The 57,671-nt window shown below is 66.7% G+C and carries 53 protein-coding genes, 1 tRNA gene and 1 riboswitch; of the genes, 20 read left to right on the forward strand and 34 right to left on the reverse strand.

All coding sequences use genetic code 11. The features are described 5' to 3' along the window. Positions 1–211, reverse strand: a 211-nt coding sequence (locus A0W70_RS12875; RefSeq protein ID WP_139150868.1) for an adenosylhomocysteinase, incomplete at its 3' end; no start/stop codon positions are given. Positions 212–234: 23 nt separating this feature from the next. Then, a riboswitch (S-adenosyl-L-homocysteine riboswitch) is annotated at positions 235–342 on the reverse strand. Positions 343–729: 387 nt separating this feature from the next. Between A0W70_RS12875 and A0W70_RS12880 the strand changes: the two genes are divergently transcribed. After that, complete coding sequence (locus A0W70_RS12880) at positions 730–2,379, forward strand: acetolactate synthase large subunit (RefSeq protein ID WP_067563153.1); 1,650 nt, start codon at positions 730–732, stop codon at positions 2,377–2,379. Between the two features lie 366 nt (positions 2,380–2,745). Here A0W70_RS12880 and A0W70_RS12885 read toward each other — a convergent pair whose 3' ends face one another. From A0W70_RS12885 to ilvB, 17 genes are all read right to left on the reverse strand, one after another. Next, positions 2,746–4,011, reverse strand: coding sequence for a c-type cytochrome (locus A0W70_RS12885; RefSeq protein WP_067563156.1), 1,266 nt, complete (start codon positions 4,009–4,011; stop codon positions 2,746–2,748). Next, positions 4,008–4,616, reverse strand: a complete 609-nt coding sequence (locus A0W70_RS12890) for a c-type cytochrome (protein WP_217495447.1) — start codon at positions 4,614–4,616, stop codon at positions 4,008–4,010. Before A0W70_RS12890 ends, A0W70_RS12885 begins: the two co-directional genes overlap by 4 nt. A 113-nt stretch (positions 4,617–4,729) precedes the next feature. Continuing rightward, positions 4,730–6,322, reverse strand: a complete 1,593-nt coding sequence (locus A0W70_RS12895; RefSeq protein WP_067563164.1) for a peptide chain release factor 3 — start codon at positions 6,320–6,322, stop codon at positions 4,730–4,732. Between the two features lie 72 nt (positions 6,323–6,394). Beyond that, a complete protein-coding gene (gene rimI, locus A0W70_RS12900; protein ID WP_067563400.1) occupies positions 6,395–6,889 on the reverse strand; it encodes a ribosomal protein S18-alanine N-acetyltransferase in 495 nt (164 codons plus the stop codon). A gap of 112 nt (positions 6,890–7,001) precedes the next feature. After that, the gene (locus tag A0W70_RS12905; protein WP_067563168.1) at positions 7,002–7,793 is read right to left on the reverse strand and encodes a uracil-DNA glycosylase; all 792 of its coding nucleotides are present in this window, start codon (positions 7,791–7,793) and stop codon (positions 7,002–7,004) included. Positions 7,794–7,818: 25 nt separating this feature from the next. Further along, positions 7,819–9,372: a 2-isopropylmalate synthase gene (locus A0W70_RS12910; RefSeq protein ID WP_067563171.1), complete on the reverse strand. Its 1,554-nt coding sequence runs from the start codon at positions 9,370–9,372 to the stop codon at positions 7,819–7,821. A 566-nt stretch (positions 9,373–9,938) separates the two neighbouring features. After that, on the reverse strand, positions 9,939–10,406 hold the full coding sequence (gene msrA, locus A0W70_RS12915; protein ID WP_067563174.1) for a peptide-methionine (S)-S-oxide reductase MsrA: 468 nt from the start codon (positions 10,404–10,406) through the stop codon (positions 9,939–9,941). A 73-nt stretch (positions 10,407–10,479) separates the two neighbouring features. After that, positions 10,480–11,565, reverse strand: coding sequence for an extracellular solute-binding protein (locus A0W70_RS12920; RefSeq protein WP_067563177.1), 1,086 nt, complete (start codon positions 11,563–11,565; stop codon positions 10,480–10,482). Continuing rightward, on the reverse strand, positions 11,562–13,331 hold the full coding sequence (locus tag A0W70_RS12925; RefSeq protein WP_245675885.1) for a chloride channel protein: 1,770 nt from the start codon (positions 13,329–13,331) through the stop codon (positions 11,562–11,564). Before A0W70_RS12925 ends, A0W70_RS12920 begins: the two co-directional genes overlap by 4 nt. A gap of 123 nt (positions 13,332–13,454) precedes the next feature. Next, positions 13,455–15,227 (reverse strand): chloride channel protein, encoded by a 1,773-nt coding sequence (locus A0W70_RS12930; RefSeq protein WP_067563185.1) that lies wholly within the window; start codon positions 15,225–15,227, stop codon positions 13,455–13,457. Positions 15,228–15,337: 110 nt separating this feature from the next. Further along, positions 15,338–16,357 carry a class I fructose-bisphosphate aldolase gene (locus A0W70_RS12935; protein WP_067563190.1) on the reverse strand — a complete coding sequence of 340 codons (1,020 nt, stop codon included), beginning with the start codon at positions 16,355–16,357 and terminating at the stop codon, positions 15,338–15,340. Between the two features lie 205 nt (positions 16,358–16,562). Next, on the reverse strand, positions 16,563–16,793 hold the full coding sequence (locus A0W70_RS12945; RefSeq protein ID WP_067563193.1) for a hypothetical protein: 231 nt from the start codon (positions 16,791–16,793) through the stop codon (positions 16,563–16,565). Positions 16,794–16,807: 14 nt separating this feature from the next. After that, complete coding sequence (gene pssA / locus A0W70_RS12950; RefSeq protein ID WP_070989424.1) at positions 16,808–17,671, reverse strand: CDP-diacylglycerol--serine O-phosphatidyltransferase; 864 nt, start codon at positions 17,669–17,671, stop codon at positions 16,808–16,810. An 18-nt stretch (positions 17,672–17,689) separates the two neighbouring features. Continuing rightward, the gene (locus A0W70_RS12955) at positions 17,690–18,307 is read right to left on the reverse strand and encodes a phosphatidylserine decarboxylase (RefSeq protein WP_067563197.1); all 618 of its coding nucleotides are present in this window, start codon (positions 18,305–18,307) and stop codon (positions 17,690–17,692) included. 28 nt (positions 18,308–18,335) lie between these two features. Then, positions 18,336–19,352 (reverse strand): ketol-acid reductoisomerase, encoded by a 1,017-nt coding sequence (ilvC, locus tag A0W70_RS12960; protein ID WP_067563200.1) that lies wholly within the window; start codon positions 19,350–19,352, stop codon positions 18,336–18,338. Between the two features lie 165 nt (positions 19,353–19,517). Next, positions 19,518–20,009 carry an acetolactate synthase small subunit gene (ilvN, locus tag A0W70_RS12965; RefSeq protein WP_067563203.1) on the reverse strand — a complete coding sequence of 164 codons (492 nt, stop codon included), beginning with the start codon at positions 20,007–20,009 and terminating at the stop codon, positions 19,518–19,520. 13 nt (positions 20,010–20,022) lie between these two features. Further along, positions 20,023–21,744 carry a biosynthetic-type acetolactate synthase large subunit gene (gene ilvB / locus A0W70_RS12970; RefSeq protein WP_067563207.1) on the reverse strand — a complete coding sequence of 574 codons (1,722 nt, stop codon included), beginning with the start codon at positions 21,742–21,744 and terminating at the stop codon, positions 20,023–20,025. A gap of 345 nt (positions 21,745–22,089) precedes the next feature. Here ilvB and A0W70_RS12975 point away from each other — a divergent pair, with 345 nt between their 5' ends. The 12 genes from A0W70_RS12975 to A0W70_RS13030 all read left to right on the forward strand — a co-directional run bounded on the left by A0W70_RS12975 (position 22,090) and on the right by A0W70_RS13030 (position 35,708). Beyond that, the gene (locus A0W70_RS12975; RefSeq protein ID WP_067563210.1) at positions 22,090–23,550 is read left to right on the forward strand and encodes a M48 family metalloprotease; all 1,461 of its coding nucleotides are present in this window, start codon (positions 22,090–22,092) and stop codon (positions 23,548–23,550) included. 139 nt (positions 23,551–23,689) lie between these two features. Further along, the gene (locus A0W70_RS12980) at positions 23,690–24,280 is read left to right on the forward strand and encodes a YceI family protein (protein ID WP_067563213.1); all 591 of its coding nucleotides are present in this window, start codon (positions 23,690–23,692) and stop codon (positions 24,278–24,280) included. 45 nt (positions 24,281–24,325) lie between these two features. Beyond that, the gene (locus A0W70_RS12985) at positions 24,326–24,907 is read left to right on the forward strand and encodes a cytochrome b (protein ID WP_067563215.1); all 582 of its coding nucleotides are present in this window, start codon (positions 24,326–24,328) and stop codon (positions 24,905–24,907) included. A 1-nt stretch (position 24,908) separates the two neighbouring features. Beyond that, positions 24,909–25,559 (forward strand): YceI family protein, encoded by a 651-nt coding sequence (locus A0W70_RS12990; protein ID WP_067563218.1) that lies wholly within the window; start codon positions 24,909–24,911, stop codon positions 25,557–25,559. 411 nt (positions 25,560–25,970) lie between these two features. After that, positions 25,971–26,414, forward strand: a complete 444-nt coding sequence (locus A0W70_RS12995) for a hypothetical protein (protein WP_067563221.1) — start codon at positions 25,971–25,973, stop codon at positions 26,412–26,414. 563 nt (positions 26,415–26,977) lie between these two features. Then, complete coding sequence (locus A0W70_RS13000) at positions 26,978–28,924, forward strand: PrkA family serine protein kinase (protein ID WP_067563224.1); 1,947 nt, start codon at positions 26,978–26,980, stop codon at positions 28,922–28,924. Between the two features lie 3 nt (positions 28,925–28,927). Continuing rightward, positions 28,928–30,247, forward strand: a complete 1,320-nt coding sequence (locus tag A0W70_RS13005; protein ID WP_067563227.1) for a YeaH/YhbH family protein — start codon at positions 28,928–28,930, stop codon at positions 30,245–30,247. Beyond that, positions 30,244–31,797: a SpoVR family protein gene (locus tag A0W70_RS13010; RefSeq protein WP_067563230.1), complete on the forward strand. Its 1,554-nt coding sequence runs from the start codon at positions 30,244–30,246 to the stop codon at positions 31,795–31,797. Before A0W70_RS13005 ends, A0W70_RS13010 begins: the two co-directional genes overlap by 4 nt. A 121-nt stretch (positions 31,798–31,918) precedes the next feature. Then, positions 31,919–32,317: a TraR/DksA family transcriptional regulator gene (locus A0W70_RS13015; protein WP_067563233.1), complete on the forward strand. Its 399-nt coding sequence runs from the start codon at positions 31,919–31,921 to the stop codon at positions 32,315–32,317. Between the two features lie 247 nt (positions 32,318–32,564). Beyond that, a complete protein-coding gene (locus A0W70_RS13020) occupies positions 32,565–33,887 on the forward strand; it encodes an HD-GYP domain-containing protein (protein WP_175443122.1) in 1,323 nt (440 codons plus the stop codon). 89 nt (positions 33,888–33,976) lie between these two features. Continuing rightward, a complete protein-coding gene (locus A0W70_RS13025) occupies positions 33,977–34,339 on the forward strand; it encodes a GFA family protein (RefSeq protein WP_067563238.1) in 363 nt (120 codons plus the stop codon). Between the two features lie 73 nt (positions 34,340–34,412). After that, positions 34,413–35,708: a glycerate kinase type-2 family protein gene (locus A0W70_RS13030; RefSeq protein WP_067563239.1), complete on the forward strand. Its 1,296-nt coding sequence runs from the start codon at positions 34,413–34,415 to the stop codon at positions 35,706–35,708. 167 nt (positions 35,709–35,875) lie between these two features. Here A0W70_RS13030 and A0W70_RS13035 read toward each other — a convergent pair whose 3' ends face one another. Together A0W70_RS13035 and A0W70_RS13040 are read right to left on the reverse strand one after the other, a co-directional pair. Continuing rightward, positions 35,876–36,649 (reverse strand): NAD(P)-binding domain-containing protein, encoded by a 774-nt coding sequence (locus tag A0W70_RS13035; protein ID WP_067563242.1) that lies wholly within the window; start codon positions 36,647–36,649, stop codon positions 35,876–35,878. A 76-nt stretch (positions 36,650–36,725) separates the two neighbouring features. Next, positions 36,726–37,592, reverse strand: coding sequence for a LysR substrate-binding domain-containing protein (locus A0W70_RS13040; RefSeq protein WP_217495448.1), 867 nt, complete (start codon positions 37,590–37,592; stop codon positions 36,726–36,728). Positions 37,593–37,698: 106 nt separating this feature from the next. Between A0W70_RS13040 and A0W70_RS13045 the strand changes: the two genes are divergently transcribed. Continuing rightward, the gene (locus A0W70_RS13045) at positions 37,699–38,613 is read left to right on the forward strand and encodes a DMT family transporter (protein ID WP_067563246.1); all 915 of its coding nucleotides are present in this window, start codon (positions 37,699–37,701) and stop codon (positions 38,611–38,613) included. A gap of 53 nt (positions 38,614–38,666) precedes the next feature. Here A0W70_RS13045 and A0W70_RS13050 read toward each other — a convergent pair whose 3' ends face one another. Beyond that, positions 38,667–39,356 carry a GntR family transcriptional regulator gene (locus A0W70_RS13050; protein ID WP_067563249.1) on the reverse strand — a complete coding sequence of 230 codons (690 nt, stop codon included), beginning with the start codon at positions 39,354–39,356 and terminating at the stop codon, positions 38,667–38,669. A 97-nt stretch (positions 39,357–39,453) separates the two neighbouring features. Here A0W70_RS13050 and A0W70_RS13055 point away from each other — a divergent pair, with 97 nt between their 5' ends. The 4 genes from A0W70_RS13055 to A0W70_RS13070 all read left to right on the forward strand — a co-directional run bounded on the left by A0W70_RS13055 (position 39,454) and on the right by A0W70_RS13070 (position 44,656). Continuing rightward, positions 39,454–40,404, forward strand: coding sequence for a dihydrodipicolinate synthase family protein (locus A0W70_RS13055; protein ID WP_067563252.1), 951 nt, complete (start codon positions 39,454–39,456; stop codon positions 40,402–40,404). Then, positions 40,382–41,905: an aldehyde dehydrogenase gene (locus A0W70_RS13060; protein WP_067563253.1), complete on the forward strand. Its 1,524-nt coding sequence runs from the start codon at positions 40,382–40,384 to the stop codon at positions 41,903–41,905. The genes A0W70_RS13055 and A0W70_RS13060 overlap by 23 nt, the downstream gene beginning before the upstream one ends. Position 41,906: 1 nt before the next feature. After that, positions 41,907–43,235 (forward strand): NAD(P)/FAD-dependent oxidoreductase, encoded by a 1,329-nt coding sequence (locus A0W70_RS13065; protein WP_067563256.1) that lies wholly within the window; start codon positions 41,907–41,909, stop codon positions 43,233–43,235. Between the two features lie 308 nt (positions 43,236–43,543). Further along, complete coding sequence (locus A0W70_RS13070) at positions 43,544–44,656, forward strand: mandelate racemase/muconate lactonizing enzyme family protein (protein WP_067563259.1); 1,113 nt, start codon at positions 43,544–43,546, stop codon at positions 44,654–44,656. Between the two features lie 64 nt (positions 44,657–44,720). On the opposite strand, the gene A0W70_RS13075 is transcribed toward A0W70_RS13070, so the two are convergent. Continuing rightward, entirely contained in the window at positions 44,721–46,256 is a 1,536-nt protein-coding gene (locus A0W70_RS13075) for a trimethylamine methyltransferase family protein (protein WP_067563407.1), read from the reverse strand. A gap of 246 nt (positions 46,257–46,502) precedes the next feature. Here A0W70_RS13075 and A0W70_RS13080 point away from each other — a divergent pair, with 246 nt between their 5' ends. Next, positions 46,503–47,609, forward strand: coding sequence for an alcohol dehydrogenase family protein (locus A0W70_RS13080; protein ID WP_067563261.1), 1,107 nt, complete (start codon positions 46,503–46,505; stop codon positions 47,607–47,609). 92 nt (positions 47,610–47,701) lie between these two features. Here the strand turns inward: A0W70_RS13080 and A0W70_RS13085 are convergent. The 12 genes from A0W70_RS13085 to A0W70_RS13140 form a co-directional block, all read right to left on the reverse strand. Then, positions 47,702–47,777: transfer RNA gene (locus A0W70_RS13085), tRNA-Lys, on the reverse strand. A gap of 65 nt (positions 47,778–47,842) precedes the next feature. Beyond that, on the reverse strand, positions 47,843–48,523 hold the full coding sequence (gene queC, locus A0W70_RS13090; RefSeq protein ID WP_067563264.1) for a 7-cyano-7-deazaguanine synthase QueC: 681 nt from the start codon (positions 48,521–48,523) through the stop codon (positions 47,843–47,845). Between the two features lie 262 nt (positions 48,524–48,785). Beyond that, positions 48,786–49,463 (reverse strand): 7-carboxy-7-deazaguanine synthase QueE, encoded by a 678-nt coding sequence (queE, locus tag A0W70_RS13095; RefSeq protein ID WP_067563266.1) that lies wholly within the window; start codon positions 49,461–49,463, stop codon positions 48,786–48,788. Positions 49,464–49,471: 8 nt separating this feature from the next. Beyond that, on the reverse strand, positions 49,472–50,329 hold the full coding sequence (ybgF, locus tag A0W70_RS13100) for a tol-pal system protein YbgF (RefSeq protein ID WP_070989428.1): 858 nt from the start codon (positions 50,327–50,329) through the stop codon (positions 49,472–49,474). Positions 50,330–50,340: 11 nt separating this feature from the next. Then, positions 50,341–50,934, reverse strand: a complete 594-nt coding sequence (gene pal, locus A0W70_RS13105; protein WP_067563272.1) for a peptidoglycan-associated lipoprotein Pal — start codon at positions 50,932–50,934, stop codon at positions 50,341–50,343. Between the two features lie 60 nt (positions 50,935–50,994). Beyond that, positions 50,995–52,305: a Tol-Pal system beta propeller repeat protein TolB gene (tolB, locus tag A0W70_RS13110; RefSeq protein ID WP_139150871.1), complete on the reverse strand. Its 1,311-nt coding sequence runs from the start codon at positions 52,303–52,305 to the stop codon at positions 50,995–50,997. Further along, on the reverse strand, positions 52,305–53,354 hold the full coding sequence (tolA, locus tag A0W70_RS13115; protein WP_067563276.1) for a cell envelope integrity protein TolA: 1,050 nt from the start codon (positions 53,352–53,354) through the stop codon (positions 52,305–52,307). The genes tolB and tolA overlap by 1 nt, the downstream gene beginning before the upstream one ends. A 3-nt stretch (positions 53,355–53,357) precedes the next feature. Beyond that, entirely contained in the window at positions 53,358–53,774 is a 417-nt protein-coding gene (gene tolR, locus A0W70_RS13120; protein WP_067563279.1) for a protein TolR, read from the reverse strand. Between the two features lie 2 nt (positions 53,775–53,776). Further along, a complete protein-coding gene (gene tolQ, locus A0W70_RS13125; protein ID WP_067563281.1) occupies positions 53,777–54,463 on the reverse strand; it encodes a protein TolQ in 687 nt (228 codons plus the stop codon). Beyond that, positions 54,453–54,884: a tol-pal system-associated acyl-CoA thioesterase gene (ybgC, locus tag A0W70_RS13130; protein WP_067563283.1), complete on the reverse strand. Its 432-nt coding sequence runs from the start codon at positions 54,882–54,884 to the stop codon at positions 54,453–54,455. The genes tolQ and ybgC overlap by 11 nt, the downstream gene beginning before the upstream one ends. Next, positions 54,881–55,918: a Holliday junction branch migration DNA helicase RuvB gene (gene ruvB / locus A0W70_RS13135; protein WP_067563285.1), complete on the reverse strand. Its 1,038-nt coding sequence runs from the start codon at positions 55,916–55,918 to the stop codon at positions 54,881–54,883. The genes ybgC and ruvB overlap by 4 nt, the downstream gene beginning before the upstream one ends. A gap of 298 nt (positions 55,919–56,216) precedes the next feature. Beyond that, the gene (locus tag A0W70_RS13140; RefSeq protein ID WP_067563287.1) at positions 56,217–56,507 is read right to left on the reverse strand and encodes an EF-hand domain-containing protein; all 291 of its coding nucleotides are present in this window, start codon (positions 56,505–56,507) and stop codon (positions 56,217–56,219) included. Positions 56,508–56,892: 385 nt separating this feature from the next. Between A0W70_RS13140 and A0W70_RS13145 the strand changes: the two genes are divergently transcribed. Continuing rightward, positions 56,893–57,570, forward strand: coding sequence for a GNAT family N-acetyltransferase (locus A0W70_RS13145; RefSeq protein ID WP_067563289.1), 678 nt, complete (start codon positions 56,893–56,895; stop codon positions 57,568–57,570). Positions 57,571–57,671: the final 101 nt, after the last annotated feature.

Genomic DNA, 57,671 nt, shown 5'->3' on the forward strand with positions numbered 1-57,671 from the left:
CGATCAGCACCGCGGTCTGGATGGTCATGTGCAGCGAACCCGCGATGCGGCAGCCGGCGAGCGGCTGCTCAGAGGCATAGCGCTCGCGCAGGGCCATCAGCCCCGGCATCTCGGTCTCGGCGATGGCGATCTCGCGACGGCCCCAGGGGGCCTGCGTCGGGTCGGCGATGATGGATTCGGTGGGGATCTGTTCAGCGACAGTTGCGTTCATCGGATCGATCTCCTCTCTTGAGAGTCGAACGAGCGCCGTTTGTTACGACCCCGGTGACCCGAGCCTGGCGAGGTGCCTGCACACCGGCGTTGCGCCGGCCGACAGACCCCGTTGCAGCGCTCCTCGGGGCGGGGGTTCATCCTGTTTCAGCCCCACAGTTTACACGCGATCCGCCTGCGACGTGCCACCCTGGGGATTGCCCCGTGCCGTCACCGTCCCGTATCAGCCCCCTGAAATGGCGCCATGGCGCGGTTTACGCGCTGATCAGTGCGCTCCATAACCCGCGGCCCGTACCCCGCTCGATCGGATCGACCGCGGGCGGTTCCAGACCGGATCCGGGGGGCGGTCGGTGCCGACCGGATGGCTCCAACCGGGCCCGACTGGCGCGCAGCCGGGCGGCTGTCCACAATGGCGGGACTGCTGGCGGGCCCGCGTACGGGTTGGGGCACCAGCAGCACCGCACGGTGGCCGACGCAGCGCGCCGTTGCAGGAACATCAATACGTCCAGGGGGCCCGCCATGAAGGCATCCGATCTGTTCGTCCAGTGCCTCGAACGCGAGGGCATCGAATACATCTTCGGGGTCACGGGGGAGGAAAACGCCGATTTCGTCCACTCCCTGAAACACTCCGACCAGATCCGTTTCGTACTGACCCGGCATGAGCAGGGCGCGGCCTTCATGGCCGAGGCCTACGGCAAGCTGACGGGCAACCCCGCCATCTGCCTCGGGACCCTCGGCCCCGGCGCGACCAACCTGATCACGGGCGTGGCCGATGCCGACATGGACCATGCCCCGCTGATCGTCCTGACCGGCCAGGGCGCCACCACGCGCCAGCACAAGGAAAGCCACCAGGTCATGGACGTGGTGCAGATGTACGAGCCCGTGACCAAATGGGCGCAGTCCGTGCACCACCCCGACAGCATCCCGGAGATCGTGCGCAAATCGGTACGTACCGCCCGCGGCGAGAAGCCGGGCGCGGTCCATATCGAGCTGGCGGAGAACATCGCCAAGATGGAGACGGATGTCCGGCCGATGGAGCCGCGGCGCTTCCGCCGGCCCGGCGTCGACGACAAGGTCAGCGACCAGGCCTATGAGCTGATCCGCAACGCCCGCGCCCCGATCATCATCGCCGGCAACGGCGCCGTGCGAAAACGCGCCTCCAACCAGCTCCGCCGACTCGCGGAACAGACCGGCATCCCGGTGACGACCACGTTCATGGGCAAGGGCGCGGTCGATTTCGAGGCGGACTACGCGCTGTACACCATTGGTCTCGGCCAATGGGACCATGTGGCCGACGCGGTCCGCGATGCCGATGTGGTCATCACCGTCGGCTACGACCTCGTCGAGTATCCACCGCAGCTGTGGAACCCGGACGCGACCGAGACCATCGTCCATATCGACTTCGACCCGGCCGAGATCGACCGGGAGTACCACCCGGCCGTCGAACTGGTGGGCGACGTCGCGCATGCCCTGTGGCAACTGAACCGCCGCTTCGAGCGTGACGGTGCGCCGGCCTATGACTTCAGCGTCCAGCAGGCGGCACGGGCCCGCATGAAGGCGGACATGGAGGAGCACGCCGAGGACGACACCGAGGGCATCATCCGCCCGCAAAAGGCGATCTGGGATGTCCGCCAGGTGCTCGGGCCGGACGACGTCGTCCTGTCCGGGGTCGGCGCGCACAAGATGTGGCTCGGGCGCCATTACCACTGCCACGAGCCGAATACCTGCCTCATCCCGAATGGTTTCTGTTCGATGGGTATGCCCCTGCCCGGCGCCATCGGCGCCGCGCTGGTTGCCGACGGCCGCCGGATCGTCGGGATCGCCGGCGATGGCGATTTCATGATGAACGTGCAGGAGATGGAGACGGCCAAGCGGCTCGACTCCGATATCACCATGCTGGTCTGGGAAGACGGCGGCTACGGCCTGATCTCCTGGAAGCAGGACGACCACTTCGGCAGCCACACCGATCTCGAATTCGGCAATCCCGACTGGCTCCACCTTGCCGAGGCGTTCGGCTGGCACGGCCAATACGTGAACAACGCCCGCGACCTGCGCGGCGCGCTGCAGAACGCGCTCGACCACGAGGGGCCGTCACTGGTGGTCATTCCGATCGACTACAGCGAGAACCAGAAGCTGTCGAAACGGTTGGGGGTGTTTACGGGCGAATGACCCGGGGCGCGGCTACCTTGCCGTGACCGCTCGCAGCGATGATGGATACACCCTCCGCCGGCTTGATCGCCGTGCGGGCGCTGATCGCTCCGATGAACCGGCGCCCGTCGGTCGTAGGCGCGTTTTCGCCGAAGGCGAACGCGCGCGTCAAGCGTCAAGCGAGAATTCGGCGCTTAGGGCGGGCTGCGCGCATTCGACCGGCGCGGTGGCGCCGGTCGAAGACGCGCCTACGGCGACGTGCACGCATGAACATCGCGTAGGCCGACCTTGCCCGGCAATGGACGAGGCGTTCGGCCGTTGAAGCGATCGGGCGCCGGGCAATGCCGGCGCCCCGGAGCGTCGGGGGAGGCCGTAACGCCCCGCCTATTATTCGGCGAGTCCGATCGTCGAGACCGGCGGCGCCTCGTTGCCCCAGCTCTGGCGGATATACGTCGCGACCGAGGCGATATCGCGGTCGCCATATTGCTGAAACGGTGGCATGCCGTGGGGGTACGGATTGCCCGGCGTGCTGGCCGGGAAACCGCCCCGGCGGATCATGCGGACGATATTGGCCGGGTTCTCCATGGTCACGGCGCGATTGCCGGCCAGCGCGGCGACGCCGTCATCGCCCTCGCCCGCATCGCCATGGCAGTCGGCGCAGTCACGTCCGTACAGTCTCTCGCCCCGCTCCATCATGGCCTTGACCGTTTCCGGCGAAGGCCGCGGCCGGTAACCGGACGCCTCGATTTCGGCCGTCGGCAGCGCGCGCAGATACTCGGCCATCGCCCGGGCGTCGTCCGGCCGCAGGTACTGCAGACTGTCGAACACCACACCCGCCATCGGACCGACCATGGCCGAATCATTGCCCTTGCCGCTGCGCAGGAAGTCGGCGGCTTCGGCGGTGGACCACTGCTGGAGACCGGCCTCGTCGGGGCTGTTGAGCGAGGGGGCATACCAGCCATGGATCATGCCGCCCGGGGCGTCGACCGCCTCGCGCACCGCACCGAAGGTGCCGCGATCCCGGTGGCACTCGCTGCAGTGGCCGAGGCCCTCCACCAGATAGCGCCCCCGGTGCCACTGCTCATCCCGATCGCCTGCGTTGTCCAGGCTGGCCGGCTGGAAAAACGCCCATTGCCAGACATTCACCAGACCGCGAATGCCGTACGGGAAATCGAGATCATGGTCGCGCGTCTCATGCGTAACGGGATCGATCGACTGGATCCAGGCGTGAATGGCATCGATGTCCTCGACCCGGGTGTGCGTGAAACTCGGATAGGGACAGGCCGGGTACAGCGGCGCGCCGTCGGCGCGCTGTCCGCGCAGCATGGCGTCCCGGAACTGCTCGCGGGACCAGTCGCCGATCCCCGTGCTGCCATCCGGCGTGATGTTGGGCGTGCGGAAGGTGCCGAAGTCGGTCTCCAGCGCGAGCCCGCCCGCGAGCGGTTCGCCGCCGGGTTCGGTGTGGCAGCCGGTGCAGTTGCCGACGCGCGCGAGGTACCGGCCGCGCTCTACCCGCTCGGCGCTTGCCGGATCCGCGCGCTTGTCCACGCCGGCGGGGCGTTCCCCGCCGCCGGTCGTCATCACGGCCGTGACGGTCAGGGCACCGGCCAGCAATACGGCCGGGACGATCCACACGCGGATGGCGCGGCTCATGATCCCGGCCGCTCGACGCTGCCACAGCGCATGGGCAGATCCCTGGCGGGTCCGGTGGCGGGCCGGGTGTCAGCGGGCAGCGGACGCGATGCGAGCCAGGCGGCGACCGCCTCGACATCGCGCTCGTCCAGGCGCTCGACAATCGTCGCCATGCAGTCGGGCTCCGAGGCCTGCCGATGGCCGACCCGCCAGGCGCCGAGCTGCCCGGCGATGTAGTGCTCCGGCAGGCCGATCAGGCCGGGTATATCGGGCCGCACGCCCGCCAGGCGCTCGCCGTGGCAGGCCTGGCACGCGGGGATATCGCGCTCCGGATCGCCCGCGCGCACCAGTTGCTCACCGCGCTCGCGCAGGACCTCGCGCTCCGGTGGTGCGGCCGGATCGGGATACGGCGGCTGTTGGTCCCCGAACCAGTCGGCAATCGCCGCCATGTAGTCATCCGACATCCACTCGACCAGGTGATTCATGGTCGCGTTGGTACGCCGATGTTCGCGGAAATGGACCAGCTGGTTGAACAGATAGCCGGCCGGCTTGCCTTCGATGCGCGGGACGTAGCCCTCGTCGATCCGGATCCCCGTGGACTTGTGGCAGGCCGTGCAGGCGCGCATGCGCTCATCCATATCGGGTGGCGGAGCCGATACCGCAAACACGGGCCAGGACAGCAGCCCGATCAGGGCGGCGATCCGTGACACCCGGCGGGTGGGCCATGTGGGCCCACCCCTCACGCCGGCAGGCCGCCCTGCTCGCGCGTCGCGCGGAACTCGATGTCGGGCCAGCGTTCTTCGGTCATCTGCAGATTGACCCGGGTCGGCGCCAGGTAGACCCATTCGCCGGCGTGGTCCTCGGCGACGTTCAGTGGCGATTTGTCGCGCAGCTGCCGCAGTTGCCGCTCGTCGCCGTAGAGCCAGCGGCAGGTCTGCACACCGATCCCCTCGAACATGCAGTCGACCCGGTACTCGTCACGCAGACGCTGGGCCACCACGTCGAACTGGAGCGTACCGACAGCACCCAGGATCAGGTCGTTGTTGCCGGTCGGGCGGAACAGCTGGGTGGCCCCCTCCTCGCAGAGCTGTTCCAGGCCCTTCTGCAGCGCCTTCATCTTCATCGGGTCCTTGAGCTGGGCCCGGCGGAACAGCTCCGGCGCGAAGTTGGGGATGCCGGTGAAGGCGAAACGCTCGCCCTCGGTAAAGGTATCGCCGATGCGGATGGTGCCGTGGTTGGGCACGCCGATCACGTCGCCCGGGAATGCCTCTTCGGTCTGCCCGCGTTCGGCCGCCATGAAGGTCAGCGCCTGGGCGATCTTCGTGTCCTTGCCGGCACGGACGTTATGCACCTTCATGCCCTTGGCGAAGCGCCCCGAGCAGACCCGGACGAAGGCGATCCGGTCACGGTGCTGGGGATCCATGTTCGCCTGGATCTTGAACACGAAGCCGGAGAATTTCGATTCCGTCGGCTCCACGGTGCGCGTGGTCGCCTCGTGCGCCTGCGGCGGCGGTGCGTACTCCACGAACTCGTCGAGCAGCTCCTGGATACCGAAGTTGTTGATCGCCGAACCGAAGAACACGGGCGTCAGATCGCCGCGCAGATAGGCATCAAGATCGAATGGGTTACTGGCGCCGCGCACCAGCTCGATCTCTTCACGCAGCTCGGCCGCCTGATCGCCCAGCACCTCGTCGAGGCGCGGATTGTCGATCCCGTCGATCTTCTCGCCCTCGACGATGCCGCCGTCATGGCGCGCAGAGAACAGGTGGACCTGCTCCTTCCAGAGGTGGTACACGCCCTTGAAGCGCTTGCCCATGCCGATCGGCCAGGTCACCGGGGCGCAACGGATGGCGAGCGTTTCCTCGACCTCGTCGAGCAGCTCCATCGGCTCCTTGCCCTCGCGGTCGAGCTTGTTGATGAAGGTCATCACCGGCGTCGTGCGCAGGCGGCAGACGTCCATCAGCTTCTCGGTGCGTTCCTCGACGCCCTTGGCGACGTCGATGACCATCAGCGCCGAGTCGACCGCGGTCAGGGTGCGATAGGTGTCCTCGGAGAAGTCCTCGTGGCCGGGCGTATCGAGCAGATTGACGATGCGGTCGGCGTAGGGGAACTGCATGACCGCGGAGGTCACGGAGATGCCGCGCTGCTGCTCCATCTGCATCCAGTCCGCGGTCGCATGGCGCGCGGCCTTGCGGCCCTTGACCGTACCCGCCTGCTGGATCGCCCCGCCATAGAGCAGGAGCTTCTCGGTGACGGTGGTCTTGCCGGCGTCGGGGTGGGAGATGATGGCGAGCGTGCGGCGCCGCGCCGTCTCTTTGCGGGGATCGGCCATAGGGGTATCGGAACTGGTCAGTGGAACGGATCAGCGGCATCGGGCAGGCTCCCGATCGACCGCAGCCGGGTATTATAACTGCTGTGGGGCTTCCTCGTCCGGGTCCGCGAGTCCACGCGCCATGACCAGCGCGTCCTCGCGCCCGAACGGCGCCGGATAATAGTTCGGCCGGCGGCCGACCTCGTGGAATCCGGCCCCCTGATAGAGCGCGATCGCACCATGGTTGGACGGACGGACCTCGAGGAAGGCGCAGTCGGCATTGGCCGTGACCGCGACCTCCAGCAGATTCGACAGCAGTGCACTGGCGACGCCCGAGCGGCGCATGCGGGCATCGACGCAGAGGTTGAGGATATGCGCCTCGCCGGCGCGGGCCATCATGATGCCGTGGCCGTCGATACGACCGTCGCAGTCGGCCACCAGGCAGCAATAGCCCACCCGCAGGCAGTCCTCGAAGATCCGCTGCGACCACGGATACGGATAGCCGCCGCGCTCGACGGCGAGCACGCCCGCGAGATCGGCGTTCTGCATCGGCCGAATCGTGAGAGCGGGGTCGACTACTGCGGCCATGATCGTTCCGCGCGGGTAGACGGCCATAAATTACGCTCGCGCCGGGTGCCCGGGCAAGCGCGTGCGCGACGGCCGGACCGCACGGCACGATGGACGCGCACCAGCGGCCCCATCAGTCGGCCAGCAGGGCCCGAACGGCCTTGAGATCCTCCCAGGACTTGCGCTTCTGTCCCGGGCTCCGCAGCAGGTAGGCCGGATGGTAGGTGACCCGCAGCGGCGTGCCGTTGGGGCCGAAGCGGTGCCAGCGCTCGCGCAGGCGGCCGATGGTCTGATCGGTTTCCAGCAGGCTCTGCGCCGAGATCCGCCCCACCGAGAGGATCACCTTCGGGTCGATCAGCTCGATCTGGCGCCGCAGGTAGCCGGCACAGGCCTGAACCTCGTCGACCTTCGGGTCGCGGTTGTTCGGCGGACGGCATTTGAGGACATTGGTGATATAGACCGTTTGCCGGTCGAGACCGATGGCCGCCAGCATGCGATCGAGCAGCTGACCGGCACGACCGACGAAGGGTTCGCCGCGTCGGTCTTCCTCCTGGCCCGGTGCTTCCCCGATCACCAGCAGGTCGGCGGTCAGGCTGCCGACGCCCGGCACCGCCTGCGTGCGGGTCTCGCACAGCCCGCAGGCGGTGCAGCCGAGGATGGTCTGGCGCAGGGTCTCGCCATCCATCGACGCCACATCGGTCCCTGACACGGCGTGATCGGCCGTCGTGACCGCCGCCTCGCGGTCCTCCGGCATGGACGCCGGAGCGGCGGCGGATTCCGCCGCCGCCGGATCGGGAGCGGGCACCTCGGCCAAGGTGTCGTCGCCCACCGTCTCGACGTCGGGAGAGGTCGTCCGCGATCCACGCGGCACCCAGACGGTCACGCCCATCGCTTCGAGGTAGGCCCGCCGTGTCGCCTCGTCCATCGCCGCGCTCCGGCCCGGGAGCCCTTCAGAGATCGGCCGCGGCGATCTGCGGATGCTCGCGGAAACCCTGCTGGCTGAGCTTGTTGAGCGCGTTCACGTACGACTTGGCCGAGGCGATGACGATGTCGGTATCGGCCGCCTGGCCGTTGACCACGCGATCGCCCTGCAGCAGCCGCACGGTGACCTCGCCCTGGGCATCGGTCCCGCCGGTGATGCTGTTCACCGAGTACAGGCGCAGTTCCGCGCCGCTCTCCACCAGCGACTCGATCGCCTTGAAGGCGGCGTCCACGGGGCCGTCGCCGGTCGCTTTGGCCTGCTTTTCCTCGCCGTCGATCAGCAGCGCGATCGAGGCCTCCGGCACGACGTCGCTCTCGCAGCAGACGTGCAGGCGCTTGAGCTGATAGCGCTCGTTGACCTCTTCCGTGTAGGCCTCGGTCACCAGCGCCTGCAGGTCTTCATCGAAGATCTCGTGCTTCTTGTCGGCCAGATCCTTGAAGCGGGCGAAGACGTCGTCCAGCTCGCCCGCCGTCTCGAACGTGATGCCCAGTTCCTCGAGCTTGCTGCGGAAGGCGTTGCGGCCCGAGTGCTTGCCCATGACCATGCGGTTGTTGTTCCAGCCCACGTCCTGGGCCTTCATGATCTCGTAGGTCTCGCGCGCCTTCAGGACACCGTCCTGATGGATGCCGGACTCGTGGGCGAAGGCGTTGGCGCCGACGATCGCCTTGTTCGGCTGCACGTGGAAACCGGTGATGTTCGCCACCAGGCGCGAGGTGGGCAGGATCTCGGTGGTCTCGATGTCGGTATCGCAGGGGAACACGTCGCGGCGCGTGCGCACCGCCATGACGATCTCCTCCAGCGACGCGTTGCCGGCGCGCTCGCCCAGGCCATTGATGGTGCACTCAACCTGGCGGGCGCCGTTCTGGACACCGGCCAGCGAGTTGGCGACGGCCATGCCCAGGTCGTCGTGGCAGTGCACCGACCAGACCGCCTTGTCGGAATTCGGCACGCGCTCGCGCAGGCTGCGGATCAGCCCACCGTACTGCTCGGGCACGTTGTAACCGACCGTGTCCGGGATGTTCACGGTGCGGGCACCGGCGTCGATGGCCGCCTCGATGATACGGCAGAGGAAATCCGCCTCGGAGCGACCCGCGTCCTCGCAGGAGAACTCGACATCGTCGGTCCACTGCCGGGCGCGCTGGACGGCCGCGACGGCGCATTCCAGCACCGCATCCGGCTCCATCTTCAGCTTGGCCTGCATGTGGATCGGCGAGGTGCCGATGAAGGTATGCACACGGCTCTTGGGGGCGTCCTTGACCGCCTCCCCGGCGCGGTCGATATCGCTCTCTTTCGCCCGCGCGAGACCGGCGACCGTGCTGTATTTACAGGTCCGGGCGACCGCCTGGACGGCGTCGAAATCGCCCTTGCTGGCGGCCGGGAAACCGGCCTCGATGATATCGACCTTCATGCGGTCCAGCGCTTTCGCGATCCGGACCTTTTCTTCCTTCGTCATCGACGCGCCCGGGCTCTGTTCGCCGTCGCGCAGCGTCGTGTCGAATACGTACAGTTTGTCGTGGCTCATGACGGGCTCCGTCTTCTGCCTGCGCCGCCTCGGCGGCACCGATGGTTCGGGCTCGCCGCATCCCGGCCCCTTGTGGGTCGGTGCGGAGTTTTCTGGTTGGGTGCGTTTCGCCTCGCCAGGTCATCTCTCCTGCCCTAGGGCAGGAGGAGAAGCGCGAGCAGAAGCAGGAGGGAGCCGGACAGCAGGGCGTACGTCGGCCGTGCATCGCGGGAAACCGCGACGCGGGAAACGACTTTGCGGCCGGAACGCGCCGTCATGAGGGCTATCCGTGAAGTGACTCGAAAGCGAATATAACGCGCGCGGCGGGTTGTGCCAAGCGCCGGTCTGGTTTCTCCAGACCCGCGGAATCTGGTTCTCGCCAAGGCGCAAAGAGCGCCAAGGCACGCAAAGGACAAGGGAAAAGAGCCAGTGCGCGTGTAGGTCGGACTTCCAGTCCGACACGCCGGAGCCTACGATCTGTCGGACTGGAAGTCCGACCTACGCCAGTTGGATACCATCTTCGCGTCCCTTGGCGCCCTCCGCGCCCTGGCGAGAACCTATCCCGCGACGTCGTCGGTTATCGCGAGTCAGATCCCGCAGACGATCCCGTTTTTCTCGAAGTAGCGCTGGTGGTATTCCTCGGCGCGGTAGAACTCGCCTGCCGGGACGATTTCGGTCGCGATCTGCCCTTTCACCCGGCCCGACCACTGCAGGTCCTCCTTCGAGGCCTCGGCCGCCGCGCGCTGATTCTCATCGATATAGAAGATCGCGGAGCGGTACTGGCTGCCGATATCCGGTCCCTGGCGATTCACCTGGGTCGGATCGTGGCATTGCCAGAAGGTTTCGAGGAGTTGCTCATACGACACCTGCGCCGGGTCCCAGGTCACACGGACCGCCTCGGCGTGGCCGGTGTCCTCGCGGCATACCTGCTTATAGCCCGGATTCTCGACGTGCCCGCCGATGAAGCCGGACTCGACCCCGCTCACGCCACGCACCTGGCGGAACGCATGCTCTACATGCCAGAAACAGCCAGCGGCGAAGATTGCAGTCGCCATGGTCTCGATCTCCGATTGCCTGTGCCCATTATCACACGCCCCCCTGCGCGGGACCTACGGTCGCGCCGGCCCCCTACTCCGCCCCGGCCGCCAGCCAGGCGTCGAAGCGCTCGTCGAGTCGCTCGCGGGTGCGCGCGTACCAGGCCACGTCCTTCTCGATCGCCCGGTCCATGTGCAGGGGGTTGGTCGGCATGTGCGGGCGCATCAGCACGCCGGCCGTGGCGTGCTCACCGACGCGCCGGTTCGCCGATACCCGGGTCGGGCCGTAGGCGATATGGCGCGTCTGCTCCACCAGGGATTCGGTGCGGGTGGCAAAGCGGATGAACCGACGCGAGAGCTCGGGTCGCCCCGCGCCCCGGGGAACGCCCCAGACCTCGAGCTCATAGACCTGGGCATCCCAGACGATCTCGATCGGTTGGTCGCGCACGACCGCGGCATCGAAGAACCGGCCGTTATAGCCCATGGCGAACGAGACGTCGGAGCGCAGCAGCAGTTCGACGGCCTCGGCCGGATCGCTCCACCAGACGATATCCTCGCGGATGCGGTCCAGCCGCTCGAACGCGAGCCGCATGCCGCGGTCGGTCGACAGCAGGCTGTAGAGATCCTCGGCCGGCACGCCGTAGGAGATCAGTGCCCATTCGAGCAGCGCATCGGGGCGACGATGGAACGCGCGCTGGCCCGGGAAGCGCTCCGGATCGAAGAGGTGCTCGATCCGGTACGGCTGGGCGCCCGGAAAGGCCCGTTTGTCGAACGCGTAGACCACCGAGAACACGTTGTGGGCCACGCCGCAGCGGGTGAAACTGCCCTCGATGAAATCCCGTTCCGGCTGCGTACCATCCGGCGCCGCGGCCAGGCTGTTGCGATCGAACGGCTCCAGCAGCCCCTCCTCACAGGCCTGACGGTGGTCCGCCATGGTCATATCGGCGACATCCCACTCGGGGCGCCCGTTGGCCACCTGCTCGCGCAGCGGTTCGACGCCGCCCGCGTAGTCGGCGGTCTCGATCGGCACGCCGGTCTCCGCGGCGAACGGATCGAAATAGGCCTTGCGCTGGCTTTCCTCGTACACCCCGCCCCAGGTCGCGACGTGGAGCGGCTCGGGGTCGTCCTGGGCCAGCGCGGCCCCCCAGAAAAGCAGGCAGCAGAGCGCAACGGACCTCATGGCGCCGCGTGTTCCTCGCGTCGGATCCCGTACATCGTATCCCGGTAGGCGCGCACGATGACCGACTGGGCGATCACGCCGACGATCCGGTTACTGTCGCCCTTTTCGAGCACCGGCAGCATCTCGCCGATATTCGATTCGGCGTGTTTCAGGGCCTCCCAGATCGACGTGTCGACCCGCAGGGCCTCATCGTCCCAGTCGGCGATGCTGTCGACGGTCGCGTTCGGCGCCCGCGCGATCGCGACCAGCAGGCGACTGAGGGTGATGGTGCCGAGATAGTTGCGTTCACGATCGATCAACTGCGCCTCCGTGGCCTCGGCGGCGATCAGCCGGTCGCGCAGCACGCCCAGCGATTCCCCGGGATGCGCCTCCACGAAATGCCGCGTGATGTATGCCTCGATCGTGCTGTGATCCAGCACGAGCTGATCACGTCCCATGGTCAGGTCGCAGCCACGCGCCCGCAGGGCTTCGTCGAACATGGAACGGCCGAACAGGCGATAGGAGACGAGGTTGGCGAACACGACGCTGACCATGACGGCCGTGGTCAATTCATAGTTCCGGGTCAGTTCGAACACGATCAGGATGGTGGTGATCGGCCCGCCGATGACCGGGCTGGTCACCGCCGCCATCCCGCAGATCGCGTAGACGCTGATCGAATCGGCGGCGCCCGGCACCAGCGGCGCCGCCACATAGCCGGCCAGCGCACCGTACAGCGCGCCAATGACCAGCGCCGGGCTGAAGCTGCCCCCGGCGAAGCCGAAGCCCAGGCAGAGCGCGGTGGCGATGATCTTCGCGACCAGCAGCAGACCCAGTTCACCCGCCGAGAAGGCCTCCGGGATGATCGCGAAGCGCAGGGTCTCCTTGCCGATCCCCAGCACCTCCGGCGTCCACAGCGCCATGATCCCGAGGGCGGCACCGGCCGCGGCCGGCCGGAATGGCACCGGCAGGCGCGAGGCCCGGGCGAGACGCCCGGCCAGTATCACCGCGCGCATGAACGCGATGGCCACGAGTGCGCCGAGGATCCCGAGCACGATGAAGGCGCCGAACTCGGCCGGCGCGACCTCGGGCACCACGTTCACCCGGAACAGCGGCCGGGTCTCGAAGACGAAGTTGGTCAGGACGAAGCCGATGGTCGACGCCACCGTGATCGGCGCGAAGGCCTTGAGCGAGTAATGCCTGAGGATGACCTCGTGGGCGAACAGGATCCCGGCGATGGGGGCATTGAACGCCGTCGAGATCGCCGAGGCCACGCCGCAGCCGATCCCGATCGTCCCGAGCGTGGCGCCGCCGGCGGGCATCCAGCGCGCGATCGCGGACCCCAGGGTTGCGCCGAGGTGGACCAGCGGCCCGTATTGGCCCACCGAGGCGCCGGCGCCGAGCGAGGCGATGGCCGCGCCGGCACTGGCGAGTCCCGCCCTTAGGCTCAAGCGGCCATGACCACTCTGGGCGACCTCGATCACATCCGGCGGCCCATGCACGCGCCCGCCGGGCAGCACGTAGCGATTCAGCAGGCCGACCAGCAACCCGCCGGTGGCCAGAACCGCGACCGTCACCCAGGGCAGCCAACGCCAGTCACCATGGATCATGCGGCTGCGGGCCGAGACCCAGAGGACGTCATTGAGCCATTCGACGGCGAACACGAAACCGGTCGCGGCCAGCGACGCGAGACCACCGAGCACCAGGCCCAGCAGGCTGACCGCCAACGCGCGCCGCGCGACATTGGCCAGTCCCGCGGCCTGATCACGGAGGCGGACGAGGGCACTCACCCGCGACACCGCCATCCGGTTTGCCGATCGCGATCGAGTCTGCGCAATTCCCGGGTCCAGATCCTTGGCCGGCCACATTCTGCCACGATACCGCGGCGCGCGTTAGTAAGCGCACCGCCGCCGCTACTCCATCAGATCGGCGTTGTCTCGCGCTGCCCGAGCGATCTCCCGTGCGGTGATGACGCCGCGCAGGTCCTCGATCGCCAATGAACGCCCGACGATCACGATCTCGCTGCTGCTGGAGCGCAGCGCCCGCATCAGGACCGACCAGCGCATACCCGGCGGCACGAGCAGGAAATCGGTCCAGACGAGCTGCTCCGGGTCGTGATCGGCCAGCAGCCACGGCCGTTCCTCGTGCGCGAGGCCATGGATCTCGCCATCGCGTACGACGACGGCATAACGGGCCTCATGCTCGGCGGATCGGGTACGGCACCACTCGGTCAGGTGCTCGTACTCGACGATCTCGAAGTTGCGGCTCATGACCTTGCGCGCGTCCATGGTCACGGACATGGCCGCCTGCAGCCCCTGCGGAACCCCGCGCCCACGCCGCGCCAGTTTCAGCGTATAGATGCTTTCGCTCACCAGGCGCACACGCACCACATAGGCGAGCGCCACCGTGGTGATAATCGGCAGGATCGCCGAGTAATCCAGCGTCTGCTCGAAGATCATGGCGATGGCGGTGACGACCGCGGAGGTCGTCGCGCCGACCATACCGGCCATCCCGGCGACGGCGAACACGACCGGATCGACCTCGATGCCCGGCATCAGGAAGCCCGACAGTTCGGCCCAGGCGGCCCCGAGCGTCGCGCCCAGGAACAGCGACGGCGAGAACACCCCGCCCGAAGCCCCGGTCCCGAGGGTGAGCGCCGTTGCCAGCATCTTGGCGGCGAACAGCAGCAGCAGGAACAGGGGGTCCGTGAGGACGCCGCGCAACACATCGAGGATCGTGGCGTAACCGACTCCGGCGACATAGTACTCGCCGGTATACACCAGGAAGCCGTAGATCATGAGCCCGACGATGAACATCGCGCTCATGTGGCACAGGTAATCGTTATCGAACAGCCCGTTGAAGCGGTCTTCCATCCAGTAGATGGAGCGCACGAAGGCCGCAGCCGCCAACCCCGTCAGCAAACCGAACGGCACGCAAAGCAGCAGCTGGTACGTACCGATCAGGTGGTCCGAGAACAGGTCGACGGAGGGGATCTCGAACGTCGGACCGATACCGGAATAGAGGCGCCCGATGAACGTGGCCGTCACGGTGGCGCTCGCGACCACGGCGATATTGAGCGCGCTGACCGAGACCAGCAGCAATTCGACCGCGAACGCGAGTCCGCCCAGCGGCGCGTTGAAGGTGGCGGCGATGCCGGCGGCCGCCCCGGCGCCGACCAGCACGATCCGCTGCCGGGCCGGCATCGCCCGGAAGCCGGCGGCCAGCGCCCCGAACGAGGAACCGATCTGGATAATCGGCCCTTCGCGCCCGACCGAGCCGCCGCTGCCGATGGATACCGCCGAGGCGAGCGCCTTCGCCACCACCGTGACGGGGCGGATACGACCCCCGTGGTAGTAAATGGCGTGCATCACCTCGGGCACACCGCTCCCCCGCGACTCCGGCGACAGCGTATTGGTGATCCAGGTGACGATCGCCGCGCCGACGACAGGCACGAAGATGACGCCCCAGCCCCACGGGCTCAGCGCCAAGTGTTCGTCGGGCTCGAAGTGAAAACCGAACTCGCCGTAGAACAGCAGGCTCTCGGAAAACGCGATCGTACCCTGAAAGAGAATCGACCCGACGCCGGCGAGGATGCCGACGATCAGGGCCATGATGAACATGTCCCAGGCGGGCAGGAGGTCTTTTTCGTCGGTACGCGCGTACCGCTCTTTGTCCGGATCGCTCATGCGGGGGAGATGACGAAGGTTGCCCGTGACGGATGGAGGCCATCCGCCGGCCTGAATGAAATCGCCCCGGCCCGCTGTGGGCGGACCGGGGCGATGGGGAAGTCAGCGGCTCAGGCCGCCTCTTCCATATCACTCGAGTAACGACCCAGCATCGCTTCGCTGTTGAGCTTCGCGCGCTGGAAGAGCGCGTTCTGCGCCGCCTCGGTGTTGCCGTCGTCGCCCCGCCAGGCCTGCATGACCGGTTCCTGCAGCGCGCGGGCGTAGGAGAAGCCGAGCTTCCAGGGCTGCTCGCCCAGGCGGTTCATGGCATCGAGATGCTGCGTGGCACGCACCGGCGACTGCCCACCGGAGAGGAAGACGATGCCGGGTACCGCGGCCGGCACAAGCTCGCGTGCCAGCGATACGGTTTCCTCGGCGACCTCTTCAACGCTCGCCTGCTCGGAACAGGCCTTGCCGGAGAGCACCATGCTGGCCTTGAGCAGCGAGCCCTCGAGCAGCACGTCCTGGCGGTGCATCTGGTTATACAGGTGATACCAGGTCTCGGCCGTGGCCTGGCGGCACTGTTCGATGGTGTGCTCGCCGTCGATCAAAACCTCAGGCTCGACGATCGGCACGATGTCCGCTTCCTGACAGAGCGCGGCGTAGCGGGCCAGCGCGTGCGCGTTCGCCTCCATGCAGGCGGTGGTGGGCATGCCCTCGCCGATCGCGATGACGGACCGCCACTTGGCGAAGCGCGCGCCCAGCTCGTAGTACTCGGCGAGCCGCTCGCGCAGGCCATCCAGGCCCTCGGTGACCTTCTCCTCGCCAAACCCGGCGAGCGGCTTCGCGCCCTTGTCGACCTTGATCCCGGGCACCACGCCCTTGTCCGAAAGGACCTTCGGCAGCGGCGTGCCGTCGCTCGCGCTCTGGCGAATGGTCTCGTCGAACAGGATGATACCGCTGAGGTAGCGCTCGATTTCGGGCGTGGTGAACAACAGCCGGCGGTACGCCAGGCGGTTCTCCTCGGTCGATTCGACGTCGATTTCACGGAAACGCTTCGCGATCGTCGGCCCGCTCTCGTCGGCGGCAAGCAGCCCCTTGCCGGGCTCGACGAGCGCGTTGGCGACCGTGATCAGTTGACTGGTATTCATTGGAGAGGCCCTTCCCGTTTTATAGGTCTGAGATGCGCCGCCGCGGGCGCCTGGTGATCGCTGATCGGCTGCGGCGGATTATAGCAGCGGCCCAGCGGAACGGACTATGGCGCGACATGCCGCAGAAGGGCATCGGCCAGGCGGATCACTGGTGGGCCATACGGGGAGTCCGGTTACTCTCTGAGCGGACTGACCGCATGGCCCACTAGGCGCCCTCGTCGTCCCACCACTCGGCGCGCGCGAGCCGCGCACGCAGTTCTTCGTCGCTGAAATCCGCGAGCATGGTCTGGGCTTCGGCGGCGTTGTCCGCCTCGAGCGCCAACCAGCAGACGCCGCTGTTGCCGGCGGCCGCGAACATCAGGGTGATCGCGCCATAGGAGCCCGCGGACACGGCGACCGTCCATTCCACGCCTTCGCCGTCATGGAAACGTCGCATCCGCGGTCGCTCCCTCAGCGGCGACCGGCGCCGTCGTCGACATGCGGGCCGGGGTCGTTGCCGGCCCGTCCGTCCGAATCGTCAGCCGGCACGCCGGCCTCCGCTTCCGCGCCGGCGCCCGGATGGCGGCGTCCCCGGCGCCGCAGCCGCCGAAACGCCCACCACGCCGGCCCCGAAAGGGCGTACAGCGCGAAGCCGGCGAAGATCACGACCGGCGGATCGATGGTCGCGAACACGAACAGCATGACCACGGCCAGCATGGTGATGAACGGCACGCGCCGGTGACCGCCGAGATCCTTGAAGCTGTAATACGGCAGGCTGGTGACCATCAGCAGTCCGGTGGCGAGGGTCACGACGAACGCGAGCGTCATCAGCTCCTGCCCGGAGATGCCGAAAGAGCGGGAAACCCAGACCATGCCCACCATCACGGCGGCCGCCGAGGGGCTCGCCAGCCCCTGGAAAAAGCGCTTGTCGGCCTTGCCGACCTGGGTGTTGAAGCGGGCCAAGCGCAGCGCGCAGCAGGCCGTATAGATGAAGGCCACCAGCCATCCGAGCTGGCTCCAGCTCGCGGCGACATCGCCGACATTCTTGAGCGACCACTCGTAGACGATCAGTGCCGGTGCCACGCCAAACGACACCATGTCCGACAGGCTGTCGTATTCGGCGCCGAAATCACTCTGGGTATCGGTCATGCGGGCGACGCGCCCATCGAGCCCGTCGAGCACCATCGCGATGAGGATCGCGATCGCCGCCGGGGCGAAATTCCCCTGCAGGGCGGCCACGATGGCGAAGAAACCGGCGAACAGTGCGCCGGTCGTGAACAGGCTCGGCAACAGATAGATGCCGCGTCGGCGTTTGCGTTCATCCGCTGTATTCAATGACGACTCCCCGGGGCATCAGGCCCCGTGTACCAGTTGGCACAGCAGGGTCGCGCCCGCCTCCACCGACTCGCCCGATTGTACCGCGGGGGTACTGTCGGGCGGCAGATAGAGCGTGATGCGCCGGCCCCAGCCGGCCAATCCCCGCCGCTGCCCCTGACCGACCCGCTCGCCCGGCTGTACCGACCAGCGCAGCGGGCCGCGGGACAGGGGCGGACGGCTCACGGTGAAGACGACGTCATCGCCCTCGTCCGTGCGCAGATGGATGGCGAGGCGCTCGCCATCCACATGGCCCGGGATTTCGGGCCCGGCCCAGATCTGTACGATACGGCCCTCGGCCGGACTGCAGAGGATGGCCGGGGCGATCCAGCCCTGCTGCACCACGACCGCGAGCGCGTCACGGCGCAGAAACGGGTCCTCGATCCGCTCCACCGCATCAATGCGGCCGTCCACCGGACTCACGATACCCAGCGGATGGGACGGCACACTGCGCTCCGGATCACGCCCGAGGACGTAGATGCCGGCACCGGCGAGGACCGCCAGAGCGACCAGCGCCGGCGAACCGCTGACCGCCGCGCCCAGACCGGCCAGGACCGCGATCCCGAACGGCAGGCGGAAGAGTGTCAGCAGGCGCATGGAGCTGGCCGCTGGCCGTTTCGTCCGCTCAGTTCTTCGACTTGTCGACGATCTTCGACGACGCGATCCAGGGCATCATCGAGCGCAGCTTGTTGCCGACCTGGGTGATCTCGTGCTCATCGGCAATGCGGCGGTTCGCCTTGAGGACCGGGGCGTTCGCCTGGTTCTCGAGGATGAACTCGCGCGCGAACTCGCCGTTCTGGATCTCGTCGAGGATCCGGCGCATCTCCGCCTTCGCATCGTCGTTGATGATCCGCGGACCGCGCGTGAAACCGCCGTACTCGGCCGTGTTCGAGATCGAGTAATTCATGTTGGCGAGACCGCCCTCGTAGAGCAGATCGACGATCAGCTTGGTCTCGTGCAGGCATTCGAAATACGCCATTTCCGGCGCGTAGCCGGCCTCGACCAGGGTCTCGTAGCCTTTCTGGATGAGCGACCCGAGGCCACCGACCAGTACCACCTGCTCGCCGAACAGGTCGGTCTCGGTCTCTTCCTGGAAGGAGGTCTCGATGACGCCGGCGCGACCACCGCCATTCGCGGAGGCATAGGCCAGCGCGATCGCCCCGGCCTGGCCGGACGAGTCCTGCTTGACGGCGATCAGGCTCGGCACGCCGCCGCCCTGGGTGTAGGTCGAACGCACCAGGTGCCCGGGGCCTTTCGGCGCCACCATGATCACGTCGAGATCGGCACGCGGTTCGATCTGGCCGTAATGGATGTTGAAACCGTGGGCGAATGCGAGCGCCGCGCCCTGCTTGATGTTCGGCAGGATCCGCTCCTCGTAGATCGCCTTCTGGTGCTCGTCCGGGGCCAGCAGCATCACGACGTCGGCGGCGGCCACGGCATCCTCGATCGAGGCGACCTTCAGGCCCGCGTTGCTCGCCTTCTGCTCCGAGGCCGAGCCCGGGCGCAGACCGACGGTGACATCGACGCCGGACTCGTTCAGGTTATTCGCATGGGCATGGCCCTGCGAGCCGTAACCGATAATCGCCACCTTGCGCTTGGTGATCAGCGAAAGGTCGGCATCTTTGTCGTAATAGACGTTCATCGCGTGTCTCTCCGTCAGTTCGTTCTTCGTTCGATGAGTATTTCCGTGTAGCCCGGATGAAGCGAAGCGGAATCCGGGGGGATCACCAGAAGCGGCGTGCCCCCGGATTCCGCTTCGCTTCAACCGGGCTACGGAATCAGGTGTCGATTGTTCAATCGGTGACGTTCAGTACCTCAGGACCTTCTCGCCACGCGCGATGCCCGTCGCTCCGGACCGGGCCACCTCGAGGATCGTGTGCTCCCCGAGCGCGTTCATGAACGCGTCGATCTTCTGCCCGTCACCCGTCAGCTGGATGATGTAGCTCTTTTCCGTCACGTCGACGATCTGGCCGCGGAAGATGTCGACCAGGCTGCGGATCTCCTCGCGCCCGGTGCCCTCGGCGCGGACCTTGATCAACAGCAGCTCGCGCTCCACGTGGCTCGACTCGGTGAGATCGGACAGGCGCACCACATCGACCAGCTTGTTCAGCTGTTTGGTGATCTGCTCGACGATCTCGTCCGTTCCGGAAGTCACGATCGTCATGCGCGAAAGCGAGCGATCGTTGGTCGGCGCGACCGTCACCGACTCGATGTTGTAGCCACGGGCGGAAAAAAGCCCGGACACGCGGGAAAGCGCGCCGGACTCGTTCTCCAGCAACAGGGATATGATGTGCCGCATTCGACGGGTTCCTTCAGGCCAGTTCGCGGTCGCTCGACAGGTGCATCTCGTGATGCCCCTTGCCGGCTGCGATCATCGGGTAGACGTTCTCCGTCTGGTCCGTGATGAAATCAAGGAACGTGACCTCACCCCGCCGTTCCAGCGCTTCGCGCAGGGCGCCCTCGACATCCGCCTTGTTCTCGACGCGCACGCCGCGATGCCCGTAGCTCTCGGCGAGGGCCACGAAGTCCGGCAGCGCGTCCACATAGGAATGGGAGTAGCGCTTGGAGTAGAAGAACTCCTGCCACTGACGGACCATCCCCATGTAGCGGTTGTTCAGGTTGACGATGACCACCGGCAGATCGTACTGCTTCATGGTCGAGAGTTCCTGGATGCACATCTGGATGCTGGCCTCGCCCGTCACGCAGACGACCGTGGCATCCGGATGGGCCAGCTTGACCCCCATCGCCGAGGGCAGGCCGAAGCCCATGGTTCCGAGGCCGCCGGAGTTGATCCAGCGCCGCGGCTTGTCGAACTTGTAGAACTGGGCGGCGAACATCTGGTGCTGGCCGACATCGGAGGTGACGTAGGTCTCGGAGTCCTTCGTCAGTTCGTACAGCTTCTCGACCACGTACTGCGGCTTGATGACATCGGCCTCGCGATCATAGGCGAGGCAGTCCGTCGCCGCCCAGCGGCGGATCTGGCCCCACCAGGTCTCGAGCGCCTGCGGATCCGGGCGCCGGTCGCTGGCGCGCACCACCTTGAGCATATCGTCCAGCACATGGCGGACGTCGCCGACGATCGGCACGTCGACATGGACGTTCTTCGAGATCGACGCCGGGTCGACGTCGATGTGCACGATCCGGGCATGCGGGCAGAAGTGCTCGAGTTCACCGGTCACGCGGTCATCGAACCGGGCGCCGATGGCGAACAGCACGTCGCATTCGTGCATCGCCATGTTCGCCTCGTAGGTCCCGTGCATGCCGAGCATGCCGACGAACTGCTCGTCCGTGGCCGGATAGGCGCCGAGCCCCATGAGGGTGTTCGTGATCGGATAGCCCAGCTCGCGGGTCAGCGCGGTCAATTCTTCCGAGGCGTCGGCGAGAATGACGCCGCCGCCGGAGTACACCATCGGGCGCTCGGCCGACAGCAGCAGATCCACGGCCTTGCGGATCTGGCCGGGATGCCCCTTCACGGTCGGGTTGTACGAGCGCATCCGGATCTGTTCCGGGTACTCGAACGGGACCTTGATATGCGGCGCGGTGATGTCCTTCGGGATGTCGACCAGCACCGGGCCGGGACGACCCGAGGTCGCCACGTAGAACGCCTTGGCCATGACCTCGGCCAGATCCTCGATCCGGTCGACCAGGAAGTTGTGCTTGACGCAGGGGCGCGTGATGCCGACCGCGTCGCACTCCTGGAACGCATCGGAACCGATCGCCTTCGTCGCCACCTGGCCGGAGAGGATCACCATCGGGATGGAGTCCATATTGGCGGTCGCGATCCCGGTCACGCAGTTGGTGACACCGGGCCCCGAGGTGACGAGCACCACGCCGGGTTTGCCGGTCGAGCGCGCATAGCCGTCCGCCGCGTGTACGGCGCCCTGCTCGTGGCGTACGAGGATGTGCTCCACCGCGTCCTGCTGATACAGCGCATCATAGATATGAAGCGCCGCACCACCGGGATACCCGAAGATGTGTTCGACCCCCTCGCGCCGGAGGGCCTCCATCACGATTTCGCCGCCGGATAATTCCACGGTACAACTCCCCCGAGAGTCGATGAGAATCGAAGCGACGGCCGGCCGTCGCTCCGCCGGTCGCAACGCGTCCGGCTGAACTGTCAAGTGTAATACGCCAGACCGCGGATTTCACGGGGATTGAGCGGCTTACTCGACCAGACCGGCGCTCCACCCGGGAATTCCCCGGGCGCATTGCCGCCCACGGGGTGTTTCTGGGCCTCGGGATTACGCAAGAGTAATGGGCAAGCGGCTGCAGCCGAGCCATAATCGGGAGGTCCGGGGCCCGGCCACGGGCTGCGGCACGGGTGTCGACCGGACACTGCCGCCGCCGCAGCCGGATCGTTGCATCCGGAGACCAATGCATTGATTCGACGCATCGCGATCCTGTTGCTGCTGGCCACCGTAAGCGGTGCCCCGGCGGCCACCGCCAGCGAGCTCCCCGCAATGGGCGAGCCCGTGGACCAGGTACTGTCGCCCCGCCAGGAGGCCGAGATCGGCCGCGAGCTGATGGTGCAGGCGCGACGCACGCTCGACCTCAACCACGATCCCGAGATCGCCGCCTACCTCGATGGCGTCGGCCGCCGCCTCGCGGCCCACAGCGACTCGACCCCGGTGAACGGCTATACGTTCTTCGTGGTCCGCAATAATTCGATCAACGCCTTTGCCGGCCCGGGCGGCTATATCGGCGTGCACTCCGGGCTGATTCTCGAGGCCGACAGCGAGGCCCAGCTGGCCGGCGTGATCGCGCACGAAATCGCCCATGTGTCGCAACGCCACATCGCTCGCTCCTTCGCGCGCTCGCAGCGCGACAGCTACGCCACGCTGGCGGCGATCCTGGCGGGTATCGTGATCGGTTCCCAGAACCCCCAGGCGGGTCAGGCCGCGATTACCGGCGGTATCGCCGCCGAGCAGCAGCGCCGGATCAACTACACGCGCTCGAACGAGTACGAGGCCGACCGGATCGGGATTGAGCTGCTCGCGCGCGCCGGATACGCGCCGAGCGGCATGACGGAGTTTTTCGAAACGCTCATGCGCGCGTCGGGACCAGGCGGCAGCCAGGTCCCCGAATTCCTCCGCACGCACCCCCTGTCGCAGAACCGGATCGCGGAGGCGGCCTCCCGTGCCGGGGCCCTGGAGCGCTCCGATCAGCGCAGCGACACGCTGTCCTTCCAACTCATGAAAGCGCGCATCGAGGCCGTATACAGCGACCAGCCTGGCCGGCTCCACGATCGGTGGCGGCTGCGCGAGCCGACCGACGACGCGGACCGCGCGGCCGCGCGGGAATACGGCCTCGCGGTGCTCGAACTGCGACTCGACCAGCCCGGGCGCGCACGCGAGCGCCTCGACGAACTGCACGCGGCCGCGCCCGACAACCTGCATTACGGCCTTGCGCTGGCGCGGGCACTGCAGGCCAGCGGTGATGCCGACGCGGCGCTGGCAACCTGGGAGGATACCCGCGCCCTGCACCCGGAGAGCTACCCCGTAGTGGCGACCGGCCATCAGCTCCTGCTGGGGAACGATCAGGCCGATCAGGCAGTCGAACTGGTAACCGATTACCTGCGTGGCAACGGCCCGATCGAACCCGGTGCATGGCGCCTGCTCGCGGAGGCGGCCGACACCGCCGGGCGCCCCGGTCGCAGCCACGAAGCGCTGGGCGAATACTACGTGCGCGTGGATCGACTGGAACAGGCCCTGACGCAAATGGAGCTCGCCCTCGAGCATGCCGAGCCCGGGTCGACCGAGCATACCCGGCTGTCCACACGAGTCGAACAGGTGCGCGAACTGCGGCGGGAGCGGCTCGCCAGCAATCCCCTGGGCGGCTGACAACGAATACGGATCACGAACGCGGGGAGTGCGCCGTTGCCATGGCGCGCCGCCCCCGGGTTAGTATCACGGAAACGCACGCACACCACTCGGCCCCACACGGGGCATAGCGAAAACAAGCGAAACAAGGAGTAGCACGATGGTCCGACGCATGCTTGGCACGACCGTGGCCTTCGCCGCGCTGGCGATCGCACAGCCGGCACTGGCCGCCGAAACCTATGTCTTTGACAAGGCACACACGAATATCCAGTTCAGCTGGGATCATTTCGGGTTTTCGACCACCAGCGCCGAGTTCGAGGAGTTCTCGGGCGAGCTCCAGTTCGATCCCGAAGACCACGCCAACAGTTCCGTCGAGGTGACCATCGACCTTGACTCGGTGGATAGCGGTTTCGATACGTTCAACGGGCACCTCACGGAAAAACCGGAGTGGTTCAATACCGACGAGTACCCGGAGGCCACGTTTACCAGCACCGGGATCGAGCCGGTCGGTGACAACCGCCTGCACGTGACGGGCGACCTGACCCTCAAGGGCGTAACGAAAGAGGTCACCCTGGATACGACGATCAACAAGATCGGCCAGCACCCGGTAACGAATGCAAAGACCATCGGCTTTGACGCGACCACCACGGTCAGCCGGAGCGCGTTCAACATGGGCAAATATGCGCCCAGCGTGAGTGACGAAGTCACCATCAGCATCTCCTCCGAGATGCAGCGCGAATCCGATCTCTGACCAGGGGGAGCGCCGGGGCGGGCGCGCCCGCCCCGGCCGAATACGATGCGCCTGCGCAATACATCGACCAACTGGGGCGCGATCGCCAAGACCTTCCACTGGCTGATCGCGCTTTTCATCATCACCAACCTGGTGCTCGGTTACTGGGCCGAAGGCCTGCCCGTCTCGCCCACCAAGGTGGAAGCCTTTTACTGGCACAAGAGTATCGGTCTCACCGTCCTCTGGCTGGCGGTGCTGCGGCTGCTGTGGCGGTTCACCAACCCGAGTCCACGCCTGCCGAGCGATATGGCCGGCTGGGAGCGCGCCCTCGCCCACAGCAGCCACGTGCTGCTCTACGTGCTCATGATCGCCATGCCGCTGTCGGGCTGGGTGATCCACTCGGCGGCCAATTTCCCGCTCGACTTGTACGGCGTTTTCCCGGTTCCGGACATCATTCCGGCGAGCGCCGACGAATCCGCCATCGGCGACCTGGCGAAGATCGCCCACTACTGGATGTTCATTGCCATCTGCGCGCTGCTCGCGCTGCACGTCCTCGGCGCGCTCAAGCACCACATCGTCAATCGCGACGCCGTGCTCCGGCGGATGCTGCCGTTCAGTCGCGCGAGCGACCCGATTCGCGGAGAGTGATATGCGAGCCGATCAAGTAGCCTGCCCGAGCAACCCGGAGCCTACTGCGCACCTGCCGCAGCGGCATCTTTTCCTGACGGCCGTCCTGCTCCTTCTGTTGGTGGCGAGCCCGCTGGCCCACGCGGGCAACTGGTCGGTCATCCACGAGGAGAGCCGGCTCGGATTCACCGCGACCCAGACTGGCAGCGAGTTCAGCGGCCGGTTCCGGGATTTCGACGCCGACATGACCTTCCACGCCGACGACCTCGCCGCCAGCGCCTTTGACGTGAAGGTGGACGTGACCAGCGTGGACACGGGCTCCAACGACCGCGACAGCACGCTTGCCGACAAGCCCTGGTTCTGGTTCGAGAAGTTCCCGCGGGCGCGGTTCCAGACGAAGCGGATCGTGCACAAAGGAGGCGACGAGTACGAAGCCGTCGCCGATCTGACCATCAAGTCGAATACCCACGAGGTCACCCTCCCGTTCACGTGGACGCGCCGGGGCGACAGCGCCCGTATCGAGGGCAAGGCCACGGCGATCATGCAGGGCGGGCTCAGCATGGACCGCACACGCTGGGAAGTCGGTACCGGCGAGTGGTCTTCCGGCGATACGGTGGGCCGGCAGGTGGATGTGGAGGTGGATCTGCTGTTGAAGCATGTGGGTGAGGGCTGAGGGTCAAGGGCCAAGGGCCAAGGGCCAAGGGCCAAGGGCCAAGGGCCAAGGGCCAAGGATTGTAAGCCGGATTCACGTCTGGCGGCGGCAGGCGGCAGACTGATTGTAGGAGCGGCCTTGGCCGCGAACCGGCTTCGGTCCGGCAGCGCATGTATCCCCTGAACCACGGTGTGGTCGCGTCTTGATGAATTTTGAGCTTGTGGGCACAAAGACACCGGTTCGCGAGCGAGCTCGCTCCTACAGGCGCTCCGATTCCATTGCGGCCGTGGGCGTTTCGCTTGCGGTGAGGCGGCGGAGCTGAGCATGCAGGGCCCGACCCTCCGCGTTCAGCGCTTGCAAGCGGGTATTCGGGCGTGGTTTTCTGGTTTTGGAACGGGAACCGATTCGATAGAGGTTCCGCGGAATGCCGTGATGAGTATCACTTTACCCGAGATTACCGAACTCGACGGTGCCCTGCGACGGGGTGACGGCGGCTGGTTCTGGGTGGATGGCCGCCCGGAGCCGCGGGTGCGCGATCTGCGGCTCGAGGAACTCGCCCCGGACTGGCGCTGCGTGCGGCGCGGGCATCAGGCCTGGGTGGAAATCCCGACGGAATGGCGCACCCGGGTACACGACCCGGAACTCACGCGAGCGGTCACGGAACTCGTCCGCCAGTACGCCGACATCGGCCCCATCCGCGACCAGGGCGCCGCGGCGGCGGTCGGCGAACGCGGCCAGTGGCGCTCCGGGTACCGGGTCCCGATCGAGGCGTGGCGGGTCGTCATGCGCCAGCCCTGCGGGGCCACCTGGGATCCGGGCGACGATGCCGAGATTCGAGCAACGGCCCGCGCACAGCTGCGCCACAAGGCGGACTGACGAGGGCGGGGATCGTCCCCGCCGGAGAGTCGCGCCAGGTCCGGTACCGGACTACAAGGCCCGTGCATGTGCCTCGCGGCCGGACGGCGCTCGTGTCGCCGTGCGATCCCTGAGCGTACCCCGGGGCTGCGCGCGCATCCGGGCTACGGTTGTGCACCCTGCCCGTATCGCGTTTCCGCCCCTCTCGACCGAAAGCGACGCCGAAGGTCCTGAACGCGCGTGAACGGATCCCGGCGCAATGCTGTCGAAAGATGAGGGTTGGGACCTACCGACAGCCGGTCGTGCGGTGCCGTCGAATGGTCGTTGCACACCCGCTGTACGGGGAGTCTAATAGAAGCGAGGGTGCAGGAAGCGCACGATAAAAGAGGGAGTGCGCTTCCGCATCGCCCACGGGTAACGGGAAACCGTGGGCGTGGCCGCCGTTTTCCATGGCCACCGTGGCCGGCCATCCAAAGGATGGATTCAAACGAATCATTCATTGTGCGGGGCCTAAACCGCCAGTCATTGAACGACTATAACCAGAAGAGGGAGAGACCAGACGCACAGACCATCGCGGAGAGACAATGAGCGAAACCAGCATTCTGGATCTTGCGCAGAGCGAATACGGCGAACGCAGGACCGCCGTCGAGATGTCCTTCCAGGAATATCTCGAAGGATGCCGCAATGACCCGCTGATGTACGCGGGCCCGGCCGAGCGCATGCTCGACGCCATCGGCGAACCCGAGTTCATCGACACGTCCACCGACGAACGCCTCGGACGAATCTTCCAGAACCGGACCCTCAAGCACTACCCGTACTTCACCGACTTCTTCGGCATGGAAGAGGTCATCGAACGGCTCGTCGGATTCCTGCGCCATGCGGCCCAGGGGCTCGAGGAGCGCAAACAGATCCTGTATCTGCTTGGCCCCGTCGGCGGCGGCAAGTCGTCTCTCGCGGAGCGCCTGAAACACCTCATGGAAGAGCGGCCGATCTATGTCCTCAAGGCCGGCGAGCAGCTGAGTCCACTGTACGAGAGTCCGCTCGGCCTGTTCGACGCCGAACGCTACGGAGAGCGGCTGGAACAGGAATACGGAATCCCGAAGCATCGCCTGCCGGGCATGTGCTCCGCGTGGGCGCTGAAACGCCTCGACGAATTCGGTGGTGACTTCACGCGTTTCTCGGTGGTGCGGATGCACCCTTCGAAGCTGCGCCAGATCGCCGTCGCCAAGACGGAACCGGGGGACGAAAACAACCAGGACATCTCCACGCTGGTCGGCAAGCCGGATATCCGCAAGCTCGAGTTCTACAGCCAGGAAGACCCGGATGCCTACTCCTACTCCGGGGGCCTCAATCTCACGACCCAGGGCATTCTGGAATTCGTCGAGATGTTCAAGGCGCCGCAGAAGATGCTCCATCCCCTGCTCACGGCCACCCAGGAGCGCAACTACGTGGGCTCGGAGAATCTCGGCGCCATGCCCTACCATGGCCTGATCCTGGCGCACTCGAACGAGTCCGAGTGGCAGAGCTTCAAGGCCAATCGCAACAACGAGGCCTTCCTCGACCGTATCTGCGTCATCGAGGTGCCCTACTGCCTGCGCTACACCGAAGAGGCCATGATCTACGACAAGGTGCTGCGCGAGTCCGAGCTTGCCAACGCGCCGTGCGCGCCCGGGACCCTGAACATGCTCGCGAAGTTCTCGGTGCTCACACGGCTGAAGGAGCACGAGAATTCATCGCTGTACACGAAGATGCTGGTCTACAACGGCGAAAGCCTGCGTGATTCCGATCCGACCGCGCGCACGGTGCAGGAATACCGCGATGTGGCCGGCGTGGACGAGGGCATGTCGGGCCTGTCGACCCGATTTGCCTACAAGGTCCTGTCCGAGACCTTCAATTTCGATACGAAGGAGGTCGCCGCCGATCCGGTTCACCTGATGTACGTACTCGAACGGGCGATCCGGCGCGAACAGTTCCCGGCCGACACCGAGGCAAACTACCTCTCGTTCGTGAAGGAAGAACTGGGTCCGCGCTACGCCGAACATATCGGCAAGGAGATCCAGAAGGCCTATCTCGAGTCCTACGACGACTACGGCCAGAACCTGTTCGATCGTTATATCGCGTACGCGGACGCCTGGGTGGAGAACCAGGACTTCAAGGACCCGGACACCGGCCAGTTGATGGATCGCGAGACGCTCGATCATGAGTTGGCGAAGACGGAGAAACCCGCGGGGATCGCCAATCCCAAGGACTTCCGCAACGAGGTGGTCAAGTACGCGCTGCGCGAGCGCGCCCGTAACAATGGGCGCAATCCCCGCTGGACCGCCTACGAGAAGATCCGCGAGGTGATCGAACAGCGCATGTTCGCCAACGTCGAGGAACTCCTCCCGGTGATCTCGTTCGGCGCCAAAAAGGACAGCGAAACCGAGAAGAAACACGAGGCATTCCTGGAGCGGATGGTCGAACGCGGCTACACGGAGCGCCAGGTCCGGCGCCTGGTCGACTGGTATATGCGCGTACGCAAGGCGGGCTGAGCCATGGACGTCATCGTCGACCGCCGACAGCAGCCGAAGGGCAAGAACCTCGGCAACCGGCAGCGCTTCGTGCGCCGGGCACGCGAACAGATCCGCGGCGCGATCCGGGAGAACCTGAAGAACCGGGGCATCACCGACGCGGAGCGCGGCGAGACGGTCTCGATCCCGCGCGACGACGTGCACGAGCCGCGGTTCGTGCCGGACCCGCGGGCCGGACGCCGTGAGCATGTCCTGCCGGGCAACCGGGAGTTCGTCGAGGGCGACCGGATCGCGCGGCCCGAGGGCGGCGGTGGCGGATCCGGCGCCGAGGGCAGCCCCGAGGGCGAAGGCGAAGACGCGTTCACGTTCCAGCTCTCGCGGGACGAGTTCCTCGATCTGTTCTTCGAGGACCTCGAACTCCCCGATCTCGTCAAGACGCGGGTCGCGTCGCAGACATCGACCGTACGGCAGCGGGCGGGGTTCACCACCGACGGACCACCGGTGCGGATGAATCTCGAACGCACCATGCGCCACTCGATGGCGCGCCGGGTTGCACTGCGCCGCCCCACCCAGACCGCCATCGAAGCGCTCGAGCACGAACTGGAACAGCTGCGCTCCGGGGCGATCACGCCAGCGGACGGCCGCTCCGCGGCCACCCGGATCGCCGAGATCGAGGACCAGCTCGCGCGGGCCCGCGAACGCCGCACCCGAGTCCCGTTCATCGATCCGATCGATCTGCGCTACAGCTTCTTCGACAGCGTCCCCCGCCCTGTCACCCAGGCCGTGATGTTCTGCCTGATGGATGTGTCCGCGTCCATGGACGAGGACATGAAGGACCTGGCCAAGCGTTTCTTCATGCTGCTGCACCTGTTCCTGGTGCGTCAGTACGAACGCGTCGAGGTGGTGTTCATACGCCACACCCAACAGGCCGAGGAAGTCGATGAAGAGACCTTCTTCCACGATCGGCTCACCGGGGGCACGATCGTATCGAGCGCGTTCGAGGAAATGCTGCGGATCGTCAAGGACCGGTTCCCGATCGAGGACTGGAATCTCTATCTCGCCCAGGCCTCCGATGGTGACGACTGGCGGGAAGATCTGCCGCGCTGCGTGGAACTGCTCGATCAGCGCGTACTCCCGATCTGTCAGTACGGCGCCTATGTCGAAGTGGCGCGCAACTCGGCGGTGGGACAGGACCCGCTCGCCGGCAACCCCAGCGCGCTCTGGAAGGCCTACGACGCCATCGCGGATCGCCACGCCCATTTCGCCCGCCGGAGTATCGCGCGGCCCGCCGATATCTATCCGGTCTTCCGCGATCTGTTCCACCGAGCCGGGATCGAATCATGAGCACCGAGACACTACCGCCGAAAGAGCGCTCGGGGACGCCGCTTTTCACCAGCGGAGACTGGACCCTGAAAGACCTCGAGGCGATCCATGACGCCGTCACCGAGGTCGGCGTCGGTGAACTCGGACTGGAGCTCTATCGCAACCGCATCGAGGTCATCAGTTCGGAACAGATGCTGGACGCCTACGCCTCGCTCGGGTTGCCGCATATGTACCGGCACTGGTCATTCGGCAAGCACTTCGCCCACCAGGAGATGCTCTACCGCAAGGGGCAGACCAGTCTCGCGCTGGAAATGATCGTCAATTCGAACCCGTCCGTGTGTTACCTCATGGAGGAGAACAACGCGACCGCCCAGACGACGGTCCTCGCGCATGCCGCGATGGGCCACAACCACTTTTTCCGCAACAACCAGACGTTCCAGGAATGGACCGACGCCGACACCATCCTCGACTACGCGGAATTCGTGCGCAATTACGTCGCGCGCTGCGAGGACGAGTACGGCCAGAAGGCGGTGGAACGCACGCTCGACGCGGCGCATGCGCTCCAGGAGCAGGGTATCGATCGCCTGTCGCCGGCCCATCGACGCACGGTGGAGGAAGAACACCAGCGGGTGCTGGAACGCCGGCGCTACCAGCGGGAAACCGAACTCGAACTGTGGCGGGTGGTCGCCCACCACGAGCCCCCGACGGGACCGGGCGATACCGATGACGAAGCACTGCAGCGTTCGCTGACGCTGCCCGAGGAAAACCTGCTGCTGTTTCTCGAGAAACAGGCGCCCAATCTGAAACCCTGGCAGCGTGAACTGCTGCGGATCGTGCGTACCCTGTCGACCTATTTCGAGCCGCAGCGGCAGACGAAGATGATGAACGAGGGCTGCGCCTGCTGGTGCCACTTCACCATCATGAGCCGCCTGCGCGAGCAGGGCCGACTCACCGACGGGGCGATGCTCGAATTCATGCACCTGCACTCCTCGGTCGTCGCCCAGCCCCCGTTCGACCACCGCGGCTTCTCCGGCATCAATCCCTACGCACTGGGTTTCGCGATCTGCCAAGACATCGAGCGCATCTGCAATGAGCCGGACGAAGAGGACCGTGAATGGTTTCCGGACTTCGCCGGCAACGGAGCGCCGCTGGCCACGCTCAAGCGCGCGTGGTCGGACTTCCGCGACGAGAGTTTTGTCCGACAGTTCCTGTCACCGCGGGTGATCCGCGACTTTCGCCTGTTCCGGCTGGACGATGACCCCGGCGCCGAGTACCTCACTGTCGGTGCGATCCATGACGAACGCGGCTACCGGCGAGTCCGCAGCGCGCTGGCCGCCCAGTACGACCCGGGCGAGAGCCGCCCCCTGATCGAGGTGACCGATGCCGACCTGCGCGGCAGCCGCGAACTTCGGATCCGGCACACGGTGCGCCGCGGCCGGACGCTGGACGCGCTCGAGGCCCGGCGCACGCTGCGCCATCTCGGGTTCCTGTGGGGCTATCCGGTTGTCCTCGACGAAGTCGACGAGACCAGCGGCAAAACGGTCGCGACGCATCGTGAGGATCCGGCCTGAGGGACACGCCCGTTCTATTCGCACGACCACTCATGATCACGGCACTCGACCGCGGTGCTCTTGAGGCGGCGTCGCGGCTCGTCTATATCCGGCGGTATGAAGTGAAGGCCGGAACGGACTTATGACCGCACGACTCACGCCCCAACAGACGGAGCGACTGGCCGCGGTCCTCGCCGGGCAACGGGCCGCACTCACCCGCACGATTGATCACCACATCGCGCAACACGCACAGACCCGGTTCACCGATCTCGTGGGCCAGGTGGGCGACCTCGAGGATCACGCCCTGGCCGATCTGCTGGTCGACGACGAACTGGCCGGTATCCAGCGCGAGATCGGCGAACTGCGCGAGATCCTCGCGGCCGAGGATCGGCTCGGGCGTGGCGCGTACGGTACCTGCATCGATTGCGGTGAACCCGTGGTATTCGAACGCCTGCTCGCGCGGCCAACCGCGAGCCGCTGTCTGGCATGCCAGGAAAGACACGAGAAGGCACAAGCCCGCCCCGACCACCCGACGCTCTAGCAGGCTGTCCGGGACACCCCGACGGCCTCCTGGTGGGCCATTCCACAAGCCGCGCGACGTAGACGGATTCGGGCCACCTCCATCGTGCGCGTTATAGGCCGCGACTTTTGCCTGCAAATGTCCTAGGCTGGGGGTAACCGGTTCGGACTTTCGGTATGCGGCATGCGGGCCGCGCGTCCGGACCGACGACTCCATGGATCGGATGCGGCCGCCTGTGCCGCGGACACTCGGTACCCGGGGGGAATGGGTGAGTCATCCGGAGAACCAACTGAAACTGCCCGTGGCGTGTCTGCGCCCGGGACTCTACGTCGCCGCCCTCGACCGGCCGTGGCTCGACACGCCGTTCCTGTTCCAGGGGTTCGCGATCCGGGAGACCGAGGAAGTCCGGACGCTCGGGAACTACTGCGATTTCGTCTACATCGATGCCGATCAATCCGACCCGGACGAGCTGCAGGCCGCGCGCCGGGACGCGGAACGTGATGCCGCCAGGCCCGGCAAGCCAACGGCGACATCGAAACAGGCCACGCCGCCGGAAAGACACGACGAAGCCTCGCAGCCAGAGGAGAACGATCACAAGCGCTTCCCCACGGGCACACGTTTTCGCGAATCCGTTGCCGCCGCCAAAGCGGGTCGGGATCAGGCCCGTCAGGCCGTCGATCGGCTCATGGCGGATCTGCGATTCGGCAAAAGCGTGGACACGAAGGTGGCCCGGAAGGCAGTCGAGGAACTGGTCAGCCGGGTTTCGGCCGATGCCAGCGCTGCCCTCTGGCTGACCAGCCTCAAGGATCGGGACGAATACACCTCGATCCACTGCGTCAATGTCTGTGTGCTCGCCCTCGCCTTCGGCCTCCATCTTGGCCTCGACCGCAGTGAGCTGGTGAACCTCGGCACCGGCGCCCTCCTGCATGATGTCGGCAAGACACGCACACCGGACGCGATCCTGAACAAACCGGGCCCGCTGGATGAGCGGGAATTCGAGATCATGAAACGCCACGCGGAGGACGGCTATCGCCTCCTGGCCGCCGGCGGCGGAACCGCGCGGGAAGTGCTCGATATCGTTCGTCTGCACCATGAGCGGCTGCCCGGAACCGGTTATCCGTTCGGGCTCAAGGGCGAAGAGATTCCCCTTGCGGTGCGGGTCGTGGCGGTCGTGGATACCTACGACGCCATGACCAGCGACCGCGCCTACCGGGATGCGATTTCGGCCGATGACGCGCTCAACCAGCTCTACCGCCACGAACACGCGGCCTTCGGCACCGACCTGATCGAGGCGTTCATTCGCTGCCTCGGCATATTCCCGGTAGGCAGCGTGGTCGAACTCGACAATGGCGCGATCGGCGTCGTGGTCAAGACGCGACCCGACGCCCGCCTCCGGCCAACCCTGCGCATGGTACGCACGCCCGACGGCGAGGCGTACGACAAGCGCCTGCTGGTCAATCTGGCCGAGGCGTCACCAGCAGGCGAATACAACCCTGCGAGTCGGATCGCGCGCGCGTTGACGCCCGCCAGTGCGAACGTCGATATCGCACCGATCGTGATGGCGGAGGCCGACCCGCTCACCGACAGTTGAGACCAGCGGGATCCTGCCGGTCCCACACACCGTCCCTCATCCGGTAGCATCGACCCCAGCCTGATGGGCCCTGCGTGAGGAGGTTGTCGTTGGAACGCGAAATCCTGAAAGGCTCCTGCCTGTGCGGCGCGATCCAGTTCGAACTGAGCGCCGCTCCGAGCGAGATCATCCGTTGTCACTGCCGCATGTGCCAGAAGGCGCACGGTGCGTCGTTCGCCAGTTTTGCCCGTTTCCGACACGAGGAGTTCTCCCTCCTTGCAGGCGCGGACTCGTTGCAGACCTACCGGTCTTCGGACGTCGCTCAGCGCACTTTCTGCGGCCATTGCGGCTCGTCACTGCAGTTCATGCGCGACGGCCGGGATACCTTCGGCCTCGCCATTTCGGCGCTTGACACACCGCTGGAGCCAAGGCCGATCCAGGATTATTACGCGGAATCGCGCAGCGGATGGTGACCCTGTCACGCCCCGTGCACCGCTGCGCCGGGAGACGAGCCGCGGCCGCGCGTGGGCGAGCGGAAAATCGACAATGACCCCGGTGAAACCCGCGGTATTCCTGCGCCAGCTGTTCGACCACGCGGTCGCCGCCGCCCAGCCCGGGCGCCACCTGGTCGATCATCTGCCGCCGCCCCCACGGGCGCCGGGCCGGACCATCGTCGTGGGGGCCGGCAAGGCGACCGCCGGGATGGCCGAGGCACTGGAAGCCGCTCGCGGTGGCGAAGTCATCGGTACCATCGCGATCCCCGAAGGGACGCCGTGCGAGTGCCGCGCGATCGAGTGCCTCGTCTCCAGCCACCCGGTACCGGATGAGCGCAGCGTCGCCGCCGCCCGGCGAATGCGGGAACGGGTCACGGGCCTGACCGCGAACGATCAGGTCATCGCGCTGATCTCGGGCGGCGGCTCCGCGCTGCTCTGCGACCCGGTCGAGGGATTCAGTCTGGAGGACAAGCGCGCGCTCACCGGTGCCCTGCTGAAAAGCGGCGCCACCATCCGCGAAATCAACTGTGTGCGCCAGGCCGTATCGCGCATCAAGGGCGGGCGCCTGGCGGCACTCGCGGCCCCCGCACCCGTATACACCCTGCTGGTTTCCGATGTGCCCGGCGACGACCCCGCCACGATCGCTTCCGGACCGACCGTGGCTTCGCCGTTCCAGGCGGGAGATGCCGCACGCGTGCTGGAGCGCTACGGCGTCCCGGTGCCGGACGCCCTGCGCACGGCCGAGCGTGAGGATCCGCTGCCGAGCGCCACCGAACTCGGCGATCGTTGTCACCACGCGATCGTGTGTTCCCCCATGCACAGCCTCGAGGCCGCCGCGGCCACCGCCCGCGAGCACGGCGTCACGCCACTGATCCTCGGGGATGCGCTGGAGGGCGAAGCCGCGGATATGGGGACGATCTGCGCCGGCATCGCCCGCAGTGTCGCCCTGCATGGGCAGCCCGTGGCACCGCCGGCGGTGCTGCTGAGCGGCGGTGAGTCGAGCGTCACCATTTCCGGTCCGGCCGGCCGCGGTGGCCGCAATACGGAACTGGCCCTGGCGATGGCCGTGGCGCTGGCGGGCCACGACCGGGTGCATGCGATCGCCTGCGATACGGACGGGATCGACGGCAGCGAACGCAATGCCGGCGCGCTGATCGGGCCCGGCACGCTGGAACGCGGGCGCGCGGCCGGCCTCGATCCGCTGCAGTATCTCGCGGGCCACGACGCCTACACCTACTTCGAGTCCCTGGACGATCTCGTGATCACCGGCCCGACCGGCACGAACGTCAATGACTTCCGGGCGATCCTGATCGAAGCCGCCTCCACGACAGGCGTCGACCGAGGGTAGCGGAACGCCCCGCGACGTCCCGGGAAGGCCCACCGGGGAAACCCTGCCAACAACCGCGCAGCGCGTTAGGGGACGATGTAGGTCGGGCTTACAGCCCGACAGATCGGAGGCTTACGAGTGTCGGGCTGGAAGCCCGATCTACAGGACTCCCTGGAATCAGCACTCGCTTACCCGGAGTTCCCCTGACTCCTCACGCGATCGTAAAGCGCGTCGAGCCCGGCCCGGAGCTCGTCATAGTGCCCCGAACCCTCGATGCGATCGCGCAGCGTCGCGTTGAGACCGCCGCCGATCGAGAGATCCTGGAGCGCGGTGTCGAGGCGTCCGGCGGTCTCCGTCTGCAGGTCGGACAACTGCGCACCGAACAGATGGGTCACATACCGCTCGGCGGCATCCGCATCGCCGATCCGTTCCCCGAGCCACGCAGAGACCGTCCGCAGTTCTTCGAGCACGCTCGCCATGGTCCCGCTCACGGCCCAGAAGGGCTCAAGCGCCGACTCGTTGGCCACGGGGATCACCGGGTTGCGTGGTCCATACAGCGTTTCCAGAGCCTGCGAAGCGGGATACACCGGCAACGGGCATCCACCCTGCTCGATCACCGGCATCGGGATCGTCACGCCAACTTCAGTCGCCGGCGACACCGCGGACCGCAGTTCCGCAAGCGGGAAACCCGCCATGACACTGATCACGGCGTGGCCGGGCGAGAACGAAACGCCGGGAAGCACCTCGCGCGCCACATCCGCCGCGAGGCAGACAAAAACGACCTCACTGCGATTGACGACCTCCTGCGCCGTCTGCGCGACCTCGATGGCCGGATCCTCCGCCACCAGTTCACTCGACACCGACTCGCTGCGCCGGGTGATGGTGATCGGATGTTCCCGGTGGTCCAGCCCCCGGACGAGCCGCCGGGTAATCCGGCCAGTGCCAATGAAACCGACGTTCACTTTCCCTCCCGATGCCGCATATACGATTCAATCATCAGGGTAACGCAACCCTGGCCCGGACGCCCCGTAGCAGCGATCAGCCCTCGCGCCACTGATCCTGGATCAGCCCGGCGAGCCAGCGTGCCGGCTCCGAAGGGCGTCCAGGCGGGCGGTGCAACGAAATCTCCACGGATGGCAGGACCGGCAGGCCGCTCGACTCATCGAGGATACGCAGATCGGGTGTAACCATGTACCGCGCCACGACGGCAACGGCCAGTCCGGCGTCCACGGCCGGACGAATCCCGGTCAGGCTCTGGCTGGTGCACGCGATCCGCCAACTGCGCCCCGCCGTCTCCAGCCGGGCGAGCGCCAGTTCACGGAACACATCCTCACCGGCGGAAAACAGTGCGAGCGGGACCGGATCGTCCAGCACCGGCTCATGGACACGGCTCGCCACCCAGACCAGTGGCTCGCGGCGCAGGACCTCGCCCCCGGGGCTATTGCGCTGGCGCGTGGTGATCGCGATGTCGAGTTCGCCGGCGCGCACCTGACGGACCAGCTGCACGCTCAATGCGCAGTGGATCTCGAGCTGTACCGATGGATAGACCTGCTGGAAATACGCCAGCGTCGGTGACAGCAGGGGCGCGTAATCATCCGGTATCCCGATCCGGAGGACACCGGTGACCGGGCCGGATCGCAGGTCCGTCCAGGCCTCATCGTTGAGCGCGAGAATACGGCGCGCGTAGTTCAGCAGGCGCTGACCTTCCGAAGTGAGTACCAGCCTCCGGCCCTCGCGACGAACCAGTTCCACCTCGACGGCGCTTTCCAGACGCCGCAGCTGCATCGAGACCGCGGACTGCGTGTACGCGAGACGCTCCGCTACTCCGGTCACGGTGCCGACATCCGCCAGGGCCACGAAGGTCCTCAGGAGACTCAGTTCAAGGTTGCGGCGACGCAGCGACATATCAACAAAATTGAAGGTTTACTCAATAAGAATTCGTTGGATTGATAGAGATGCTGTTGGAAGAATGCGCCGCAGTCAACGAACGCAACCCGGGAGGATGTTTCAGATGCAGGGCCGGTTCCGCCGCAGATATCCATTCCACGCGCCCGTCGGAGGCGTGGTACCGGCCGCGGTCGCGGTGGTGCTGTGGAGCCTCGCGCCCGTGCTCGCCGAACTCGCCAGGGCCGTGCCACCGTTGCAACTCGCGGCGATGGTCGCCGGCGTCGCCACCCTGGCGACCTGGCCGGTGGGCCGTGTTACGGGTCGCCGCGATGGCGACCCGGTCGCCGTACCGTTGCGCGTATGGCTGAGCGGTCCGCTGCTCGTGCTCGGTGCGATCGGATTCTACTTCGTGGCCCTGCGGCTCGCACCGGCCGCGGAGGTGGCGCTCGTCACCTATACGTGGCCGGTGCTGTTCGTGATCGCCGCGGAGCTGATCCAGGTGCGCCGTGTGCACATCAACTCGCTCGGCGGCACGCTCGTGGCGTTCAGCGGTGCCGCACTGGTACTGCTGGACCCATCCGGGTCCGCGGATGAAGCGGCGTGGGGCGGTTATGCGCTCGCCTTCGCGAGCGGTACGTGCTGGGCGGCTTTCTCGCTGCTGGCGCGCCAGCAGCCGATCCCGTTGTCAGGGATCATGCCACGGCTGTTCGGGCTCGCGACTCTCTGGGCGGTTGCCGGCCACCTGCTTTTCGAGACGACGCTGCTATCGATCGCGACCGGCGAGGTTGCCTCGATCGTATTCATCGGCTTCGGCCCCTATGGGCTCGCCTTCGTGGCCTGGGACACCGCGCTCCGCCAGGGTCGCAGCGCGACGGTCGGGACGCTCGCCTACGCCGTACCGGTGCTGTCCGCCCTGCTGCTGATCGCCGCGGGCATGGCGCGTGTCGACTGGCGTCTTGTGGTCGCTGCGGTGGCGGTCGTGGCCGGCTGCGCGCTGGCTTCGCGGCCGCGAGCGGAACCCGCCAGCGTCACGGCCTGAAGGTCGAGGATGTTCCGGGGCGGGTCTTTGGACCCGCCTGCGGCAGCAGCGATTCAGGTTTCGAGGGATACGTCCGCGAGCACTTCGCCGGAGCGTTCCAGGACGTGGCGCAGCGTGTCTGCCGCCCGGTTCAGATGCTCTTCGATCACGCGCTCCGCCGTAGCGGTATCGCCGGCGGCGATCGCGTCATAGAGTGCCCGATGCTCACGCCGCGTCAGGTCCTTGTTGTCTTCCGCCCGGACCTCGTTCTCATAGCCGTACGTGAGCTCGGCAATGCGCGCATGGTCCGCGAGGATGCGGCTGTAGGAGGCGTACAGATAGGGGTTACGCGCGGCCTGACCGATCAGATCATGGAAACGCTCGTTGGCGAGGACCATGCCGGTGCCGTCTTCCACGGCCATGGCCTGCTCGAGTTCCTCCATCGCGCCGCGGATCGCATCGAGGTCCTCCTGCCGCCGGCGGTACGCCGCCAGTCGGACCACGGCCCGGTGGATCATGGGCCCCGCCTCGAACCAGCACTGCAGGGTTCCGACGTCGAGCGGGGCCACCGAAACGCCGCGATTCCGCCGGGCGACGACCAGACCATCGCTCTGCAACCGGATCAGCGTCTCCCGCACGGGCGTGCGTGACATGCCGTAGGCACCGGTCAACTCGACCTCATCGAGATCCGTGCCGGGCGGCAGGTCCAGGGTCACGATGCGCCGCCGCAGCTCGTGATACAGCGCTTCTTTGGTTATCGCCAATGATGGACTCCTTTGTTACCGGCAGCGGGCGTGCGTTGACACCGCCTGACCGATTGTATACGTTAAGTATACATCAACTGAGCGAGACGGTCGCGTTATGCGCTTCGAGGGAATTTACACCCCGGTAATCACGCCGTTCCACAGCGACGCCACGATCGACCGCGAGGCCTTCACGCGCCTCCTCGATCACCTGATCGACGCCGGGGTACACGGCCTGGTGCTGGGCGGCACCACGGGCGAGTACTACGCCCAGACCACCGAGGAACGCGTCGACATGATGCACCTCGCGGTGGAGCACATTGCCGGGCGCGTGCCGCTGGTGGTCGGCGTGAGCGCGCTGCGCACCGAGGACGCGGCGATGTATGCCGGTCACGCCCGCGAGGCGGGCGCCGACGCGATCCTGATCGGGTCACCGTACTACGCGGTGCCGACCGAGCGCGAGATCGCCCTGCACTGTCTCGAGGTCGAGCGCGCCGCCGACCTGCCGGTGATGCTCTACAACTTCCCCTCGCGCACGGGCGTGATGATGGGCGACGAGTTCCTCGACCGCGTCGGCCGCAACCCGAACTTCTGCGCGATCAAGGAATCCAGCGGTGACATCAACCGCCTGCACGCACTGGCACGCGATTACCCGCACATCCAGGCCTGCTGCGGCATGGACGATCAGGCGCTCGAGTACTTCGCCTGGGGCGCCCGCGCCTGGGTATGTGCCGGTTCCAACTTCCTGCCGGCCGAGCATATCGCGCTGTATCAGGCCTGCGTGGTCGACGGCGATTTCAGCCGCGGCCGGCGCATCATGTCGGCGATGCTGCCGTTGATGCGCACCCTTGAGCAGGGCGGCAAGTTCCTGCAGAGCATCAAGCACGGGGCGCGCTACGTCGGCCTGCCGGCCGGCCCCGTGCGCAAGCCATTGCGCGAGCTCAACAAGGATGAGGCGCGCGCACTGGAAACCACGATCCGCACGCTCCAGACGGCCGTTCGCCAGATCGAGCGGACCACCAGCGCGACCAACCGGGAAGCCGAGAATGTCCGAACTGCTCACGCGTGAAGAATACGCCGCGATCGCGGCGGAACTGTCCTTCCCGACCGACGCCTTCATCGACGGCGCCTACCGTCCGGCGCAATCGGGCCGCACGATCGAGACGCGCAACCCCGCCACCGGCGAGCTGCTCGGCCACCTCGCCGCGTGCGAGGCGGACGATGTCGATCTGGCCGTGCGCCGCTCGCGCGAGGCCTTCGACCGCGGCGACTGGTCGCGCATGCACCCGGGCGACCGCAAGCGCGTCATGATCCGCCTGGGCAAACTGATGCAGCGCAATCGGCGGGAACTGGCCGTGCTCGAGAGCCTGGATTCGGGCAAGCCGATCCGCGACTGCGCGGAGGTCGACGTACCGGAAACGATCCAGTGCCTGCTGTGGCACGCCGAGGCGATCGACAAGATCTACGACGAGAGCGCGCCGGTCGGCGACGACGCCATGGCGATGATCGTGCGCGAGCCCGTCGGCGTAGTGGGTGCGGTGCTGCCCTGGAACTTTCCCCTGATGATGCTGGCGTGGAAGCTCGGGCCCGCCCTGGCGGCCGGCAACAGCGTGCTCGTGAAGCCGGCCGAGCAGACGTCGATGACCGCGCTGCGTGTGGCCGAACTCGCCCATGAGGCCGGCGTGCCGCGAGGCGTGTTCAACGTGATCACCGGCGACGGGCCGGGCACGGGCGAGCCGCTTGGGCGCCACCCGGACGTCGACATGATCTCGTTCACCGGCTCGACCGACATCGGCCGCGCGTTCCTGCGCTACTCCTCGGAGAGCAACCTCAAGCGGATCGTGCTCGAGTGCGGCGGCAAGAACCCCTGCGTGGTGCTCGAGGACGCCGAGGATCTCGACCTCGCCGCCGACCACGTCCTCAACGCGGCGTTCTGGAACATGGGCGAGAACTGCTCGGCCAACTCGCGCCTGATCGTGCACGAATCGGTCAAGGACGCACTGGTCGAACGCATCCTCGCCCGTGCCCGCGAGTGGCGCACGGGGGACCCGCTCGACCCGGCCAACCATCTGGGCGCCATGATCGATCAGGGTCACTACGACAAGGTGCGCGAATACATTGACACCGCTCGCGCGGACGGGGCCAAGGCCATCCTCGGTGGCGACGCGCCCGGCAATGACAACGGTTTGTTCATCACGCCGACGATCTTCGACGTCGAGCCCTCCGCGCGGGTCGCGCGCGAAGAGATCTTCGGCCCGGTACTGTCGATGATCACCGTCCAGAGCACCGAACAGGCGATCTCGATTGCCAACGACACGCCCTACGGGCTCGCGGCGTCCGTGTTCACGCGCGACATCAAGCGCGCCCTGCGGGCTGCGCGCGCGATCCGCGCGGGCACGGTCACCATCAACTGCTACGGCGAGGGCGACATCACCACGCCGTTCGGCGGCTACAAGCAGTCGGGCTTCGGCGGGCGCGACAATTCGCTGCACGCCCACGACCAGTACACCGAAATGAAGACCATCTGGATCGATCTCGCCGACCGCGGGGTCGAGGAATCGCTCGACTGAGATGCGGTCGGTCGACGCCACACGGCTGCCGGTCGATCCGGGCCCGGCGGGATGGAACGAGATCCTGCCCGCGCCCGGGCCGGCCCGCGAACTCGAGGGTGCGGTCACCGCCGACTGGCTGGTCATCGGCGGTGGCTTCGCCGGCCTCTCGGCCGCCCGGCGCCTGAAGCAGCTGCGCCCCGACGACCGGGTCGCGGTGCTCGAGGCCAGCCGCGTCGGCGAAGGGCCGGCCGGGCGCAACTCCGGGTTCATGATCGACCTGCCCCACGACCTCGACAGCGATACCTACGCCGGGGCGGCCGACGAGGATCTCAACCACATCCGCCTGAACCGTTCCGGCATCGAGTTCGCGCAGGAGGCGGCGCAGACCTATGGGCTCACGGGCACGGCCTTCCAGGCGCGCGGCAAGCACCACTTCGCCGCTACCGAACGCGGCGTGGAACACCTGAGCGCGTTCGTCAATCATCTCAATGCGCTGGGCGAGCCGTACGAATGGCTCGACGCGCGCGCCATGAAAGAACTCACCGGCCTCGACTACTACCGCGCCGGCCTGTTCGCACCCGGTGCGGCCATCCTGCAGCCGGCGGCCTATATCCGTGGACTCGCACGCGGCCTCGAAGCGGAAGGCGTCGAGATCTACGAACAGTCGCCGGTCACGCGCATCGACTTCGGCCCGGACCATGTCGCGCACACGCCGCGCGGGCGCATTACCGCCCCGAGGATCATCCTCGGGGTGAACGGGCACGCCGAGTCGTTCGGCTTCTACCGCCGGCGACTCATGCACGTGTTCACCTACGCCAGCATGACGCGCGAGCTGAGCGCGGACGAGGTGAAGCGGCTGGGCGGCGAGCCGGAGTGGCACTCCGTATCGGCCGAACCGATGGGCACCTCCGTACGCCGCATCCGCGAAAACCGGATCGTGGTGCGTACCCGCTTCACATACGACCCGTCCATGGAAGTCGGCACAGGGCGCATCCGGCATGTCGGCCGGCAACACCAGCAGGCGTTCGCGCAGCGCTTTCCCATGCTGCCGAACGTGGAGCTGGAATGCTGCTGGGGTGGACGTCTGTGCCTTTCGCGCAACGGTGTGCCCGCCTTCGGCGAGGTCGAGGAAGGCGTGTATTCGGCGGTGTGCCAGAACGGTCTCGGCACCGCCAAGGGCACGCTCGCCGGCATGGCGGCCGCGGAGTTGGCCACGCGGACGGAATCCTGGCGGGCCGACGCGCTGCTCGCGCACGACCAACCGTCGAAACTGCCGCCGGAACCGTTCATGTACGTGGGCGCGAACGCCTACCTGCGCTGGCACGAGTACCGCGCACGGGGCGAGTAGCACCGGCTCTCGGCGAATGCTCCCATTGATGTAACGCAGTGTGATAGCGCGTTTGAGAACCACGAATGAACACGAATGGGTTTTCGGGGTGGTCAGGCTTCAGGGAGCTACGCTGATGTCTAGTCGTGCCGTGAATCTTTAAAGGCGAACCACGGATCGGACATCGAACACCTTTCAGCGACGCTCCCTCGGCATTACCACTCCAAAGACCCATTCGTGTTCATTCGTGTTCATTCGTGGTTCTCAATAAATGGGTTATTCGGCTGACGACGGTTCTGATGACCCCGAAGCGCCGATGAAGGATCAACATGCGGATCTCGACGATTGAGGTGTACCAGCGCGACCTGCCGGTAGCCGGCGGTCCATACCGCATGGCGCGCACATCGGTCGACGCGCTGGATACGACCATCGTCCGCATCATCGCGGACAACGGCCTGATCGGCTGGGGCGAGACCTGTCCGGTCGGGCCGGTCTATCAGCCGCATCACGCGGGCGGTGCCCGCGCCGCGCTCGCCGAGGTGGCACCCGGCCTGGTCGGGCTCGACCCGCTGGGCATCGAGCCGGCGCGCGAGGCCATGGACGCACGTCTCAACGGCCACGGCTACGCCAAGGCGGCGCTCGATATGGCGCTGTGGGACCTCGCGGGCAGGCATTACGGTGCGAGGGTCTGCGATCTGCTCGGCGGCGCCCGGCGCGACCGCGTGCCGTCGTACTACGCCACCGGGGTCGGCGAGCCGGCGGAGACCGCGCGGGTCGCCGCCGAAAAGGCCGCCGAGGGCTTCACCCGCCTGCAGATCAAGCTCGGCGGGCGCTCGGTCGAGGCCGACATAGAGACCCTGCACGCCATCGCCGACGCAGTGCCGCGCGAAGTACGTCTGGTGGCCGATGCCAACCGGGGGTGGACCGCGCGAGACGCGCTGCTGATCTCCAACGCCTGTGCCAGCCTCCCGCTGACGCTCGAACAGCCCTGCAACACGATCGAAGAAACGGTGAGCATCCGTTCGCAGTTGCGACATCCGATATTCCTCGATGAGAGCGCCGAGGATCTGTCGGCCGTGCTGCATGCGATCAACGCGAATGCCTGCGATGGTTTCGGCCTCAAACTCACCCGCCTAGGCGGCATCGGCGCCCTGCGCGCGATCCGCGACGTATGCGCCGCCCGATCGCTCCCCCACACCTGCGATGACGCCTGGGGCGGCGACATCGTCGCCGCCGCCTGCGTTCAGGTCGCCGCCACGGTCTCGCCTGCCCTGCTCGACGGCGTGTGGATCGCCGCACCCTACATCGACGGGCATTATGATGCGAAGAATGGAATCAGCATCCGCGGCGGATTCATCGACGTGCCCCAGGGGACCGGGCTCGGCATTGAGGTCGACCCGGCGATGTTCGGCGCACCGGTCGCAACCTACCCGCATTCGTAGGTTGGGTTTCCTGCGTCAACCCAACCTACGGACGGCGACAAGCCGGAGAGACCGCAGGCGAGGATCAGACTTCGTTCGGGTCGATCTCCCGTTCACGACGCGCGATGTAGTCACGCAGTGCCTCATCGACCGCCGGGTCGAGCGCGGGCTGTTCGTACTCGTTCAGCTGGTTGCGGGCATAGTTCAGCGCGCGGGCAGTGATCTCCTGCTCGCCGTTGGCAGCCCACTGCTCGTAGTTGTCGTTGTCGAACCGGTTCGGGATAAAAAAGGCCCGCTGGAAATTCTTCTGGGTGTACTCCGTGCCGAGGAAATGGCCACCCGGCCCAACGTCGTCGATGGTCGCAAGCGCCTCCTCGAAGTCGTCCCATTCCGCGCCGCGTCCAAGCTTGTGCGCCATCGCGCACTGCTCGGCGTCGACCACGAACTTCGCCATCGAGCAGTGCATGCCGGCCTCGTTCCAGCCCGCCGCGTGCCAGACATAATTCGCCCCGGCGAGGATGGTCGCCGTGAGCGTCGATGCGGATTCGTAACCGGCCTGGGCGTCGAACGTCTTGGCCCCGCCGAGCGATCCCGAGGTCCGCCACGGCACGCCGTAATACCGCGCCATCTGGCCGACCAGGAAATTCATCTGCGAGATCTCGGGCGTGCCCGCCATCGGGGCGCCGGAGCGCATCGACACCGTGGACAGATAGTGCCCGTAAATCGCCGGCGCCCCCGGGCGCACGATCTGCGTATAAGCCAGCGCCGCGACCGCCTCGGCATTCAGCTGCGCAACCGAGGCGAGCGTGTGCGCCGGGGTATTGGCGCCGCCCAGCACGAACGGCGAGCACAGCACCGGCTGGTTGTGCCGGCTGAACGCACGCAGCGCGCCAAGCATCGACTCGTCCCAGACCAGCGGCGAGTTGCCGTTGATGTTGCCGGTCACGACGGGATGGTCTTCGACGTAGTCGGCGCCGAACAGGATCTTGACCATCTCCATGACGTCCTCGGCCCGCGTGCGGGTCGTGGACATGCCCATGAAGGTCTTGTCCGAGTGCGCCATCGAGGAATACGTGATCCACAGATGACGATGGCCGACCGGGATGTCCATCGGCTCGCAGATCACGTGCGCGCTCGAGTGCAGACCGGATTCCATGTGGGCCAGGCGGTGGAAGTTGTTGAGGTCTGCGATCGTCCCGGACCGGCGTTTGTCATCGAGGTCACGGATGAACGGCGCCCCGGTCATCGGCACGAAGATGCTCGAGTTGCCGCCGAGTTCGACCGACTTGGCGGGATCCCGCGCGTGCAGGCGGATCCGTTCCGGGACCGTACGGAGTTTCTCCATGATCAGGCCACGCGGTATCCGCACGCGCTGGCCGTCCACCTCGGCGCCGGCCTGACGCCAATCCTCCAGCGCGACGGGATCGCGGAAATCGATGCCGGTATTTTCCAGCACCCGCATCGAGGCGTCGTGCAGGCGCTCGACGCCCTCGTCCGAAAGGGCATCCACGGTAGGCAGCTGGCGCTCCAGCGCCGGCAGCATCGGCTCCCGCTGTTCCGTCCGCGCGCTGCGCCTGGCGGCGCGGCCGCCCCGCCGCGATCGTACGGCCTGTTCAGTCATCGTGCTCTCCTCATGGCGCGCCCGTGAGGCGGTGTCCGGTATCATCCAGTATCGAAATTATTGTATACAGATTGTATACTACAAGCAAGACACGCGTGACGGGCGCGGCGCCTCCAGTCCCGATGGGCTCGCGCTCTGCCACGGGGTTGCCGCCACGATGACCTCGGACCAGGCTGACCGCCGGTGCCCTGCGGCACGATTGCCTGTCGATTCCGGGATCAAGCCACTGAACCACTGAGGAGATTCATGCCCGCACAGCTACCCGACACGATGGCCGCCGTTCAACTGACCGGACACGGGGGGATGGACAAGCTGGCCTATCGCGAAGACATTCCAGTCCCGCGGCCCGGCGCTGGCGAGATCCTGATCCGTGTTGCCGCCGCCGGCGTGAACAACACCGACATCAATACGCGCATCGGCTGGTACTCGAAGCGTGTTCGCGGCGATACGAATACCGGCAGCGCAGCGGGCTTCGAGGAGGCCGAGACCGAGGACGCGACCTGGTCCGGCGTACCGCTCCAGTTCCCGCGTATCCAGGGGACCGATTGCTGCGGACGCATCGTGGCCGTCGGCGACGGTGTCGATCCTTCACGGGTCGGCGAGCGCGTGCTCGTCCGCAACATGCTGCGGGCGCCCGTGGACTTTCGCCCTTACGAGTGCTGGTCGCTGGGATCCGAATGCGACGGCGGCTTCGCCCAGTACACGAAGGCCCCGGCGGCGGATACCTGGACGGTGGACTGTGACTGGAGCGACACCGACCTCGCCTCCATCCCCTGCGCCTGGTCGACCGCCGAGAACATGCTGCACCGGGCACGGGTCGGCCCGGGGGATCGCGTGATCATCACCGGCGCGAGCGGCGGAGTAGGCTCGGCAGCCGTCCAGCTCGCGAAGTGCCGCGGCGCCGAGGTGATCGGCGTGGCGGGTGCGGCGAAGAGTGAGGAGATCCTTGCCCTGGGCGCCGATCGCGTGTTGCCACGCGGGGAGAACCTCGTCGAGGCCCTGGGCGCGGGCAGCGTCAACGTCGCCATCGATCTCGTGGTGGGTGAGCAGTGGGCCGAACTGATCGAAGTCCTCGACCGGGGCGGCCGGTATGCCACGGCCGGTGCCATCGCGGGCCCGGTCGTCGAACTCGACGTGCGCACGCTCTACCTCAAGGACCTGACCTTCTACGGCTGCACGTTCCAGGAGGACGTCGTGTTCGATAACGTCGTGCGGTACATCGAGCAGGGTCGGGTCCGCCCATTCGTCGCGCGGACTTACCCGCTGTCCGACATCGCCCAGGCGCAGGAGGATTTCATCGCCAAGAGATACGCGGGCAAGCTTGTGCTAGTGCCACCGCAGTCGCCCTGCTGAGCTTTCACGCGGGGCAATCGCCGCATGCAGCGTCTCACAGGCGCTCGGTGGCTTTGAGGAACGGGGCGATGGGATCGCGGGGTAAAGGGAAATGGTGGGCCGTGCTGGGTTCGAACCAGCGACTCACGGATTAAAAGTCCGGTGCTCTACCAGCTGAGCTAACGGCCCCTGCAGGCGCGCATGATACCGGCGATAACGCCATTTTCCCAGTATTTCGAGACGATTCGCCGGGGTCAGGCGCCCGGCTGGTAGCGGGTAGGGTCCGCGACGCCGGCGTCGGCGAAGCCCTGGGCCCGGAGCCGGCAGGAATCGCAGACGCCACAGCCGCGGCCCTCGCCGTCGGCCTGGTAGCAGGAAACGGTGTGGACGTAGTCGACACCCAGTTCGGTGCCACGCTGGATGATTTCGGCCTTGCTCCAGTCGATGAGCGGCGCTTCGATTGTGACCGGTTCCCCTTCGACTCCGCGGCGCGTGGCGAGGTTCGCCATGCGTTCGAAGGCGGCTATGTACTCGGGACGGCAGTCGGGGTAGCCCGAATAGTCGACGGCGTTGACGCCGACGTAGATGGCGTCGGCCGCCAGCACCTCCGCCCAGGCCAGCGCGTAGGCGAGGAAGATGGTGTTGCGCGCCGGGACGTAGGTGACCGGGATACCGTCCGATGGGGTCTCGGGTACGTCGATATCCGGGTCCGTGAGCGCGGAACCGCCGAATGCGGCGAGGTCGATATCGGCGATGCGGTGCTCGGCCACGCCGCGGTCGCGGGCGACGGCGGCCGCCGCTTCGAGTTCGATATCGTGGCGCTGGCCGTAGCGGAAACTCATCGCGAAGACCTCGTGGCCGTCGGCCTGGGCCATGGCGAGCGCGGTCGCGGAATCGAGGCCGCCGGAGAGGAGGACTACGGCTTTTGGGGGCATGATCGACGGTTATTCCGGTCGTGGTCTGGAGCGGGTCATTATGGCGATTGGCGCGATCGTGTGCAGTGGATGGCGCTCCCCGCGGCGGGCACGATCCGGTGGTTGCCCTGCCCGTCGGCGCGTCTTCGACCGGCGCGTTGGTCTTGCTCGAACGCGCGCCTGCGAAGTGTGCGCGCGTTAACGCACCCGGCCCCTCGTGCGGGAACCATCGCGAGCAAGCTCGCTCCTACAGGTATGGGCAGAGCGCGCCGGGCTGGAGCGTTCAGCGGCCGGGTTCGTCGCCCCAGATGATCTTGTGGAGCTGGAGCTGCATGCGCACCGGCGGCTGTTCGGCGGCGATCCAGTCGGCGAGATCGCGCGGGCTCAGGCTTTCCCACACCGGTGAAAACCAGATCGTGCAGATCCCGCCGAGCCGGCGCTGGTGGATCTGATCCACGGCCCATTCGAAGTCGTTGCGGTCACAGAGAACGAACTTGATCTGATCGCGGGCCGTCAGCTGCCCGATGTTTTCCCAGAGGTTGCGTTCGCACTCGCCGGACCCCGGCGTCTTGAGGTCAAGCACCCGGGAGACGCGCCGGTCCACGCCGGATATATCCAAGGCACCAGAGGTCTCGAGGCTGACTTCGTGGCCGGCATCGCACAGGCGCGTCAGCAGCGACAGACACCCGGGCTGCGCCAGTGGCTCGCCGCCGGTCACACACACATGGTGGCTGCCGAGTTCGGCGACGGTACCGAGGACGTCATCAACGGAGTGACTTTCACCACCGTGGAATGCGTAAGCGGTGTCGCAGTACACGCAACGCAGCGGACAGCCGGTCAGGCGCACGAACACGGTCGGCGCGCCCGTGGTCGCACCCTCGCCCTGCAGGGAGCGGAAAATCTCCGTGATCCGCACCCGCTCGGTGGCGGGGAGATCGCGCACGGCGGCCGACGCTTCCATCAACGCACCTATCCGGACTCTTCCTTGATCTTCAGCAGGCGTTCCTCCGCCAGCCGCGCCACGGCGCTGTTGGCGTGCTCCTGCGTGACCTTCTCCAGCGCCTCGCGCGCCTCGTCCAGGCGGTCGAGTTCATACAGCGAATAACCGATCTTCAGGCGCGCGTCCGGCACCTTCGCGCTGTCCGGGTAGTTGGACACCACTTTGCGGAAGGCCTCCAGCGCCGCCGCGAAGTCCCGCGTGACATAACGCGACTCGCCAAGCCAGTACTGCGCGTTGTCGGAGTACGGCCCCTCCGGGTACTTCTCGACGAAATCACCGAAGGCCGACGCGGCCTCACTGTAGCGGCCATCCTTGAGCAGGCTGAAGGCCGCGTCATAGGCTTCCCGCTGGGCGTTCTGATTGGTGCCCGTCTCGCTTCCCGAACCCGCGTCGGGCGAGTCGCCTTCCGCGCCCGAGGTGGCCGAACCGGCAGCGGCGCCACTGCCGCCGCTGTCCGCACCACCGGAATCGCCGCCGCCTGAACCGCCGCCATTGCTGTCGGCCTCCTCGGCTTCGGCACCGGCCACTTCCAGCTCGCGGATCCGCCGGTCGAGATCCCCGTAGAGGTTGCGCTGGCGCTCGCGCAGTTCATCCATGCGATGGCCCTGGGTCTCGAGTTCACCCCGCAGTTCCCGGATCTCCCGTTCCAGCTCGCTCGTGCGCTGGATCAGGTCGGCGATCTGGCCACTGTCGAGGATGTTCTCCATGCGGCGCATGCGCCGGTCGAGTTCTTCCACAGTCGGCTCAGCCGCGGCCACTATGGGCGCGGACAGCGCCAAAGCGACGCCCAGAGCGATAGCGGTCTGTACTGCGCGAACGCGGGCCATGGGACCTCCCGTCAGTTACTGCCGCCGGAGGCGGGATAGACGATCTCGACGCGGCGATTCTTCGCCCAGGCCTCTTCGTTGTGGCCTTCCACGGCGGGGACTTCCTCGCCATAGCTGATCGTTTCGATCTGCCGGTTCGAGGCGCCGTACGCCTGCAGCAGTCGGCTGACGGCATCCGCGCGACGAGCGCCCAGACCGACGTTGTACTCGCGCGAGCCCCGTTCGTCCGTGTGCCCTTCGAGACGCACCTCGACATCCGAGTATTCCGCGAGATACGCGGCATGGCGACGGATCGTGTCCATGAACTTTTCCTGCACTGAACTGGAGTCGAACTCGAAGTAGATCGTCCGGTCGGCGAGCAGACCACTCGAATCTTCGATGGCGTCACGGCTAAAGGGGCAGTCCGGCGGGCACTCTTCCGCGGTCAGCCTGCGGGCGCCTTCTCCGTCCTCCATGCCATCGGTCTCGGCAGACGTCCCGGTATCGGTGTCCGCGGCAGCGTCGGTCTCCTCGGTGGTGGTGTCCGTCGGATCCTGGGGCGCCGTGGCACAGCCCGCCAGAACCAGGAACAGCGACAGGGCGAAGGCCCGGATCATGCTCTGCATGGTGTTACTCCTCATTATGATGACAGCCCCTCAGCGGACTGCGCATTGTGTTGTGCCCACTCAGTCACGAAACGGTCCCCAGGCGGGTTCACGTACGTCTCCCTGCGACTGCGACAGGCGTGCGGCCGCACGGCCGTCCGTCGAAACCGATCCCAGCACACCACGCCCTCGGTGATCCGTAGCGAACAGGATCATGCCGCCATTGGGCGCGAAGGTCGGCGACTCGTCGAGCTGTCCCTCGCTGACCACGCGCATCAGTTCGGAACCACGATCGAGTACCGCGATCCGGAAACGGCCATTCTGCATACGGTGAACGAAAGTCAGACGCTCGCCATCCGGAGAGATATCGGGATCGGCGTTGTAGTTGCCCTCGAACGTGAGCCGCCGCGCGCGCTCGGAGCGATCCACCGGAATACTGTAGATCTGCGGCCCGCCGGAGCGGTCCGAAGTGAATATCAGGTTCTCGCCATCCGGCGTCCAGACCGGAGACGTATCGATGCCGCCGCTGCGCGTGACGCGCCGGGCCTCGTTGCTCGCGAGGTCGAGCACGTAGATTTCGGGGTTGCCTTCGTGCGACAGCGTAACCGCCAGCCGATCGCCCCCGGGGGACCACGCCGGCGCGCCGTTGATCCCGGCGCGTGAAGACACCTTCTTGCGCCCGCCGGAGGCAACGCGCTGCACGTAGATGGCGGGCCGACCCTCCTCGAAAGAGACATAGGCGAGGCGTTCGCCGTCCGGCCCCCAGGCGGGCGACATAATCGGTTCGCGCGAGGTCAGGATCGTGCGCGGATTGTAGCCATCGTAGTCCGAGACCTGGAGCGTGTAGCGCCGCTGATCGCCCGAACCCTGCACGGCGACATAGGCGATGCGGGTGGAAAACGCGCCCCGCTCACCGGTGATTTCCTCGTACACCACGTCGCTGATCTCGTGGGCGAGGCTGCGCACGCCGTTGCGCCCCACCTCGTAGCTGTAGCCGACCATCTGCTCCTGGCGGGCCACGTCGAACAGCTGGAAGCGCACGTTGTAACCGGGACCGTCATCGAGCGGCTGCACGCGGCCGATCACCACATGATCGACCCCCAGCGTGCGCCAGTTGCCGAAGCGGACCTCATCCGCCCGGGTCGGCTGCGAGACATGGTCCTGCCGATCCATCGGCTCGAACTCGCCGCTGCGGGTCAGGTCATTGGAGATCAGGCCGGCAATATCCTCGGGCGGATTGCCCTCACCGGCCCAACCGAACGGCACCACGGCGATCGGCCGTGCGCCGGCGGCGCCCTCGGTGATCTCGATCTGCAGCACCGCGGCGGCCGGCGTCGACAGCGCCATCAGGGCGAGCGCGGCAAGCGCGTGGAATATACGGGCGGACGGCATCAGGAGGCTTCCGGTCTGAAGTTGAACTGGAGCACGCGTTCGAACACCTCCGGCTCCGGGGCCTGAGGCAACGGCGAGGCTCTGCGCACCGCGGACACCACGGAGTCACAGAATGCGGAGCCGCCGGAACACGAGAGTAGTCTAACATCCGTGACATCGCCGCTCGGGATCTGGGTCACCTGTACCTCGGCGCGATCCCCTTCGCTGAAGCCGCTCGGCTGGCGCCAGTTGCTCTGCACCCGGCGTTTGATCGCGTTCTTGTACTGGTCGAGCAGCTCGGCGAGACGCTCCTGACGCGCTTCCTCGGCGGCTGCCGCCTGCTCGCGCGCCTTGCGCTCGGCCTCCTCCTGCGCCTTGCGGGCGGCCTCGCGCTCGGCCGCTTCCTCGGCCTCCTGCGCCTCCTGGCGCGCGCGTTCGGCCTCTTCCCGGGCCGCCGCCTGCGCGGCCTCGGCCTCGCGGCGCTCCTGTTCGAGCTCCTCCAGCCGCTTGCGCTCTTCTTCTCGCGCCTCGGCCAGCTTCTGCTGTTGCTGTTCGAGTTCCTCGAGCTCCTGGCGTTCCTGCTCGCGCTGCTGGGCCAGCCGCTCCTGCTCTTCGGCCAATTCTTTACGCTGCTGCTCAAGCTGTTCGCGTTCCGAGCGCAGGCGCTTGAGTTCCTCTGAGACCTGTTCGGACTCCTGGCGCTGCTGCTGCTCCGAGGTCTCGAGTTCCGCCAGCTCCTCGGCCTGTTTCTCGCGCTGGCGTTCGAACTTCTCCAGCATCTCGGCCTGCTGCTGTTTCTGCTGTTCCAGTTCATCGACCTGCTCGCGCAGCTGCCGCTGACGCTTGATCGCCTCGCGCTCCTCGGCCTTTTCCTGGGCCTCGAGCTGGCGCATGGTCTCCTGGACCTCCTGCTCGTCGACCGCGACCGCATTCACCGGTTCACCGCCCGGATCAGGCGTCTGCGGCGCCGAACCAATGCTCACGCCGAGCACCAGCCCGCCGACGAGGGCGATATGCCCCACGGCCGCGACCACGAGCGATTCCGGATATTCGCGCAGGACCTCCGACATGATTTATTGCGCTTCCGCGACGAGGCCGACCTGGGGCACACCGGAACGCTGCAACAGCGCCATCGCCCTGACGACCTTCTGGTAATTGACGCCCTGATCTCCCCGCACGAGTACCCGGCGATCACCATCCCGGCGCATCGCCGCGGTCGCCAGGGTCACGAGCTGTTCCTCACCGATCGGCGACTCCGGGTTCTCGCCGATATTGATGAAAAACCGCCCTTCGCCATCCACCGTGACGATGAGGGGCTCGGACTGCGTCTGCTCCATCGGCTTCGCATCGGCCTTGGGCAGGGTCACTTCGACGCCGGTTTTAAGCAGCGGTGCGGTGATCATGAAGATCACCAGCAGCACGAGCATGACGTCGATGTAGGGAACGACGTTGATCTCCGCGATCGGTCGCCGCCGGCTGCGCCTGTCCATCTTCAGGCCTCCGCCGTCCGCGCGTGGACCTGCCGGTGCAGCAGCGCCGTGAATTCTTCGATGAAGTTGTCGAAGCGGTTCTCGATCCTGCCGAGATCGTGGCTCAGGCGGTTGTAGGCGATCACGGCGGGGATCGCGGCGAACAGGCCGATCGCGGTCGCGACCAGCGCCTCGGCGATGCCGGGTGCGACCAGCGCGAGCGTGGCCTGGGAGACGTTCGACAGCGACTGGAAGGCGTTCATGATGCCCCAGACGGTACCGAACAGCCCGACATAGGGGCTGACCGAGCCGACCGTCGCCAGGAACGCGAGATTGCCTTCGAGGCGGTCGGTCTCGCGCGACATCGCGATGCGCATCGAGCGCTGGGCGCCGTCGAGCACGTGCTTCGGTTCATGTCCCTGCTTCTGCAGCCGGGCATATTCCCCGAAACCGGCGGCGAACAGGCGCTCGGAACCGTCCGGCGTGGAGTCGCGATTCTGGACCTCACGGTAGAGTTCGGCTACCGAGCCGCCGGACCAGAAGCGTGCCTCGAAGTCGCCGGAGCGCCGGCGGGAAGCCCGGAACTGGCGCACTTTGGCGTAGATCAGGGCCCAGGAGAACACGGACGCGAGAACCAGGATCAGCATGACGAGCTGAACCACGATGCTCGCTTCCGCGATCAGGTGGATCAGGGAAAGATCAGTCGTCACCGGCGAAAACCTCCTTCATATCATCGGGCAGCGGGCGTGGGCGGAACGTGGCCGCGTCCAGGCACGCAATGCGTACCCGGCCGCTGCACAGGGCCTTGCCGTCGCGCAGCACCCGCTGTGCGAAATCGATCCGGGCGCGGCCGAGCTCGGCGATCCGCGCCTCGACCTCGAGCGCATCGTCGAGCCGGGCCGGCCCGTGGTAGTCCAGCTCGATCGAGCGCACCGCGAACAGGATTCCCCGGTCGCTGACGAGGGCCGTCTGGCCCCAGCCGGCCGCCCGCAACCATTCCGTGCGGGCGCGCTCGAGGTACTTGAGATAATTGGCGTAGTAGACCACGCCACCGGCATCCGTATCTTCATAGTAAACACGGACGGGCAGGCGAAAACACGCACCACTGTCACTCGGTCCCGCTTTGGTCATGGCGCTTCGAAAAGATCGCTGCCGCCCTGCGCGCGCGGGGCCGCCAGACCGAAATGGATGAACGCCGACTGCGTGGCCACGCGACCACGCGGTGTGCGCATCAACAACCCTTCCTGAATCAGGTACGGTTCGATGACCTCCTCGATCGTACCCGCCGACTCGCCGATCGCGGCGGCGACATTGTCCAGCCCCACCGGGCCACCGCCGAATTTGTCGATGATCGAGCGCAGCAGCCGGTTATCGAGTCCGTCCAGTCCCAGCGTATCCACCTTCAGGAGATCCAGCGCCTCGTCCGCGATCCTGGCGTCGATCACGCCGTTGCCACGCACCTGGGCGTAGTCGCGCACCCGGCGCAGCAGTCGATTCGCGATCCGCGGAGTCCCCCGCGAGCGCCGGGCGATTTCATGCGCACCGTCCCCCTCGAGGCGGACATTCATGATGCTGGCCGAGCGCTCGACAATACGCCCGAGATCCGCCGCATTGTAGAACTCCAGACGCTGCACGATGCCGAACCGGTCACGCAATGGCGATGTCAGCAGACCGGCCCGCGTGGTCGCGCCGATCAGCGTGAACGGCGGCACATCGAGTTTCACCGAACGCGCGGCCGGGCCCTCGCCGATGACGATATCGAGCTGGTAATCCTCCATTGCCGGGTAAAGCACCTCTTCCACGACCGGGGAGAGGCGATGGATCTCGTCGACGAACAGGACGTCGTGGGCCTCGATATTGGTCAGGATCGCGGCGAGATCACCGGGGCGTTCGAGCACCGGCCCCGCCGTCTGACGCAGGTTGACACCCATCTCGTGGGCGATGATCGACGCCAGCGTCGTCTTGCCGAGCCCGGGCGGTCCGAAGATGAGCGTGTGATCCAGCGGTTCGCCGCGCTCGCGCGCCGCGCGCACGAAGATGCCGAGCTGCTCGTGGACGGTCGGCTGACCGAGATACTCGCCCAGGGTGCGCGGGCGGATAGCGCGATCGGTCGCCTCCTCCTCCGGCATCGACTCGGCGTTCGTCAGCCGTTCGGGCGTATTCATCGGGCGGCGGTTTCCAGCGCGTCGTTCGGGGGCCCGGGCGATATCCGGGCGACAGCCGGATGCAAACTACCATGGACGTGGGCGCGATTATACCGGCGCGCCGGCCTTCTGGTGGGCCATGCGCGACGGTCCTGCATAAAAAAAAAGCCCCGTCGGGGGGACGGGGCACCAATGGCTGGCCTGGGATCGTGGGTGCGGGCCACGACCGGGGGAGTCAGGCCAGTGCCAGAGGGGGCACGGCGTTGCCGTCGATTCCCGCGTCGGCGTCGTACGCCCGCGTCATCGGCGGAACCCTTGTTCAATTGTTCGTGGTTCGAACTCCGGATGCGCTCAACTCCTCATGCCGCAGGAATTCATCCCACACCAGTGTATCATCAGAATCACGGTCAAACTTGGCAAAATGTGTTGCCAGTCCCGGATTCGCCTGCGCTTCGCGCCGGCTGATCCGATCATCGGCATTGCGATCGAGGCGCTCGAATTCGGCCCTGGCGCGGCTCTCCAGATCACCGGTGGGCGTGGCCGTAGCGGCCAGCAGTGCACCCGAGATCAGGATCAGGCCCAGTGTCGTCGTGGCCGAGGCCGCTTTCATGCATCGATCTCCAGCGCCGAATCGTTGCGGTCTGTCGCTTTGCCAGCGCCCGGCCCACCCGGCGCGCAATCAGTGCAATGCAGGCGTCGTGCCAACTTTATAAAGGCCCTTTTTTCAGGTAGTTATAGACACCTTCAGCGTCAAGGGCCGGAATCGAGCGGCACCGCGACCGGCACAGGCCATCGACAGCGCCACAACTGTCGCCGATTGGCGACACCCTGACGGTGCGGAATCCGCAGGTTATTGATTTTTGGGATTATTGATCTGTCGCCTGACGACGACAGGGCGACTCGCCACGGGGCAAATGGAGACCAGAATGACGCAATCGGGCCGTGGGCTACAGGGAACAGCGACGGCGGGAGAACCGGTGCCGGAGCGGCGCCCCATGGACCGCCCCACCCGCTCGCCGCTCGAGGGCACCGCCGTGACCGTGCGCCCCCTCGCTCCGGCGGAGGACCTGCCGGCGCTGTACAGCGCATCCCATGGCGATCCGGAGACCGAGGCCCTGTGGGCATGGATGCCCTATGGCCCGTTCGCCGACCGGGATGCGATGGGGGCATGGCTGGAGACCTGCGCGGCAAGCACGGATCCGGCGTTCCGCGCGGTGGTCGACCATGCCAGCGGCCGCCCGGTCGGGATGGTGAGCTACCTGAACATCGAACCGCCCCACCGGCGGCTGGAACTCGGCCACATCTGGTATGCGCCATCCGTGCAGCGCACGCGCACGAACACCGAGGTGATCCGCCTCCTGCTGGGCGAGGCATTCGACCGGCTTGGCTGCCGCAGGGTGGAGTGGAAATGCGACGCCCTGAACGCGCGCTCGCGGGCTGCCGCCCTGCGTCTGGGATTCCGCTTCGAGGGCGTGTTCCGCCAGCATATGATCGTCAAGGGCCGTAATCGGGACACGGCGTGGTTCGCGCTGATGGACGGGGATTGGCCCACGGTACGCGGCCATATGGATCGCTGGCTGGCCGCGGACGGAGCCGGGCTCTCACTGACCGCCCTGAACCGGCCGCTGGTCGAGTACGATCCGGCGGCCAGCGAGCAGCCCCCGGGTGGCTGATCGACCAGTCGCTGATTTGCCGCCGGGGGAGCATGGACACCGCCGTCCCGGCATCGCCGGAGACGGCCCCGGCGGCGAGGTTCCGTCCGCGCTGGACCGCC

It is taken from the genome of Halofilum ochraceum (assembly GCF_001614315.2).
Taxonomy (GTDB): domain Bacteria; phylum Pseudomonadota; class Gammaproteobacteria; order XJ16; family Halofilaceae; genus Halofilum; species Halofilum ochraceum.

Bases quoted from the DNA above. Each gene is read 5' to 3' on its own strand.
- A0W70_RS12880 (WP_067563153.1), top strand. From the start codon at position 730: ATGAAGGCATCCGATCTGTTCGTCCAGTGCCTCGAACGCGAGGGCATC.
- A0W70_RS12885 (WP_067563156.1), bottom strand. From the start codon at position 4,011: ATGAGCCGCGCCATCCGCGTGTGGATCGTCCCGGCCGTATTGCTGGCC.
- A0W70_RS12890 (WP_217495447.1), bottom strand. From the start codon at position 4,616: ATGCGCGCCTGCACGGCCTGCCACAAGTCCACGGGGATCCGGATCGAC.
- A0W70_RS12895 (WP_067563164.1), bottom strand. From the start codon at position 6,322: ATGGCCGATCCCCGCAAAGAGACGGCGCGGCGCCGCACGCTCGCCATC.
- rimI (WP_067563400.1), bottom strand. From the start codon at position 6,889: ATGGCCGCAGTAGTCGACCCCGCTCTCACGATTCGGCCGATGCAGAAC.
- A0W70_RS12905 (WP_067563168.1), bottom strand. From the start codon at position 7,793: ATGGACGAGGCGACACGGCGGGCCTACCTCGAAGCGATGGGCGTGACC.
- A0W70_RS12910 (WP_067563171.1), bottom strand. From the start codon at position 9,372: ATGAGCCACGACAAACTGTACGTATTCGACACGACGCTGCGCGACGGC.
- msrA (WP_067563174.1), bottom strand. From the start codon at position 10,406: ATGGCGACTGCAATCTTCGCCGCTGGCTGTTTCTGGCATGTAGAGCAT.
- A0W70_RS12920 (WP_067563177.1), bottom strand. From the start codon at position 11,565: ATGAGGTCCGTTGCGCTCTGCTGCCTGCTTTTCTGGGGGGCCGCGCTG.
- A0W70_RS12930 (WP_067563185.1), bottom strand. From the start codon at position 15,227: ATGAGCGATCCGGACAAAGAGCGGTACGCGCGTACCGACGAAAAAGAC.
- A0W70_RS12935 (WP_067563190.1), bottom strand. From the start codon at position 16,357: ATGAATACCAGTCAACTGATCACGGTCGCCAACGCGCTCGTCGAGCCC.
- A0W70_RS12945 (WP_067563193.1), bottom strand. From the start codon at position 16,793: ATGCGACGTTTCCATGACGGCGAAGGCGTGGAATGGACGGTCGCCGTG.
- A0W70_RS12955 (WP_067563197.1), bottom strand. From the start codon at position 18,307: ATGCGCCTGCTGACACTCTTCCGCCTGCCGTTCGGGATCGCGGTCCTG.
- ilvC (WP_067563200.1), bottom strand. From the start codon at position 19,352: ATGAACGTCTATTACGACAAAGATGCCGACCTTTCGCTGATCACCAAG.
- ilvN (WP_067563203.1), bottom strand. From the start codon at position 20,009: ATGCGGCACATCATATCCCTGTTGCTGGAGAACGAGTCCGGCGCGCTT.
- A0W70_RS12980 (WP_067563213.1), top strand. From the start codon at position 23,690: ATGGTCCGACGCATGCTTGGCACGACCGTGGCCTTCGCCGCGCTGGCG.
- A0W70_RS12985 (WP_067563215.1), top strand. From the start codon at position 24,326: ATGCGCCTGCGCAATACATCGACCAACTGGGGCGCGATCGCCAAGACC.
- A0W70_RS12990 (WP_067563218.1), top strand. From the start codon at position 24,909: ATGCGAGCCGATCAAGTAGCCTGCCCGAGCAACCCGGAGCCTACTGCG.
- A0W70_RS12995 (WP_067563221.1), top strand. From the start codon at position 25,971: ATGAGTATCACTTTACCCGAGATTACCGAACTCGACGGTGCCCTGCGA.
- A0W70_RS13000 (WP_067563224.1), top strand. From the start codon at position 26,978: ATGAGCGAAACCAGCATTCTGGATCTTGCGCAGAGCGAATACGGCGAA.
- A0W70_RS13005 (WP_067563227.1), top strand. From the start codon at position 28,928: ATGGACGTCATCGTCGACCGCCGACAGCAGCCGAAGGGCAAGAACCTC.
- A0W70_RS13010 (WP_067563230.1), top strand. From the start codon at position 30,244: ATGAGCACCGAGACACTACCGCCGAAAGAGCGCTCGGGGACGCCGCTT.
- A0W70_RS13015 (WP_067563233.1), top strand. From the start codon at position 31,919: ATGACCGCACGACTCACGCCCCAACAGACGGAGCGACTGGCCGCGGTC.
- A0W70_RS13030 (WP_067563239.1), top strand. From the start codon at position 34,413: ATGACCCCGGTGAAACCCGCGGTATTCCTGCGCCAGCTGTTCGACCAC.
- A0W70_RS13040 (WP_217495448.1), bottom strand. From the start codon at position 37,592: ATGTCGCTGCGTCGCCGCAACCTTGAACTGAGTCTCCTGAGGACCTTC.
- A0W70_RS13045 (WP_067563246.1), top strand. From the start codon at position 37,699: ATGCAGGGCCGGTTCCGCCGCAGATATCCATTCCACGCGCCCGTCGGA.
- A0W70_RS13055 (WP_067563252.1), top strand. From the start codon at position 39,454: ATGCGCTTCGAGGGAATTTACACCCCGGTAATCACGCCGTTCCACAGC.
- A0W70_RS13060 (WP_067563253.1), top strand. From the start codon at position 40,382: ATGTCCGAACTGCTCACGCGTGAAGAATACGCCGCGATCGCGGCGGAA.
- A0W70_RS13065 (WP_067563256.1), top strand. From the start codon at position 41,907: ATGCGGTCGGTCGACGCCACACGGCTGCCGGTCGATCCGGGCCCGGCG.
- A0W70_RS13070 (WP_067563259.1), top strand. From the start codon at position 43,544: ATGCGGATCTCGACGATTGAGGTGTACCAGCGCGACCTGCCGGTAGCC.
- A0W70_RS13075 (WP_067563407.1), bottom strand. From the start codon at position 46,256: ATGACTGAACAGGCCGTACGATCGCGGCGGGGCGGCCGCGCCGCCAGG.
- A0W70_RS13080 (WP_067563261.1), top strand. From the start codon at position 46,503: ATGCCCGCACAGCTACCCGACACGATGGCCGCCGTTCAACTGACCGGA.
- queC (WP_067563264.1), bottom strand. From the start codon at position 48,523: ATGCCCCCAAAAGCCGTAGTCCTCCTCTCCGGCGGCCTCGATTCCGCG.
- queE (WP_067563266.1), bottom strand. From the start codon at position 49,463: ATGGAAGCGTCGGCCGCCGTGCGCGATCTCCCCGCCACCGAGCGGGTG.
- ybgF (WP_070989428.1), bottom strand. From the start codon at position 50,329: ATGGCCCGCGTTCGCGCAGTACAGACCGCTATCGCTCTGGGCGTCGCT.
- pal (WP_067563272.1), bottom strand. From the start codon at position 50,934: ATGCAGAGCATGATCCGGGCCTTCGCCCTGTCGCTGTTCCTGGTTCTG.
- tolB (WP_139150871.1), bottom strand. From the start codon at position 52,305: ATGCCGTCCGCCCGTATATTCCACGCGCTTGCCGCGCTCGCCCTGATG.
- tolA (WP_067563276.1), bottom strand. From the start codon at position 53,354: ATGTCGGAGGTCCTGCGCGAATATCCGGAATCGCTCGTGGTCGCGGCC.
- tolR (WP_067563279.1), bottom strand. From the start codon at position 53,774: ATGGACAGGCGCAGCCGGCGGCGACCGATCGCGGAGATCAACGTCGTT.
- ybgC (WP_067563283.1), bottom strand. From the start codon at position 54,884: ATGACCAAAGCGGGACCGAGTGACAGTGGTGCGTGTTTTCGCCTGCCC.
- ruvB (WP_067563285.1), bottom strand. From the start codon at position 55,918: ATGAATACGCCCGAACGGCTGACGAACGCCGAGTCGATGCCGGAGGAG.
- A0W70_RS13140 (WP_067563287.1), bottom strand. From the start codon at position 56,507: ATGAAAGCGGCCTCGGCCACGACGACACTGGGCCTGATCCTGATCTCG.
- A0W70_RS13145 (WP_067563289.1), top strand. From the start codon at position 56,893: ATGGACCGCCCCACCCGCTCGCCGCTCGAGGGCACCGCCGTGACCGTG.